Genomic DNA, 57,671 nt, shown 5'->3' on the forward strand with positions numbered 1-57,671 from the left:
CCTTGCCGTTAACATCTTTCACTTGTACCGTGATGGTCGAGATGCTGGTGCCATCAGCAACCAACGTGGTCGGGTTTGCGCTAATAACCGATTGTCCCGCATCTGGCGCCCCATTCTTCAAAATGATGGACGCATCATCGGTGATAACAATACTGTTCAGTGTGCCCGTAATAGTGGCGGTGCCAACGGTAGTTGCACTGGTATAAATAGCCGTATACGTGCCGTCATTGTTATCCGTAACAGCAGCTATGGTGCCTGACGAAGCCGTTAAATTCACGGTATCCCCGCCATTGTTGACATTATTACCATTACTGTCTTTCACTTGTACCGTGATGGTCGAGGTACTGCTGCCATCAGCAACCAACGTGGTTGGGTTCGCCGTGATCAGCGATTTAAGCGGATCCCCTGCGCCCGGAATAAAAGTAACCGATACTGTATCGGTAAGGGTACCATCAGACACAGTGGCACCTATTACACTTATGCCAGCCTTGACATTGGTAACGTTAACCAAACATTTACCAAAAAAGTTAGTTGTACAGCTGCCGATAATTGCCCCGTTAGTTGCACTAAAAGATACCTCCTTACGTTCAGAGCCATTACCATTAACGTCGAGAAGAGTAGCTTGTATCGTATTAATATCGACACCATCGGCGATGGCATCATCGGCAACAATCGTGAGTGTAGAATTATCTAGATCAACTTCAAAGTCGAAAGGGCAAGAAGCACCATCATTGAATACCAAATTTGGACCATTGGCTAAGACGGTCGTACGTCCCGTGGTTAAATTGATACTAAAGATTTTTCCTGGCTTATTCTGATAGCCTATATATGTACCTGCTGGTGTAAAGTATGATGCGCCAACAGCATCATTAACTTGTGAACTAATAGGAGCAGCATTACCTTTCCTAACAATCGTTGTAGGATTATTGATATCATCAAACTCAATTTGAACTAATTGATTACTTGAATTACGCTTGTTCGATGCATACAAACTTAGGCTGACTGGATCAATCGCTATATCAGCTATATTAAAATTATGTGCACTAAATTTTTTAAAGCTCATATCTGTTATATCAACGACATATACTGGTTTACGGACACCTGTTAGATAGTACAGATTATTTATAGGGCTAAATGCCCCTGCGACTAAACCACTTGAGCTTACATTGGCACCCGCTTCATCAATAATAGTACCGTTATTTTCAGGTATGCCTGCTAGCTCAACGACATTATTTCGATCGATGCGAAAAATAATCAGACGTTTGCCTTTGCCATCGTTTAAGTTCGCCCTGACCACTGTATACAGAAAATTATCGATTGGATTAAAAGCTAATGAATTAGTTAATGACACACTATTAGCACCTGGCAATAAAGCTTTTATTTGCACTTCTATGCTTTCATTATTCGGAGACAGTCTTGGCGTAAATACTAAACCAGATTCATCTAATTTGGCTTCAAATAATTTTGTATCACCGTTAGTCGGAAAGGTTTGATATATCTGGCCATCACAAGTAAAGTTCTCTGTCAAGCTACCAACTACAACCCCCGCATTCGCCTCCCCAAGGAATAACAAAAAAATAAAACTTAACAGTAATGTATGACGGGTTAGATCACGGAAAGAGTAAAAATTAATCACAGAGCACCTTTATCGCATAGTATATTTATATAAATCTAACTTTATATACGAAGAGGAGTTGCAAATAGTTGCAGACAGTTACAGGTAATTACAGATAGTTACAGATTAAAGAACCCATGATAATTTCAACTATTTTAGAAGGACAAACTTTTCGTTAAACTAGCAAGGAATAAAAACAAGCAAACATTATTAATATTTCAGTATTTAAAAGATTAGTATAGGCTAACGATCTGTAGTAACACTGCTAGTATGTACATAGGTATACACTTCAGTCATATTCCTAATGCATGATCAAGAACACTTTTTTGAGTAGCACAAGAATCAATTCGGTGTGATTGTTAAGAGCGACTTAAAATAAGTTATAGACATACTAGATCAGATTATTCTGGGCAGGATGCTAATGAATACCGAAGACCTGATGCTTATGCTTATGCTTATGCTTATGCTTATGCTTATGAATCTTCCGCGCCATGATGATTGAATAAAAGTTATTGGCAAACTTGCTTTGAAAATCAACTTATCCAACGTTCTAAAGAACCTGAGATCTGCTTATGCGACGACCATAGCCTTTAGCTCTAGATCAGATAGGTTAACGCTTGGCTTTTTTTCTTTCGGACGGTAGGCCACCAATTCCGCCATTAAATTAAACATAAAGCCATTCATACTTCGATGTCTTGAGTATTCAATAAACGAAATATCCTTTAATTGGTTGTTAATCGTTTCAATCATAAAGCGCTTTGAGAGCATTGCTCTATCCCATAATTAAATTGCTTTAGCTTTGATGTTTTTACGAGCCTTGGTGATAAGTTGTACGCCATTATCAAATAATTTAACCTCTAGCGCTTTGCTAACAGTAGTCTTTATCTCCGTATAATTTATCTGTCAACCATCGAACTAGTTCAGCAACAGTTCGGGTAACGTGGACCTTCCCAGTAGTCAACTTCGCAGTAACTAGTTCACTTTTATAATTGACGTTAATGTGAAGTTTAAATCCATAAAACCATCCCATAGTACCTTTACCTCTTTGCGCAATATAATCAAATTTTTTGTGTCTAGGAACACAGATGTTATGGCAAACCTTTAGCGTCGTTGAGACAATGAATCCTGTGTCTGTAAGCTTGCCTTTTAATAAGGTGAAATAAGCACACATCGGCAAAATAGCACTAGGCATGACTTCAATAATACGTGTGTTACTGAAGAGGCTGGGAAAGTCTTTTTTATAAAATAGAGAGGAATAACCAAGATATTAATTTTAAAAATCGCGGCAATGAGACATATGAAAACTAATCACTATGGTCATTATTTCACTCATCGACATCGCAATATAAATCAACTAATTTCTTATCCCGGACAAGGGATAAGTAGTAACATAATCAATGCATCATGGGTATAGATATGGCCAAGCCATTAAGTTTAATAACTTAGATATTACGTACGAATACGTAAAAATCAATAAAAGTATAAAAATGGATATTCTAATTCAGTGATTAAACGAAAGGTAGGTATTTTATTTTTCTGCTCAAAATAAAATACCTATATGCCGAAAACCAACTCTATTCTGAAGAGTGTGAGTATACAAGAATAAAATGTTTTTCTAACGGCTATTAAAAGTTCAAATAGAGGTTTTACAGATTATAGCTATACATTAAGAACAATTTCTTTATCCTCTGCGTTTTCAGGGTTTGAGCATTGCTAGGATCAAAATAGGCAAATCGTAATTTTAGTTCGTGCTTCCGGTTATATTGATAGATTAAGTCTGCATTAAACTCGCTGCCGACATCAATATTATTTTTTACGCTGTCATATTGATGCAGACGTAAATCAAGAGTAAAAGGACGCTTTTTCCAAAGTAATCTTACGGAAGCATCCATTAACCCTTCTTTTGGAGTCGTTAGGAATTGATCTGTCCATCCTTGAAATTTATGTAGCGTCGCCAAAGGCGTAATAAACGCTTCATCGTCCTTTTGACCAAGCTGTTCCTGACGAATGCTTAATTGCCATGATTGTACTTTAGCACCAAGCTCCCATTGCCAATAATTTATCCAGTCTCTAGTTGTTGACTTTTGTTTTTTTTGCCACGCAGATTCAATTGAACCAATCCATTTTATTGCACCTATTTTATGCCGAAAATTACTGCTAAAACCAAAAGTTCGATTAGAAAAAAGCACTGCATCATAGTTATCGACAACATAAGCATAAGCGCTCAAATCAGCATATTGCCATTCCTTAAACTCTAAATTAAGAAGGTGAGCATTAACATCATGTTTTCCCAATTGCCCAACAGGGCGTTTGCCCTTTAAAGGGATAAACCGTATATCACTTGTTGATAAGCTACTGTCCGCGTCTCGACCAAAAATACGATTAACCTGGGATATATAAGCGTAATCAAATGATACTCCCGATAACAGTAATTTGGTTATCCGAAGACCGTCATAAGTCTGATCATTTTGTCGAAATCCAACATCCCCGACAAAACGCTCATTACCATGTTTAATAGACTGTCGACCAAGAGTAAAGAAATAATCATCAAAAGAATAATTAACAAATGCCTGATTAACGTCGATTCCGGCTGGATCGGCAATCACTGGCTTATCAATAAAAACCACTCCATCACTATGTTGATCATTTAAATAAGCTTGGACATAATCGAGCTGAAGAAAAAGTGACAATGAATTGGTAAGTTTTTTTGAAGCATCTAGCCTGAGCTTAACGGTCAGTGCCTCTGCACTCAGAGCAGCTTGTTTAACTGACTCGTAACGCACACGGGTGGCAAAACTAAATTCTGTCTCTGTTACACTATTTTCCGCAAACGTTTCGCCGACATAAACGGTAAGAAAAAGTAACGCAGTAAAGATTTTAAATATTTTTTTCATTAATTCCAATCGTCCGCATTGCCATCGTGCAATGCTGTGAGTCCATTTATGGAGTCTAGATGGTCGTAAAATTCATCTGACATAGGGTTTTGTCTTGTATCGAGATATTTGAGAGAAGATAATTTTTTTATATCTATAATTTCCAATTGGTTGTTAAAAATATTAAGTTTCACCAGATTACCTGCATTATTGATACTCAGATTAATTAATTCATTATTGTTGGCTTTTATTGTACTTAGCAGCGGCACATTATCAATATCAAGGCTGATAAGTTTATTTTTAAAAGCATATAAGGTTGTTAAGTTATAAATATTTTTTAGCTGTAAATATGTAAGCTTATTTCCGGCGACATTCACATAGCGAAGACGTGGTAACAAGGATAAGTCAATCTCTTTAATGTTATTGTTATAAAGGGACAGTTTTTCAAGCTGACTAAATTGGTAAAGTCCGGATACAGATTGAATACTTTTATTATGGCAAGTGATTTCTTTAAATTCAGCTGATGTTAACCAGCCATATTTATCTGCAATTTCTTCGAGGCAAATTTGGAAGTTTTTATCCGCAACTGGAATTCTATTTTCATTATCAGCCAGATCTGTCGCCATAGCCAGACTAATAAAAACCTGAACAAATAAACAATATAAAAACAATTTAAATGACCGGCCTATATAAGATAAGCTATCGATAAAAGCGTTATAATACAAAAGTCACTCCTACGAAGGTTTCATTCGAACACAAATCCCTTGCGCAACAATCGAAGTGCTTGGTTCGTCAACTGGTGAACCGCCCTGTTCTTCAAATGTTAACATAAGCGACTCCGCATCAGTAATCAAACGCCAGTTTGCTTCACTTAGCAATAAGTATTCAGTCTTCTCATTATCAAAGACACCAATGGACCTAGTGATACCATCACGCCTTGATTTAGCCCATAGCTGATAATCTAAATTCGGCTTGATGTTTTGTTCTCCCCAGTTTAACCATAATATTTTAGAGGCACTATTCGCCATAGTGGTTAAGCTTATTTGATCTTGTTGTGTTGTCATGATTGCAACATAATCAATAGGAATACCAGCATCAAGGGGTGACCGCCAGGGTTTAAGAATAATGGCAACTATACCGAGACAAGTCAAAGCCCCATAAAGTGACCACTTGACTCTTTCTCTCCATGATATTTTGGTGACTTTTTTCTCAGGCTTTAGCTGACTTTGAATATTGTTCCAGACATTACTATTTGGTACTCGCGTTGCACTCGTGTCTTGCAGTGAACTTAAGTCTTCTTCCCATTGCTGAATAAGTGTTAATAACCCCTCTTCATTTTGTAATCGCTGCTCAAAAGCTTTACGTTCGCTACCTTCGAGTGTCCCTATTACATATTCAAAAGCGATAGCACTATCATCATGCTTTTGTGATACTGTCCTTCCCATAACTCCCTCAACCTATTCAATGAATTAATACTAATAAACCACATTCAGATATGCAAAAAACTAGCTATAGTTGACTTTACAACTGCTAATTTTTATTCGCTCATCAACATATTGATAATGCCTGATTATATAAACACTTTAATATGCTTAAATTTTTAAATTGTTGTAAATTCATACGGCAAGGCTAGTGTAGGTGAACCCATTTAAGCTGAATGATTTATCATGCACTTTTTCAACAACCTTGCACTTCGTAACAGCCATGACTTTACGGTATTAGTATTGGTATTAAACGCGCTAGCCAATTCATCACGGCTGTAACCATAAATGTAAGCAAGCTTAATACACCGTCTCTTATCCTCATTAAGCTTTTCCAAACAATTACTTAAATTACTATTAGGTTCAAAGTCTTCATGTGAGACATTATATGCAAATGAGGAAATATTTTCGAGATCCATACTAGGATCACGCTGAATGTAGTGCCGTCTTTCTAATGCCAATTTATCCAGCGCACGATAACGGATAATGCTTGTCATCCAGGTTAGTGCACGGCTCTTATCTGGTCGATATGTTGATGCATTTTTCCATATTTGCAAAAAACCATCTTGTAAAACGTCATCACTAAATTCCTGAGAACGTAATATATTATAGGCAACTTGATTTAAATAATGACTAGTCAACTGATACAATTCTTTCATCGATTTATCATCTTTTAATGAACAACGAGCAATTAATTCTATTAGCTTATTATTATTATCAATCACAGTCACTTTCCAATAGAGCTGTTATTTTGCTCATTAGATTTTTTGATCTTAATGCAATAATTCTTACTTTTAGTACTTTAGTAACGATTATAACCATAATTTAGTTTATATTCCGAAAATTAAAAGTGTTATTAAAAATTTGATAAACTTATTTTATCAAATTTAGGGGAAGATCATAATTTGTGAATTACAACTTCCTAAAAAACAAATCCATTTGTTCATACATGCTAGCTGGTTATTCGATAGGCTGATCCAAAAAGCTCTTTGATAAATCAGTGTCAATTATTTTGCTAAATAATATAATGATTTATTAACTCTATCCTCCTAGGTTTTATTTTTTGGCTTAATCCCACCCGATCATTTATAGTCGTAAAGTTAGATAAATTATTTTCCTTTTTATGAAAAACTTTTGTTGTCATCTCTAAAGCTCTCAGCAATGAATATATACTCTATATTACACATACGATTGTTATGACAAATTAGTTGCACTAATAAATATAAAAATATATTTCAAAAACAACAAGCAAGTAAAAGCACGTGTAATTTTGCTCTGTCCTGCCATGATCGTACCCGCGTTAATGCTATATCCCCCCCCTCAATCAAAATAGGCGTTGATGCATTAATTCCACTAAGTGTTATGAATTCAGATAACACTTAGCTATCTGACGCTAAATTAGTTGTGCAGAAAACTAAAAGGATCTGCCATGGTTCAGGTATTTCTATATTGAGACACAACTAAGTACTCGATACTTCATAGCTTTGACTAGTGTTACTTTTTTGTTGATCTATTTTTTTAAAGGTCGCAATAAATAGTGCATCACAGCATCTATGGAAAATATTAGGTTAACTTAGCACCTTTCACCTTTCACCTTTCACCTTTCAAACAAATTATTTTATAAAAAGAGTTCGTAATTGAACTCTTCACCTTCATCAAGTTGCTCTCCTAAAGGGCTAGCAAGTGTATAGACTGTATGTTTTTTAAACTGAATATTTATGTGGGTAACATCTGAACTTAACAGCGTTAAATTGAGCTGTAACGTACGATCGTTAATTATGTTTAACTCCATATTTTCTGATGGTAAAAACACACCATTCTCATTGTCTGAAACACAGTAACTACCAGTAGTTAAAAACATTTTAATGGCTGCTATTGATCCCTTAAAATTTTTTGCCTCGACTATCGGTTGAACATACGTTAAGTTCTCAAAGTTCATTGACTTATTAAACCAAAACACAATGACTAAACACCTATCTTGTCGCCACTTATAATCAACGATTGATTCTACTTCGTTTTCACCTTTAGATACGTTCATTAGATTACTTCCTTCTAGTGGACTCACTTGACTAATTTTTGGTGACACATTACTACTTTCTGCAACCAAAACCCTTTGACCTATTCAGAGTTTTTTGGTATTTCTCAGGTAGGCTGGTTTCCGGAGTGGCATTGGACTACCGGCTAAACTTACATATAAATAACTGTTCAATTGTTTAATGCATCTCCAGGTAATACTCTCTTAAATTCTGCATTTGAGGAATCAACGATAATTAAGTTAACTATGGTATTTCAATACTTGATAAATTTTGCCCTACCGCAGGACTTTCAACGCCATTACACGTTGAAAAAGAGGGGTGTTTTCTGTATACCATCGTCGGTAGCATCATCAATAACACGGTAATCTACTACAATGACGGTTTGAATTGGTGTGCTCTGGTCAGTAACTCTCATCTACCGCCCACGTTGCCCCTGATGCCAATATAATTAAACTTATTCTGTATTAAGTAAATTCCATTTAATTAACAGCTCATAAAGTTATACGTCATGAATACAGCAAGAGTTGCAGGTAGAGATAAAATATTCACGTCAAGTTCATTATAACTAAACAACCACAGTCTAAATACGGTGGGTTAAAAACCTGCGGACTGCATTTCCGCTAAAGCCGATTACTCCACCTCAAAGTTGTCATTCGGTTTGCGCTTAAAGTGATGTTCTAAATATTCTTTGACCTTCTCTTTATTTAATTCTCCTGCTGTTACACAGAAATAACCTCTAGCCCAAAAGTGTTGTCCACAATATCGTTTCTTCAATTGAAGAAGGCGACTTTTTTATTTCGTAAGGTTTCAAATTTTAAGAATGTAAAGTGGAGGATGACCCTGTAACAAAGTCTGTGTGAAGACCTATTATTAATACCCATATAGGGTTAAGTCTAGACAGACTATGAAGAAGAAAGAACTAGAAGCATTTGTAAAGCAAGTAGCTATCAGAGCAAGACTTAACAGGCTTTCGTAAAATATTAACCAAGATAACCGTAGAGGCAGCTTTAAACGCTGAGCTTGAAGAACACCTTAATCATGCGCTTCATGAATAATCCAATACCAAAAATAACCCTAACGGTTACTCATCAAAGACTATTCGGACCGAAGACGGCCAAGTTGGCCTTGAAACTCCACGCGTGTCACCCAATTTGCATTGTGCAATTAGTTCAATTAGTTCAATTAGTTCATCTTCCGAGTTATCGGAGAGTTATCGGAGAGTTGTTCAATGCTTGAAAGGTCTATAGGCATTTTTGCTTCTTTAAACTATTGTACATATTAACTACCATTACTTTAGCAATTGAATCTATTAACAATCAAGACGAGAGATAGTTTATGACAACCTCTCTCTCGTCTTGATAAATACAGGATTAATTATTAAAAATAGAAGTGGCTTTGGATAAAGACCATATCGCTATTTTGTTGTGGTTTTTGCGGTATATCTTGTTTCAGTCTTAAACCTAAACGTAATTGAACATTCGATAAAGGCGTATATTCAGTGATAAATGAATATCTTGTTTGCTCATCCTCATTAACGTCTTGGTCTGGATCAAAATATTCTGCCGTTAATTTAAAATTCCAACCTTGTTGCCACTGATAGTTAACTTCCGCTAAAGTTACCAATTGTTTAATATCTTGCTGAGTAAAGCTATTCCCTTCTTCTAATATCAAATAATCAATTTCGGCTAGAAACGTTAAATCTCGCCATTGTGTACCGCCATATAAATTCAACATTTGTACTTGCTGTTCGCCATCATTGAGAACAGCGCTCAATCCTAATCTGAAATTCGTAAACAAATGCTCAACTCTCATACCATAGAGTAAACTGTCGTCATTATTACTGGCCTGGCTTGTGCCATTAGCCACATAGAAATTTGCTGATACATCATTATGGTTAATACCATATTCCACACCATTATCGCTATTGTCAAAATTCATCCCTGTAGCTTGGCGGATAAAAGCAGAGTCGTCTTCTATGCGTAATCCGTAGGGGAGAAATAGCTTTCCTGCTTTAAGGTAACTCTCGTTAAAAAGATCATTTTGTTCAAATTTATACATAACCAATGCTTCACGGTTAATCGCACTGCCTGGTGCAACTTGCTGATCAATATACAAGGATAAGCCCGAATCAGGTATTTCTATATTGATATACAACTGAGTACTAGAGACTTCAAACCCTTGACTCGTGTTATCAGTTTTTTGTTCTGTCTTTTGATAGGTGCCATTAAATCTTGAATCAGCACCCACTGTTATATATTGAGTTAACCTCGCAAGCTTTGCACTGTCATAACTGCTCGCCTTTGCTGGTAGTAAGTTTTGCCCATATATTCGACCAAAATCATTACGCAACCCACCACCATTAGGGTTTACATGACAAGCAGCACATTTAAGATTATTTTTAATCGCTAAATACGGCTCAGCTTTACTACTAAAACTGATTAAAAGGGATATAAATAAAAGTCCGCTTAATAACCATGTTAGAAATTTTGTGCTAACAGGTTCAATTTCAGTATTCATACTGTTTGTTTTATAAAGAAAGTTCATAAGTAAATACTCCGCCTTCAGTTCCATTTTCATCGCCATCAAGTTGTTGTCCTAAACGCGTTGCGAGTGTTGAGATGGTAGGGTTATTTAATTCAATCGTTAACCGTGTAATATCTGAACTTAATTGTGTTAAATTTAATTGTAAAGAATGATCGTTAATTATTTTTAACTCCATGTTTTCTGATGGTAATAACCAGTCACTTTCTATATATGAAACCCCGCCATTACCTGTTTGTGATACATTCCGACTAATTGCCTTAACCAAAAGTTGTTCCACCGTTAAACCAGTAAAGTCCATTGATTTATTAAACCAAAAAACAACAACTAAACCACCTTCTTGTTGCCACAGAGTACCAATAAGGTGATCAACGCTTAATTCGTCATTATTCTCATATTGAAGTACGTTCATTGGATTACTTCCTCCTTGTTTACTGACATTACTAATTTTTGCCGAAACATTACTGCTTTGCGGTATTAAAGCGCCTTGATCTATCCATAACTTTATGGCATTAATCGCGTCTTCAGGTAAAGCGGATCCCCCTAGTGGCATTCGACTACCTGCTAGGCTATTCCCTGTGATTTTTAAATATAAATAACTATTTAATGCATCCCCTGGTAATACGCGCTTAAATTCTGCGTTAGATGAATCCACATTAATTAAGTTAGCAATTGTGTTTTCAATACTTGATAGATTTTGTCCTGCTGCTGGATTTGCGCCGCCATGACAAGTTGAACAAATTGGCGTAAATACATGCTCTTGAAGTGATATTAGTGTTGGTTGTATACCCTCATCAGCTGTATCATCTTCTTCATCAATAACCACAATAACTTCTTCAAGTGGCCGGCCTTGTTCGTTTAAATCTTCTCCACTACCCGACTCACACCCTGATAACAGTACAATTAAGCTTATAATGACAATTTTTTTCATGTTCATTCTCTTTTAAATTTTTATCTCTTTGAATAAAAATAAAACATGCTAAGAAACTACTCAGCATGTTTTCTTTAATTGGCTATCAATTAAGGACGGGCTAGTGGCCAGCCGCCGTAAAGACCACCGATTGCACCAATACCATTCGCGCTATCGCTAGCAAGGAAATACAGTGGTAACCCTTTATAAGCCCACTGGAAGGTAGTGGTATTATTTTCATCTCGTTCAATAATTGAGTAATCACCAAATGCTTGATCAGCGGATGTAGCATAAAGCGGTGGCCAAGTACTTGCGCAGCTATCAAAACAAGTACTTTCACCAGAGTTGGCCGTATCATTGTCGAAGGTATAAAGCGTTATGCCCTGTAGTTCTCCGCCAGTTTTACCTTGGCTATCTAATACATCACCATGAGCAACTAACCGTAAACCATGCGTTGCATCATCATCAACTTTAACCGGTGCTGGACGAGCGATGTGCCATATAGAACCTACATTTTCACCCTTAGTATCTTCTGCTGTTTCATCTGAAGCAAAAAAGTAAAGTGGTTGGCCATTAATTGCCCATTGCTTCATATCATTACTACGTGTGATTATTGAAAATGGAGCTGTTGCTTCATCTGCATCACTTGCTAACAATGCCGGCCATGCATCCAAACAACCTGCTTCACAGTTACTTGTGCCTGCGGTATCATTATCAAAGGTATATAAAGCAAAACCTGACATGTCAGCTAATTCTTTAACAAACTCGTCTGTAATAGGGTCACGAGCTGTAATATAAACAGAACCTGTTGTTGTAACTGTTGCCCCCAAAGTATTACTTTCTTCTTGTAAAGAAGTGATGATTTTTGGTTCAATTAAATGCCATACCCCGCCAGCACCATCGCCATTTATGTCACCACGTGCTTCATCATTTTTGAAAAAGTATAATGGCTGACCAGAATATGCCCATTGCTTAGTGCCATCCGTACGCTCAAAAATTGTGTAATCACCAATGGCAACTTCATCATCATTAGGCACAAATGCAGGCCAGCTAACTAAACAATTATCTTCACAGTTAGACGTTTCCGCGCCATCATTGTCGAAAACATACAAGCTAAATCCATCTTTATCCATTTCAGTTACGCTAAAGTCAGTTGTACTTTCGCCAACTGGCATTAGTACATTAACTTTACCCGTAGCAGAAAGTGAGCGACCATTGTCCGTTGTACGTTGAATGGCTGGTTTTTTTGTAGCCGTATGCCAAACATTACCTGCTTCATCACCTTTAACATCACCCGCTACAACATCATTCGCAAAGAAGTAAAGTGGTTTGCCTTTATACGCCCATTGAACGTTACCATTCGTAGCAGTGATAAGGCTAAGTGGTGCCATAGCCATCGAACCTTCATCCGCTAACAATGGAGGCCATGCATTTATACAAGCACCGGCACAAGCTGAATCATCTATAGGGTCGTTATCAAACGTGTAAAGCGTAAAACCTTCTTTGTTTAAACGCACCGCTTCAAGTACACCTGCACTGTCAGTAACTGAAGCAATTGTTTCGTTACCAACATAAGTAGCAACGCCATTAATAGCCGCGCTTGTTAAAGGCATTGGGCGTGATAAATGCCATACACCACCGACACCATCACCGTTGATATCACCTTGAGCGGTATCTTCAAACCATTGGTATAAAGGTTTACCTTTATAAGCCCATTGAGAATCCCCCGTATCACGGGTAATAATAGTCATAAGATCCGTTGCAACCGCGCCATCTCCTACGAGTAATGGTGGCCATTTACCTGCACAAGTATCTGTATCTTCTGGTGTACCTAAACAAGTTGAAGTGTCTACTGAGTCATTGTCAAAGGTATAAAGAGATAAACCTGATTCTGCAATGATCAACGAACCGTTATCATTAATAACACTAACAGTAGGGGTAGCCACTTGTATTGGAAATGCAGCTACGGGCGGTATAAAAACAGGTTCTGGTGTTTTGGAATCAGAACCTCCACATGCTGATAACACAGCCATACTCAGACTAGAGAGTAAAATTATACCGACATTCGATTTTTTCATTTTATTTTGCATGATGTATTCCATTAAGTTCATGAAGTATTTAAATACTAAGTTTCATGAAGTAATACGCCAAGAGTGAAAAAAAGTTGCGGGTAAAGATAAAATATTTCAATGCTTTGCCTAAGCTTTCGCATTTTTCATATAAAACAATATGATGTTCATTTACCAATAGATTACAGGTTGACCATTTTGGCCAAACCAACTCACAAGAAAGTTTTAGAACGTTTATGAATAAATATAACTTAATGCCTAATAAATTAGTCATTACGTTCGATAATGGATTGTACTTTAGCCAATAAATTTTCAAAATCGTCACTCGAATCTCGATTACTGCTCAATTTTCAGGTTCCGTTTTGGATTTTTGCTCTAATTTGCTCTCTCTTCCATGTGAGGCTTCTTATTGTGTCAGTAGATAGATCTGACTCAGGAAAATTTCTCGCTAAATTGGATCTAAATTGCATTCTTTGGTTTATAACTGTCTGGTCTATTTTATCGAACAAGTATATCCATCCAGTAGTTACATTTTCACGATTATTTAAAATGTCTTGAGCGCTAAAGTTGTGCTTTTTATTTCCATATGCTTCAACCGTATAATGAATTAAGGATCCTCGGCATCTTTTTTATTGCCTGAAATATTCCTTGGAAGCCATTATATTAAAGGGGTTGAGTGGGTTAATTTCTAATATATAACAGGAAAACACCCAAAAAGTACCTTCTATTATCATAATTTACGTTGTAGCTTGTGATTAATATTATTCACACTTAAATACTTAAGAGTGTTCTCTCCGAGATAAAGTTAGGCTAATGTCTTCTGTGGGAATGGGAAAGACCTTTCAAAATATATAGCGAAATTTTAAAACTATTAATTTTTTAAAATAAAAGTCTAAGGGCTGTAGCTGACACACAGCCTAATTTTTTAGGAATGGGTTATCTTAATAAGTAGTCTATTTTGCCACAACACAGCGGCCATAGAGGCCTTAAATTACATTTGTAGTCCTTGAGACAAATTAGAGTTTAATAAGAAATAATTTATGGGTAAAAGAAGATTAACTTCAAGTAATGGCAATTATTTTGTGATAACCGTCAGAAAAATATACTCGTATGGTATAGCAAAGGATACTTAATCCAATTGTAGTGGTTTACTGGTGTTATTGTCGTAGCTTACCAATCACCAGAAACAAAAAAACATCAATCATAATAATTGATGTTTTCGAGAATTTACTACAAATAAATTAAATTAAGATTGTTTCTTCAATCGACGTGATGCTAAACCAATCATTCCTAATGCAAAAATAGCAAGTGTTGATGGTTCTGGTACTTTAGCCCTAACAGCTTGAGCGCTAACAGCTTGTTCGCTAATGCTTTCATCCCAAAGCTTAACCTCAGAAATCAAACCGTCATAATAAAGCCCGTTTCGCTTACCGTTAAAAGAGCTAGCTTCCGACCCGTCACCAATAAAACCAAACCTTGTTCTAAAGGTTCCTAATGCACCATTATAACTAGTTGAGGAATCAGCAGCTCCATCAATATATATAGTTTTACCCGTTGCAGCACCATATGTAACAGCTACATGATGCCAATTCCCATCATTAAGGCCAGTCTTCAAACTAAACATATCATGAATTATGCCTGTACTAGTTGAAAATGCAATTCCCCCTCTACCAGTGACGACCATATTAAAAAAGTCTGAACGGTCAAAATCAAGTAACGACCAATTGTTACCTGTTGCCGTTGTTTTAAACCAAGCAGAGGCACTAAACTCGGACAAACTACCTACGCCGCTAAAAGATTGATTAAGCGCGACATAACTGCTGTTGTTAAAATTAGCGCTTTGAAGGTTGCTATTACTTGGGGAGTCTACTAAAAAATTGCTACCAAACCCAGCCCCTGCATGCCCATTCCCTGTGCTATCAGAATAGTCTCCATTAAGATTCCAAGAACTAATCAAGCTAGCATTTGCTGGTAACACAGCCATACTCAAACTAGAGAGTAAAATTATACCGATATTCGATTTTTTCATTTTATTTTGCACGATGCATTCCATTAAATTCATGATGTATTTAAATAACTAAGTTTCGTGAAGTAATACGCCCAGAGTGAAAAAAAGTTGCAGGTAAAGGTAAAAATAATTAAATTTTATAAAATTTAATTGATGGGTCTTGTCATTTAACAGTGAGCGTCTGGGTGAATGCATCTAACAAATAATACTGAGTTTAAGTAAGTTACTTCAAAACAATTTGGAGATACTTATGAGAATGATACGTAGCCAAGAGCAATGGCAAACCATTTTTATACATCAATCATCAATCCCAGCTTCTTGCATTCCATAGCTCATGTCACCGCCACCACAGAAGGAATCTTCAGCCTTCATAAAAAAACTCTTATTTAAATAAGCCTTTATTTCAAAAACCATCGCATTAAATACCACTTTATTATTAAACAATAATACCGAATATAAACCTATATACTATTACTTAAAAATATATATCTAAAGCTTTTTGCCCCCCCCCATAACTGACGTATTTTTTATTTCCTAATTGTGCCTGTTTAAGTACTTAGGCCAGCCAAATAGACAGTTATTGTGGAGTTCTTTAACCTAAACAAAAAGTTAGACTTATGTTGGAATAAAAAATCCATCTAGCTATGTGCCCCGAAGCGCGATAGAATTTAATACCTAAAATCATATTAATCTAATGTCCGCTTTGGTATTTTCTAATCAAATTAGAATTTTTGACTTTATAGATTCCTGATGAGATTTAGAACATTTCTATTATCTAACGCGGGGCTGACTTTCATCGGTTAAAATGTCGCTAGATAAGCCAAGGTTAAGGTCTTCTTTCGTATCAAAGTGAACATAAAACAGGGTTATTTTGACCAGTGAATTAGGTCAGGTTTGTGGCTACTGCCCTTAGAGTTATATTTTAGAAGTTAGCTATTTCAAAGTTTAATTAAATTTTTTGAAAGGTATTTGCGGCTCTTAAACGTAATAATTCAAGTTTCCGATTTTATTTAACGGTTTCCAACTTTATTTAGAACCCACATTTGACGCTTTGCATAACATGGTGATGACAACAGTAACAGTCAAAGCGAAGTTACACGCCCCCTGCTAAAACCTTAAAGAGCCTGAAATAATCTGAAATAACCATTAATGTTGTCAAAAAGGGTCTGTTTATATTATAAATGTAGTCAGCCCATGTACTCGTTTAAATAGTGGTACAAATACGAAACCTTTCAGCGCGCTTTAACCTTAGCCCTGTCTTGTTTCAGATAATTGTTTCGATTAAGTGCTTATTAAGTAAGTACAAAGTGTAAGGTTCACAACAATGAATACAAAGCTACAGTGTGTCGCTATTTCGGACACTCACGGTATGTACAGCAATCTAGAAATCCCGGATGGTGATGTTCTCATTCATGCTGGAGATATTACTAGGCACGGAAAGTTATCAGAACTTAAGAATTTCAATGAGTGGTTAGGTGAGCAACCTCATCAACACAAAATCATTATCGCGGGTAATCACGACTGGTGTTTTGAGCGTCAAAAAGAAGCCAGCTTAAACATCCTAACCAATGCGGTGTATCTAGAAGATCAATCGATAACAATAGCGGGGCACAAGTTTTACGGCTCGCCATGGCAACCAAGGTTTCAAAACTGGGCTTTTAACTTAACGCGCGGCAAAGAAATACAAAAAAAATGGGATCTGATCAGTAATGATGTTGATGTACTCATTACCCACGGACCTGCGTTTGGCCTGTTAGATAAAATTGATAGCGGTGAAAACACTGGTTGTGAGAATCTATTAACTAAGATTGAAGAAATAAAACCCAAAGTTCATATCTGCGGACATATTCATGAAGGATATGGAGAAGTCATCTGCAAAGGGATTAAGTTTATCAATGCCAGCGTCACTGACGAACGCTACAAACCGACGAATGCCCCCATTGTATTTACAGTCGATTAATTTATCTAAGCCGGCTTAGCGAGTTACAGAAGTCGTGGTGACGTACTTTATTTAATAGTAAAAATAAAAACACCACGTCAAGCGTGGTGTTTTATTAATCCGATTAATATTATGCTTAAGACTTACTTAAACACCTTATCTACCGCAATCACTTCGACATTTTTCGCCGGCAGCGTTAACTTGTAGCTTTCAATAACTTTATCGGTAGCTAAAAGCTCTGCAGGTTTTTCACTGTTATATTTCAACGGTGATACTTGTTCAGACAACAAACGTTGCTGCATATCTTTACCATCGTTCGAAATGAAAACATAGTGAATATCATCTGTTTGTAAGTTTTCTTTAATAACACGGTTCACATCGTCTAACGTTAGTTTTGCAAACTCGCCACGTACGTACTTAACAAACTCTTCTGTTTGATAAAACTCACTATCCAAGGCATAACCTAATTGCTGATCTTGGCTAGCAACTAATTGCGGAGCATAGTTAGTTAAGTAATTACGTGTTGCTTGAAAGTCTTTTTCACTCATGCCATTTTCAATCAAGTTGTCCAATTCAAATAAAGCGGCACGTGTAGCAAAATGCGCGTCATTATTTGAACGTAAAGGACGTAACCAAACTTGGAAAATTTGGCTTGAACGGCCTAAGTTTGAATCCGGCTTAGTTTGGTACATACCACGTGGGAAATATTCAATATAAGAATAATCACCATAGTTCATACCGCGCGCTTGACGAATTTGCTGATACAAGTAGCTGTTAGAACTACGATGCTCACCAAAGTACGAGCGAACTAACCAAAGCGCTGCCCAGTCTTTGTCACTGCGAATAGTATCGATTGGGAAACCAAAAGAAACGGCAGTTGATTGCGCATTCTTTTCAACAATTGTTGCATGATGACCTTTTAGCACAGGCGCCTTAGCAATAGTTAAACGCTTTTCATCCCCAACAGGCAATGCCGTTAAGTCAGTCATTAACTGTGCTTTTAAATCACTAGGCATAGCGCCAGTGATACCCAAGTGTAATTTAGCTTGTGTTAGTTGTGCGCTATAGAACGCTTTAACATCTTCAAGGGTGATTGCGGCTAAGTCAGATAAATCACCACTGTTAAAGTTTTCATAAACATGGCCCTGATAAAGTTCGCTATAAAGCACTTCTTTACCTAACTCTTCATCATTAGAAGATTTAAGGCCAGACTTAATACCATCGATTAACTCTTTTTTCAGACGCTTAAAGTCATCTTCACGCCAGCCCGGATTCAATAATTGATCACTGATCAATTGATACCACTGTGTCGCATTGTCTTTGTGAACACGACCAGTAAATGACATCATTTCTTTATCTAACTGAGACGAAAAGCTTCCGGCAATCGGATATAAACCTTTCTTAATGTCTTGATAGCTACGCGTTTGTGAACCACCTTGGGTTAACATGCGCGCGGTCAATGCTGCCACGCCCTTTTTACCTACAGGGTCTGCTGCTGCACCCGTATAAAACAGGAAGTTAACATCAATCAACGGCGAGTCATTGGTATTATCCAATACTGAAAACTGTGGAGTGCTAGGTTGAGAGTTTTTCAATTCAATCGCTGCTACCGCGCCATTTAAGTCAACTTCTTGGTCAAAGCCAGCCACTTTATCTAATGCTGATAACGTCACCGTGGTACGGTTTTCATCAATAAAATATTGATTGGCGATACGTTTGATGTCATCGGCCGAAATATTGTCAAAACTATTATAAAGATGGTTAATCGTTTCAGGATCGCGATCAAAGTGCATATAACTGGCAAGTGTTGCCGCAATAGACTCTGAAGAATCTAAGCTATTCACAAAGCTATATTTTAGATTAGATTTTAAGTTATCAAGCTTTTCTGTTGAAACGAGTTCAGTACGCACTTGCGCATAAGTGCGATTTACCGCATCACGTACAGTGGCTAAATCTTTTTCATCATTCACTTTAATAAATACGTGACGTAAACCCGCATCTTTTGTTTCTGGGTTGTAGTTAAACATTTGGCTTGCCAACTGCTTATCTACCACTAACTCTTGATATAAGGCTGAGTTATTTGAAAAGTACAATTCAGAAATCAAATCTAAAGCGGCACGATCCTTTTTCTTCGGTTGCCAATCAGCGCCTTTATAAGAAACTAATAACCAATGCCCCGGTAAGCCATCAAATTTTTCATGAACATATTTGGCTGCTTCTTGCTTTGGCTCTTGAGCGATATCATTAACAAAATCACCTTTTTTCCAATTGCCCCAATGCTTTTCTACCATCGCCATGGTGGCTTGTGGATCAACATCACCCACAATCACTAAAGAAACATATTCTGGTTTATAAAACTGATTAAAGAATTTTTCACCGTAAGCAATTTGATTAGGCATTGCTTCAACATCTTCAAAAAAGCCCATTGTGGTATGTTTATAGGTATGGGTATCGAATGCTTCTTTACGTACTGCCGCTAATAACTTACGCGTTGGACTCGCGTTGTTTTTTAAGTATTCTCCTTTTACCGTTAATGCTTCCGTTTTAAATTGAGCATCAGTGTAAGTAAGGTTTTTAAAGTGATCCGCTTGGATCTCTAATACTTTATCCAAGTGATCTTTAGAAAAGTCTAAATGATAGTTGGTGTAATCGTTGGTCGTGTACGCGCCGTTATCAACACCGGCATTTTTAAATAAATCAGAGTAAACATCTTGCGGAAATTTATCAGATCCCTTAAACATCATGTGTTCAAAGAAATGCGCAAAGCCGGTTTTACCTGCTTCGTCTTCATCACGAGAGCCTACCGATACCGGGATTTGCACTGAAACAAGATCTGGATAATCTGTTTTTACCACCAGTACACGTAAACCATTAGATAATTCTTTAAATAAGTACTTTTGGCTAAAGACTTTATTGGCACTATTTTCAGTTGCTTGTACTGACGCACTCTTACCAGTATCAGAGTCAGAACTGGTTGCCATACAGGCGGATAACGCTAAACTTGCGGCTATGACGACTGCCAAATATTTCTTTTTCATAGTAGATCCCTATATTATTTATCGCTATATCTTATGCAAATATGACAAGTTTTTCATTAGTTTTTCGATTATATCTAAAACAATCTTGTAACAAATTGATTACATAATAGTAACAGAGGGAGTTAAGCGAAATTTTTCAGAAGATCATTATTAAAAAGTTGCACTGTATAGAATTTAAATCGTGGTTATCCAGACGACCGTTGTCCAGTAAGTGTTGAGGTACATGCAATTGAATAACATTATGCTAGCTGAGCTGACTCAGTGATTTACAGCAAGCAGCCTAATAAGCCGAAGAGGATTATTAGACTGCAAGAAAATTTATATAAACGTTAACGCAACTGTTTTAGTTGATTTGCCAGACTTAGCAGGTCAATACCTTTACTAATTTCGAACTGCATAAAGGCTAAAATGCTGTGCATCACAATAAGAATACGTTGATAAGCTTGTGGCTTTTGTTTTAGTTCTTCTTTAGCCGCATCAAAACCGTGTGAATCATATGTCATCAAAAGTTCGATAGCATGTTCTTCAGGAGTACGCTCTCTGGTTTTAGGTTGGTAACCTAGTTCAGCCACTACTTTTTCGGCAAGCGTCCAGACAGACCAAGGGTTTTGACCCGTGATTAATTTTCCATCTTGTGTGACTTTCTCTAAATAGGTTGTACCCGATTGAAATTGAGCGCCTTGTTCAATCAATTTATCTTCAAGTAAAAAAGGAAAAATTTGTTTCGCGTCTGGAATTAAAAAAAGTTCTTCATTGTTGGTAAAGCCACTGACTTTCTTATTTGAAAGCAGCATTTCACCATTGTCTAATACAACGTTTACCAGAGCTGAAGGGCCATGACAGACAGCACTGACTACTTTGTTGTTTTGATACAGTGTTTTGGCAATATTTTGCACATAAGGGTTATCAGGAAAATCAAACATAGTGCCTTTTCCGCCAACAAAATATACCGCCTCATAATCGTTCGGGTTTACCTCTGCCAGTGCAATAGAGTTTGCCACTTTTTGTTGAATAGTATCGTCATTTAAAAAAGCATAATCATAGGCGCCCATGTCCTCTCCATCAATTACTACCGGCGGTTTACCTCCCTTTGGGCTAGCAATATCAACACTGAAACCATTAGCAGTAAACACCCAGTAAGCACGGGCTAGTTCAGTATGTTCATAGCCGGTATCTTGATCTTCCCCCATTTTATCAACGCTAGTAACCACGGCTAATATTTTACCTCTGTATGCTGGAATATCGTGGGTAACGTAGGGTAAGTCACTTACTTGTGTTTGTTTTATCGCAACAAAGTGGGCTTTTTCGGGTAATAAACTTTTAACCCAAGCTTTAGCACCAAATAATGAACCTGCTATCAGGACAATTAAGGTAACTGAGGTAATGGCTATTTTCTTAAGCATGTGTTTTGCTCCTTTAATTTCAATAGAGCTAGCTTAACGACAAGTAAGTGAAATAAATGTGAAATGATGTAGTTTACAGAAAAATCCAGCGGTCAACTTAGGACCTCATTACCTGCTAACTCACAATAACATTGAGTGTTTTAGTTATTGTAAGTTAGTAGTAATTTTTTTGCCTAAAAACGCCTTCAGCAAACTAAACCTATTATCCAATAAACCATTTGGCAATACTACTGATCAGCTTTGGCAAAGCGCCCAAGGGTTCAACAATCAGACTATCCATTGCTATTTTTTCTGGCTCATCTACTTGCTGTAGCTTTTCATTCAAAGTAGTTAAATCACTTGGCGTTAACAACAAAGAAGACTCATTGGGTTGGTATAACGTACCAACCTCATAATATTCACCCGCCTTATTAGTCATTTCAATATGCGATCCTAATATTGCGCTTACGCTATGATTATTAGTAAATTCAACTAAACGGGCGATACTATTTTTGTAGTCTTGCCACGTTTTAACATAGATATAACCCGGATAGAATGTATCTCCAGTTAGCAGCCACTTAGTTTGTGGGTCATACACTGAAATAGCTTCTTCTTGGTGACCAGGGGTTGGAATAATAGTTATACTGCGTCCACCAAGCTCAATATTAGTTTGCTGATCAGGCCATTTTTCAAAATCAAAAAACTCGTTTACTCCAGTGTTATTTGCTGCAACTACGGTAACATTGGCTTGACCGACAAATTGAGAATCAGCACTATAATGATCACTGTGACTATGTGAGTGAATAACTACTATCTCACGCTCTTTGGTTTTTCCGTTGTCGGAATGCTTTTGATTCAGAGATTGTACTGTTTGATACAGTGGAAATTCTTCAGCGCTTTCGGTTGCCCCAGTATCAACAACAAGTATCTTCTCCTTTCCAATTAAGACATAAATAAAAGGTGCTTCATAACTCAGACACTTATTTTGACGTAGTACATAACTTGATTCATCGTATTGAAAGACTTCTATTGCGGGGTCTTGGTTGTTTTTACAATCTTGTGAACCATGAATCCATTGCTTTTGCTGAAGTGCGGCAATCATGTTTGTTGTCGATTCATTAATGGAGCGCTTATCTTCTTCAGCTGTTGCCCCATTACTGAACATAATGATGAGTATGGTAATGACTAACGTGTGTTTCATATAAATTCCTTGCATAAAATGGCGAAATTGAACTTATGTTCAATAGAAATAATTTAAGTCGTTACTATTTCATTGGAAGTTCTATGCCAATCATATAAATTTATTTTTATACTTTATTATCAGTACGTTAATTAATTTCACCTTGACTAATAATTATTTTATGTTCGGTTTTATATTAAGAATGTTCGAATCTATTTAGTTCTGATAGATTCTGATTAGAATGACTATTTAGATTTACAAAGCAACATTATCACCGCCCTATTCCCTAATCATTTTCTATTTATCCTTTTCACTATGAAGCAACATCTAATGAAGTAATAGAGCAAAAGCTCACTTTTTGAACATTAATGTGCAATATTCGAGACTAATTGCTTAGTCATACGTGGCCTTTGCTGTTAGCTACGTATGCTGCGTTGAGATAAAATATGGTCAACTTAAATGATATAACGCTTTTTTAGTAAGTGAGCAAAAGGAATGATAATGGGCAATACGTCAAAAGCCTCACATGAGCAAAAAGGTGATTCTCAACAAAATGAGAATGGGCTAAATGGGGATGAATTTAGTTACCAGCAAAAACATAAGCCGACTTCAGAATTTAATAGCCGAGACGAGTATTTAGAACACGAATTGCAAATAATGGCGCCCAAACGCTGGCGACCAAATTTACCTTTTCGAGATTACCGCTTTGAGATAGAAGATACTATCCCAGCCATGGCAGCGACTATTGGTAAAGTGGTTATGGTGGGCGCAATAGCAGCAACCTTTGCCGGCTCCCTAGGGCTTGATCAAGGCTTTATATTAGAAAACGTCCGCTATGAATTACTTATTGTTTCAATCTTTATCATTCTTTTTTCAGGATTTTTATTACCCACAGCTAACCTAGCAGGTACTCATGGCCCGTTAATTCCACTTATTCCTATTGTGGTGGCCGCAGGCGGACATCCTATGGCGCTTGGACTACTCATTGGTGCCTTGGGTTTGATTTTAGCCATTAGTAAAGGCGGAAGTATGCTGGCAAACCTGACCAGCAAAGGCGTTTGCGGTGGCTTATTACTATACCTTGGCTTTGTCGGTACCATTTCACAAGTGAATAAACTGTTCGCTTGGGCGGATGGAATAGGCATGGCACACATTGCCTTTATCGTTATATTTTGTACGATAATATTGTATGCATTACTTGAACACTGGGGTAAACGTTGGTTAGCCGTCCCTTTGAGTTGCTTGCTAGGCGGAACACTTGCCTTTGCTATGGGCGCGCCGTTTGAATTTCAAACGGGTCCGGGCCTACCTAACATGAATCCAATGTATTGGTGGGGCGAAAATACTGGCTGGATGCTTGGTTTACCGACATTAGAAAGTTTTGTCGTGGTACTACCTTTCGCTATTTTAGCGGTAGCAATGTGGTCGCCTGATTTTTTAGGTCATCAAGTATTTCAAAAAATCAACTACCCTGAACGCACTGAAAAAGTACACATGAACATTGACGATACCATGACAAGTGCCTCTATTCGCCAAACCTTTGGCTCCCTGTTAGGAGGGGCAAACTTTACCTCGTCTTGGGGCACTTATATAGTACCAGCAGCTATCGCAAAGCGACCTATTCCTGCAGGCGCGCTACTCACTGCGTTGTTTTGTATCATAGCTGCCTTATGGGGCTATCCTATGGATTTGGCAATATGGCAACCCGTGCTTTGTGTGGCATTAATAGTGGGTGTATTTATCCCGTTGCTTGAAGCCGGAATGGAAATGACCCGTGAGGGTAAAACAACTCAGTCAGCGGCTATTGTGGTATTTTCTTCAGCATTGGTTAACCCAGCGTTTGGTTGGGCGTTAACTATGTTGCTCGATAACCTTGGTTTGGTTGGCTGTAAAGAACGTAGCTCAGGCTTAAGTAAGATGAGTCGTTGGGTTATCCCAAGTATTATGTTTGTTGTGTTAACAGCAGTAATGGCATCGGTAGGAATGTTACCTGGTATTCCTGCACTGATCCCAAGTTTGGGATAATAACTAAGATCAAGGGCGCTAGATGCGCCCTTCTTTACTGTTGTCTAAGTAGTAAGGAGATCACACACAATGATTTTAAACGCCGTGTTATTTGTCGATATAAAATTAATTTGAGCGCGAATTCAAGTAATGAAAGTTTGATTTAAATAAAATAAATTCAAGTGACATAACTAAAAAAGGCGAGCCATTTCTGGCTCGCCTTTAAAATTATTTTACGGTGAATTAACCAACTGATCTAAGTTCACATCTCACTTAAATCGTTAACTAACTTAATTGCAGATCCCAATTATTAATGAGGGTAAGCGACAATCCAATCAGAGCTATCATCACCTTGTCTATCAAATTTATATTTAACAGAAGTAAAACCACAGCTTTTTACTAGGCCATTAAAATCAAAAGGTTGTTTTATCCCTGCTTTTGATTCCATGAATGCAGCATCGCTTGGTATAGTAATTTTCTCATGTTCGGCTGAGATTACAAAAGCGGCTTCAGCCAATATTAGATCATTATTATGACGCTTGATAACCTCAGCATTGCCTAAACTGTTGCCATCTAAATCTTTAAACTCAAATTCTTGTGGATGATTAATTTCAATAACATCACCGTCATTAAGTTGATATGTAATTAACATGTTTACCATTGTTTATTTCTCCCAGTTTAATTTGTTTTGGTATCTTAGAAGGGGTTAGGGGTTCTACCAACCATAACCTAGTAAGCCAATCTGATGAATATATTACGTTAAAATAACAAACTATTATTGATATGAACACACCTAAAGTCAGATACTTATGTTAATAAAGAGTTAGTCATCATATTGATATTAGAATAATTATTAACAATGGCTGTGCTAGTTAATTGCTCTGGTGATTAATTCATAGGCTTGGAGTTAGCTTTATTGCTTGACGTCGCGGTGGCGACCACACCCAAGGGGCGACGTACCGCCGCAGCTGCTACCGGGAATATTGGTTATTCATCAACTGTACGCTTTGTTTGCGTACTCTCAGATGGGGACGTTTTTTCAGTCTTTTTCAACCACTGTGACATAATCTCGTTTACTCGCCCACTTTGTTCTAAATCAGCTAACGCTTTTCTAATTTTGTTAACAAGCTTAATATCCGTATGCTTTCCTATCGCTATGTATAAACCTTGACTCGTATTTGGAACCTCTACTACCCGCTCAATCATATCAGGGTCATAGCCCAAACCTTTTACTCTCCATGCGTTATTGAGTTCACCACCAAGTATGTAATCTACACGGCCTTTAAACAGCATATGAATAACCTGTTCACGGCTTCCTACAGGATAAATATTGGCTTGGTAGCCTAAACCTTCAACGTAACTTTTATAAGATTTACTTTTATGATCACCCTGCATCACTGAGATAAAAGCATTCTTTAAACCTCTTTTTTTATTCTCTGCAGATTTGCTTTTTAATTGCCATAAAAAATACCTTTGTCTATTGGTATGAACGGGCACTTTATATAACCAATGAAATATGTCTTCTCGAAAAGCGTTTCTATTAAGTCCTGTTAAGATGATATTTGGTCTACTTTCGCTATCATGTAAAGCTCTAGACCAGTTAATTTCTTGATAATGTATATCAACATCACTTTCTTTTAAGGCTTCATTTAAAATATCTATTGTTGAGCCTGTAATATTATTATTATTAATAAAGACATACGGCGGTATTCGCTCAACATAGGCTAACACTCTATCGCTAGCTTTCCCGTACAATGGCATTAACGCTACAGAATAAAATAAAAACAGAAAAAAAATAGACTTCATAGGACCTTTATTTGGCTATCACAACTTAACAACAATTCAATAATTCAATAATTCAATAATTCAATAATTCAATAATTCAATAATATCAAAATAAAAGTGTACTGACTAAAGCATTGAACTTTTTACTAGTGAATCTGCCTTCATCTACATAAATCTAATTACTTTTCTATGATCGAACTAATAACCAAGCTAATAAAACATGTTCAGACTATAAAGTACTGACAATAAAAAGCGAGCCGAAGCTCGCTTTTTATTGTTCTATATCAACTAGTTAATTAGTCAATGTAGCTTTCGATTGGAGGACATGAACAAATTAAGTTTCTGTCTCCGAATACATCATCAATACGGTTAACAGTTGGCCAGAATTTGTTAGCCGTTACTGCTACTACCGGGAATACTGCTTCTTGAATCGAGTAAGGACGATCCCATGGTTCTGTAATATCCGCTAGTGTATGTGGTGCATTGTGTAGTGGGTTGTTATCTGCTGCCCACTCACCTGATTCAACTTTACGTACTTCATCACGAATACAAACCATTGCTTCGATGAAACGGTCAAGCTCAACTTTAGATTCTGATTCCGTTGGCTCAATCATGAACGTGCCCGCTACTGGGAACGACATAGTTGGAGAATGGAAACCGTAATCCATTAAGCGTTTAGCCATATCAACTTCAGTAACACCTGAAGATGCTTTAAGTGGACGTAAATCAACAATACACTCGTGAGCAACACGGCCGTTTTTACCTGAATATAAAATCGGGTAATGTTCGCTTAATTTTTTAGATACGTAGTTAGCGTTAGTAATTGCGTATTTAGTCGCGTCAGTAACACCTTTCTTACCTAACAAAGCAATGTAAAGGTAAGTGATAGGTAAAATACTAGCACTACCGAAAGGAGCTGATGAAACCGCGCCATTACCTTTAGTTGCTTCATCTACGTTAATTAACGCATGATCAGGCAAGAATGGTGCTAAGTGAGACTTAACGCCGATAGGTCCCATACCTGGGCCGCCGCCGCCATGTGGAATAGCGAATGTTTTGTGCAAGTTAAGGTGAGAAACATCAGCACCGATGAAACCTGGTGAAGTTAAACCTACTTGTGCGTTCATGTTCGCGCCATCAAGGTAAACTTGACCGCCATTGTCATGAATGATGTTACAAATTTCTGCAATCGTTGTTTCATATACACCGTGAGTAGACGGGTAAGTGATCATGATACATGCAAGGTTGTCTGCTAACTCTTCAGCTTTCGCTTTTAAGTCGGCCATGTCAACGTTACCTTCTTTATCACAAGCAACGATAACAATTTTCATATCAACCATCATTGCTGATGCTGGGTTTGTACCGTGAGCAGATGCAGGAATTAAACAAATGTTACGATGCGAGTCACCACGGCTTTCGTGATACTTGCTGATAGCGATTAAGCCAGCGTATTCACCTTGAGCACCTGAGTTAGGTTGCATTGACATTTTGTCGTAGCCCGTTAACTCTACTAACCATTTGGCTAGCTCATCAATCATCGCTTTGTAACCTTGTGCTTGGTTAACTGGTGCAAATGGATGCATGTTAGCAAATTCAGGCCATGATACTGGGATCATTTGTGCAGTTGCGTTTAACTTCATCGTACAAGAACCTAAAGAAATCATTGAGTGGTTCAATGCTAAATCTTTGTTTTCAAGTCTTTTGATATAACGAAGCATTTCTGTTTCGCTGTGGTACGAGTTAAATACTGGGTGAGTTAAGATTGCTGACTCACGTACTAATGACGCTGGAATTGATGAGTGACCTGAAGCAACGATTTGGTCATCAAGGTCGCTCACGTTTAGACCGTGACCTTCACCTAATAAGATATCAAAAAGTTGTGCTACGTTTTCACGTGTTGTGGTTTCATCTAATGCGATTGAGATTTGACCGTCAACGTCTGTGCGGAAGTTAGCGTTAGCAGCTAATGCACGAGCAACGATTTCGTCTTTGTTATCAACGTTAAACGTTAATGTGTCGAAGTAGTTAGCATGAACAGCTGTTAAGCCTTTAGTTGCTGTACCTAAACATAAAATGTCAGCTAAACGGTGAATACGGTTAGCAATAGTTTTTAAACCTTGAGGACCGTGGTAAACCGCGTAGAACGCTGCCATGTTGGCTAGTAATACTTGCGCTGTACAAACGTTTGAGTTGGCTTTTTCACGACGTATATGTTGCTCACGTGTTTGCATAGCCATACGTAGTGCGTTTTTACCGCGTGTGTCTTTTGAAACACCGATAATACGACCAGGCAATGAACGTTTGTATTTATCTAATGTTGTGAAGAATGCAGCGTGTGGACCACCGTAACCCATTGGAACACCAAAGCGTTGGCTTGAACCAATTACAGCATCTGCGCCTAATTCACCAGGAGACTTCAATAATACTAAGCTCATGATGTCAGCAGCTACTGCAACAATACCTTTATTGTCATGAATTTTAGCAATCAATTCACTTACATCTGTTACTTGACCTGAGGCGCCAGGGTATTGGATAAGTGCGCCGAAAATGTCGTGTTCTGCAGCATCTGCAGCTGGAGCAACAACAATGTCAAAACCAAACATTTCTGCACGTTGCTTAACAACGTCAATCGTTTGTGGGTAAACATCATCTGAGATAAAGAATAAGTTTGATTTTTTGTTTTTAGAAACACGTTTGGCTAATGCCATTGCTTCTGCTGCTGCTGTACCTTCATCTAATAATGAAGCTGAAGCTAGCTCTAGACCAGTAAGGTCTATACACATTTGTTGGTAGTTTAATAATGACTCTAAACGACCTTGAGCAATTTCTGGCTGGTACGGCGTATACGCTGTATACCAACCTGGATTTTCTAGTACGTTACGTAAAATAACGTTCGGTGTTAAGGTACCGAAGTAACCTAAACCGATATAAGTGTCATTCACTTTATTTAAGCTAGCTACGGCTTTTAAATCTGCCAATGCTTGTACTTCAGTTTTACTTTCTTCAACATTTGGAAGATCGGCAAGACGAATATCGCTTGGTACGATTTCATCAATTAACGCATCAACAGATTCTACACCAAGGTCATTTAACATGGCTTGGGTTTCTGATTCACTAGGGCCAATGTGGCGACGGATAAAATCTTGAGTTTGCTCTAACTCAGCTAATGAGTTAACAATTGTTTTTGAAGTCATAAAAGTTTCACTTAAATAAATTGTACTAATCTAGAATAAAAGAAAGCCTCAAACCTAATGAGTAAGAGGCTTAATATTAAGAACTAATTTTTTTAGCTTAGCTAATCAATGTTTCGGCTGTGTCGCCTAAACTTGATAAGGGAAGCTAAAATTTTTCGTAAACAGTCGGCTTTTAGGCAAGGCGCTAAAATTATGAGTCTATTGAGCTTAGTACACTCTCCCCTAATAAAAGGGATTTAGACGATTAATAAAAGCAACGCAGCATAAACGCTGAATGTGACCGAAAATTAATCTTCGTCGATAGAGTTCTTATAACCTTCGGCATCAAGTAAGTTTTCTAACTCACTTACATCGTCAAGTTTAACTTGAAATAACCAACCTTCACCAAAAGCGTCAGAGTTAAGTAACTCAGGAGCGTCTTCAAGTGCTTCGTTGATTGCAACAACAGTACCTGAAACTGGTGCGTAAATGTCTGAAGCTGCTTTTACTGATTCTGCAACAGCAACATCATCACCAGCGCTGATTGAATCATCAACGTCAGGTAATTCAACAAATACCATATCACCTAAAAGGCCTTGGGCATGTTCACTGATACCAACTGTAGCGATACCGTCGCTGTCAACGCGAACCCATTCGTGTGAAGTTGCATATTTTAATTCTGAAGGAATGTTGCTCATTTTTATTTTTCCTGTTTAAAATTTTAATTTTTTTTGAAATAAAGTAACCACGTTTTCACGTTAAGTTACTCAGTAGAATAATTATTTAGATTAGCTACTCTATAATATAGAACATCTAACTTAATTTTCAATTAGAAAACTTTTTTGCCGTTACGAACGAAACTAGGTTTTGTAACCTGAACTTTAATCAGTTTTTTACGCATTTCAACTTCGATTGTATCGCCTACTTTCACGCTACGTGGAACACGTGCTAAAGCAACACTGTGGCCTAACGTTGGCGAGAAAGTTCCAGAGGTAATTTCACCGTTGCCAAATTCAGTCACAACAACTTGATGTGAACGAAGCACACCTTTTGCTTCTAGTACTAAACCAACAAGCTTAGGTTGATCACCCGCTGCTTTTTGAGCTGTTAATACGTCACGACCGATAAAGTCACGGTCTGTAGGTTCCCAGCTGATTGTCCACGCCATGTTAGCGGCTAATGGCGAAACAGTTTCATCCATATCTAAACCGTAAAGGTTCATGCCAGCTTCTAAACGTAGTGTATCACGAGCACCTAGACCACAAGGAACTACACCTTCGTCTAATAGTTTTTGCCAAAAATCTTCAGCTGAATTATTTGGTACTATAATTTCGTAACCGTCTTCACCAGTATAACCTGTAGTGGCAATAAATAAATCACCTACTTGCACACCAAAGAAAGGTTTCATGCCTTCAACAGCTTCGATTTGCTCTGCTGTTAATAGTTTAGCTACTTTTGCTTTCGCTTCTGGGCCCTGTACGGCAAGCATGCCAAATTCAGGACGTTCAGTGATAGTGATATCAAAACCTGTAGATTGCTTAGTCATCCAAGCAAGATCTTTTACACGTGTCGCTGAGTTAACAACTAAACGGTAATCAGTATCTGAGAAGAAGTAGATGATTAAATCATCAATCACGCCGCCTTCTTCATTTAACATACCTGTGTATAACGCTTTACCCGGTGTTGCTAACTTAGCAACATCGTTAATTACTAAACGACGTAAGAAAGCTTTTGCATCTGCGCCTTGCACATCAACAATCGTCATGTGTGAAACATCAAACATGCCGGCATCGGTTCTTACTGCGTGATGCTCTTCAATTTGAGAGCCGTAGTTGATAGGCATATCCCAGCCAAAGAAATCAACCATTTTTGCGCCTGAAGCTAAATGCTTTGCATGTAATACTGTTTTATTAGTCATGTGTTCCACCTAAGAATTTTCAAAGTTAACTGATTATAGCTGTCACTTGCTGTTGATTCAACAGAAAAATCCAAATTTATAAAATATAAACCCGAGTTTTATTCAAAATCAGAATTATATTTTCAAAACATCCACCTTACAAAATTAATCTCATTATTGGCTCGGTGATATAGGCATAGAACAAATAAAAGCCAATAAGATTTTATGGTCATTCTTCTTGAAGAGGCGTTTTTTAGGACAATTGAGCGACGAAAGCTCAAGTTCTCGTCTTTTAAAAGCTTATTTATTTAAAAAGGATGGCAACAATAATATGTCTTCTCAGGCATTTTCGAAGAGTTAGTTCAGCAAAGCTTTATATAAGCTTATTGATTTTGACCTAGCGGTTAGCTAGATGCCGCTTATTGAAAAGTGCAGACCGCCTAGGAAACTATAGGAAGGTATTGATAAGGTAATGCAGTAATATAGCCTGATTAACCGGCGTTATTAACCGGTATAATTAACTCTCGTTGAACTCGCCACTTTCAAGAAAGTTGGGTATAACTATTATTGCTATACCCTGACAAGTACCCTTCTTATAACTTTATCTATTAGCTCATCTATTACTCTTTCAAATAATAGCGTTACAGTGCGTCTTTTTGATAAGCAAGTGCTGGCAAGTCTGCTTTAATGCCTAACGCTTGTGCGATAAGACGGTTTTTAGCTGGGGCAAAGTTATTAAGAATATTCATGCCGACACCACGGATTAATTTAACAGGTGACTGCTGTGGAGCGAAGGCTTGTTTTATTCCAGCCATCGCGGTGATCATTTCAGTGGCTTCACTTTTACGCCAGCGAGAGAACGCTTTAAGATCTGATGTATTAACGAGCTCAGCGTGATTGTCATCATGTTCATTAAGTTTTGCTGTTAAGGTTTGCGCTAAAGCCGCGGCATCAAGTAAACCTAAATTCACGCCCTGCCCTGCAAGCGGATGTATGGTATGAGCAGCATCGCCAATAAGCACTACGCGGTCTTTAACAAAGTCTTGCGCTAACCGCATGGTTAATGGGTAAGTAAAACGCTCACTTTTAAGGGTAATATCCCCTAATTTACCATCACTGGCTGCCGTTAACTCTTTAGCAAATTCAGTGGCATCAAGTGCGATTAGACGTTTTGCATCATCTGGTGAGGTTGAATAGACAATAGAACATAAATTATTTACTGGGTCAGCAATGCCCGCTGTTGACGATGCTGATTGTGCAGATCTTAGCGGTAAAAAGGCTAATGGTCCTGTAGGTAAGAACACTTGCCAAGCGGTATTCTTATGGCCTTGTGGACATTCTACTGTCGCAACAATAGCGTGGTGGTCATAATCTTTAAAGATCATCGCCATGTTCATTTGCTGGCGTACCCATGAGTTTGCACCGTCAGCGCCAACAACAAGTTTAGCGATAATAGGTGCTATTGGTGTGCTGCTGCTATTACTTGCAGAGTTATGAGTAGCAGAGTCAGTGGCAAAGGTGGCAAAGACTTCACTGTCACCCTGACTAATACTGGCTAACTTATTATCAGTAAAAAAATGAATATCTTCATCAAGTTCAGCTTGTTGCCATAGTGCGTGGCGAATCACTTTGTTTTCAATGATCCAACCAAGGTTATCTTCTGAGGGAAAACTAGCACTGTCTTTGGCTGAAAAATCGAGCTTACCTAACCCTGCTTTATCCCAAACATGCATGTGTTGATAATCTTGTACTCGGCTGTTTTCAAGAGCAGACCAAACGCCTAAATTAGCAAAGATATTTTTGCTAGCTACATTAATAGCACTCACTCTAACATCTATATTCTCATCAAGTTCAGGCACCGCTAAGGTATCAACCATGGCAATTTTTAGCTGACTAGTTTTACGTAAAGCTAACGCAAGTGTTAAACCCACCATGCCTGCACCGACAATTAATACATCAAATTTTTGCATCTTGTTCTCTTCAAGGTAAACCATGTGTAAATTACACTGGTTTTGTAATACATGATTAAGTTATTTGCCTAGTATTCTGCGGCAATAGTTCGATAATTAATAACCCATGGTCTTCTTAACTAAAGCATTTTTTAACGGCGACATAATATTAAGTGCTTGTAAGCCAATATTTCGGCCAACGACTAATGGCGGTAAATCATTAGCGAATAATGTCACCAATGAATCTGTTAATTGAATGACTTGCTGCTGATCTTTCGCTCTATTCATTTGATAACTATGTAATAAGGCAAAATTACCAATATCTTGTCCTGCTGCTAAGGCGTTTTTAACTAGGTCAGTCATCACCTCAACATCACGTAAGCCTAGGTTAAAACCTTGCCCTGCAATGGGGTGAATTGTATGTGAGGCATTTCCCACCAACGCCATGCGGTGATAGGTTTGCTGTTGTGCTTGTAATAACACCAAGGGATAAGTATCACGTTTACCCACATGGGTGATTGCGCCGAGGTAGCTACCAAATGCGCGCTCTAACTCAACTTTAAAATCATCATCGCTTAAGTGTTTAATTTCTGCTGCTTGCTCTGGCGTCATAGTCCAAACAAGTGAACAACGTGATGCGCCAGCAGCTGAGGATTTTGTCTTTAATGATTTTAAGGGCAACATGGCAATGGGGCCAAACGGAGTAAACCGTTCAAAGGCTTTATGATGATGTGCTTTGCTGGTTGAAACATTGGCAATTAAGGCAACTTGCTGATAATCATCACAAGTGACGTCAATATTGGCAAGCTTTCTTACTGGGGAATGAGCACCATCACAACCAAGTAGTAGCTTTGCTGACAAGGTTTCACCTGAATTAAGCGTAACCTTTACCTGCGTTTTGTCAGCTGCACTCTTGTTGCGATCTTGCCAAGTAATGTCAACTATTGAGTCAGGGCTAAACCAGTGAATGTTCTTTTTTATCGCTGTGCTATTTGTGGCACTGCTATTTTTGACATTAGTCGTATGGTCACTTAGTGCTTTTAGTTGCGCTTTACCAATAAGTGCCATTTCGATGACATAACCAAGGGCATTAACGTCATATTCCTTTGCCGTTAACCTTGCTTTGGCAAAGTGACCACGATCAGAAATATCAATATCCGTAATGGCACTGGCATCATCTTTTAGATATTGCCATGCACCCAGCTTAGCTAGGTATTTAGCGCTACCGTGAGAGAGTGCTAAAACACGTTCATCAAAAAGGGAGGTCTCAGCTGCTGAACTGGTTTGATTAAAAGCTTGGGCTTCAATAATCGCGATGGATAGTAAACTACCATCGGCTTTAGAAAGTTGGCTTAAACTTAACGCCATTAGGCTACCAGATAAGCCGCCGCCTGAGATAATGACATCAAAATGTTGGTTACTGTTTTCCATAGCGTTCATCTTATTATTGATAGTAGTATTGGCATTAATGTTGGTTGTACTATTTTATCGTTAACATATCATTAGTTTACTTAACTTCTGCTCGCACTTTATTGATATAGCTACGTTAATGAATACAATACTAGGCTCTAATCACTAAACAATTAACTGAGCGAATAAAGCAGAACATAAAGCTGTTTATGCTTTCATCAAGGCTTCGATATCTTCAATCGTTTGTGGTGAATTAGCGGTAAGGTTTTCAAATCCCGTTGCAGTTACGGCAATATTGTCTTCAATACGTACACCAATACCACGCCACTTTTCGTCAACGCTATGATCACTTAGTGGGATATATATACCGGGTTCGATAGTCATAACCATGCCAACTTCAAAGGCGCGGAGCTGTTCTCTATCAGTATTAATATGATAATCACCAACATCATGAACATCTAACCCTAACCAGTGACCCAAGCCATGAATAAAGTACTCTTTTACTTTTTTATCGCTAATTAGTTCGGTTAAATCGCCTTCAATTATGCCCAAATCCACTAAACCTTGCGTTAAAAACGCATTGGTTAAGATATTTAATTTGGCAAAAGACATACCGGGCTTAATGGCGTTAATAGCAAGGTTTTTAGCATCTAGCACTAATTGATAAATGGCCTTTTGCTCTGTGGTGAATTGTCCATTAACTGGGAAGGTACGGGTAATATCTGCGGCATAACCCGATAACTCAGCGCCGGCATCAATAAGTAGTAACTCATTATTTTTCAATACATCGCTATTATCGGTGTAATGAAGAATATTGGCGTTATCACCGCCCGCAACAATACTGGCGTAAGCTGGATGCCTTGCACCATGGCGAGCAAATTCATGAAGAATTTCGGCTTCCATTTGGTATTCAAATTTGCCCACTTGGCATTTTTGCATAGCGCGTTGGTGTGCTAAGCCAGATATATGATTCGCTTGGCGCATCAAGGCCAATTCATTTTCGGTTTTAATTAAACGTAACTCTGCAACGATAGGGTCAGCATCCGCAAGGTGTTGTGGTGTTTTAGCTCCCTGACGTATGTTACTTTTCACTTGCTTTAACCAAGTAAAAACTTGGGCAGCAAAATCATGATCACTAAAACCAAATAGCACTTGGCTTTTACCGTCAAGATAATCAGACAGTAGGGTCTCAACATCTGCTACTTCAAAACTTTCATCAACACCATATTCTTGCACAGCTTTGATTTGACCAATGCGTCTGCCCTGCCAAATTTCATGTAGAGCATCTTTAGGTAATGAGAATAAGACAGACTTATTTTGGCCTTGTTCATTTTTAAGTAAAACTAACAAAGCATCAGGCTCATTAAACCCTGTTAAGTAGAAGAAGTTTTTGTTCTGACAAAACGGAAATTCGGTATCGTTACTGCGGGTAAGTTCACTTGCAGCAGCAAACAGTGCAATACTATTATTTGGCATGTTAGCCATGAATGCAGCGCGATGTTTTTCATAGTCACTCAATGGTAATTGGCTCATTGGTGATTTACTTAACGTTACTTTACTTAAAGATGCTTCATTTAAAGGGTTAGTAGTCATGTAATATTCGCGCCTATTCAATGTTGTGCTTATTTTGCTAGCAGTAAATTATTGACTGTATTTAGTTAACAGTTATTTGAAAGTACTTTGCAAACTATAAGATTAGTGAATTATCTTTTTATCTTCGTTATTGCTTTCATTATTTGGCGGTGTTGCTAGTTCACTAAAACATAATAAAGCAGAGATTCGAACATATTCCCCAATTTCAAAATACGCTTGCTCAGTATCTTCATCTTCTTCCATGTCATCAGATAAGTTAGCAATTTCGCCAAAATCAGTCAGTACTTCTTTAACTTCGTCAGAAACAACTGGGCTATCTTTTTGCTGTAAACCAAAGCCTAAGTTAAAACCTTGTACCCATACACTTAACGCATGACCACGTTCAGCTATAGAGTCATCATCATCGGGAAGTAAAAGGTTAAAGCTATAACTGTCATCTAAGATGCTGCTCCACAATTCACTATACATTTGCTTGAGTGCTTTTTTTACTGCCGTTGGAAAGCCATCACCCTCATTAAATAAATCATGCAGCATGGCTACATAACCTTGGTCTTCAAATTCAAAACCAGCACAAACTAACCCTGTTAATACACCATGAAGTTCACTGGCATGGGACTTCACATCTTCGCTGGTCAAAATGGCTTGCATCGTAGCAAAGTCGATTAAGTTTTTGTCGGTATCGTTATTTGAGGTTATTTCAGTCATGATTTACTTTCTATACTTGCAGGGAGTTATGGGAAGTAATGGTATCACTGCCGAAAATGACAGAAAAGGAAAATAACAGAAAATGACCATAAAGCGCGCTATTTACTTGCATAGGGAGCTCAGCATCGCTATCATTAAAAATAATAAGCTAAAATAGCTTTGATCTTACCTATATTATTAATAATACTTGGAATTTTTTGTAAATGTCGCAACGAACTGTGGAAATCAACATTGTTGATCGCAAGCTAAAAATAGCTTGCCCAATAGGGCAAGAAACTGCCTTATTATCTGCGGCGCAAGAATTAAGCGATCGTTTAATAAAAGCCGGCGCTAGCAAAGTAATCAGTACTCCAGAGCAAACCTTAGTGATGACAGCCTTAAATTTGGCTAATGATTTACTAAAAGCTCAACAACAATTAAAAATTGAGCAAGAAGATAATCAACAAAAGATTATGTTATTGCAATCAACTATAGAACAAGCCCTTTCTCATACAAAGAAAAAAATCGCTTAATCATTAGTCGCTTACTCTTTATACCTCCTTTCTGTATTTTATTATTCCCTTCGGTTAGTTAAAGCCTAAAAATAAAACAGAACGAATAAATACTCATCACTCAACGAAAAATTACAAAATAAAGCTTATTCGATGATATTTTTTTCGCTATACTAAGTTTGTCTTCTGGGGTGTTTGTGTGTGAACTATGTCCCTGAGCCGATAAGTTTTACCTAAGGAAGTTGACTATTAACTTTTGCGCAAGCCCGGCTCGTATCGGGAAGCCTACGGTTAGCATGATATTTCCGCCCTGAACACCCGGTGTTCAGGACAAATGTGAACTGCGGCACCTTGGAAGCGACTTTTTTCTTCAGAAACTTCATTTAGAACATCAAGAATATTTCCTTAACAAATCAATATCAGCGATATTTCCGCGCATCTCTAGAGAAGCACCCGGTGTACACTACAAATGTGAGCTGCGGCACCTTGGAAGCGACTTTTTTCTTCAGAAACTTCATTTAGAACATCAAGAATATTTCCGCCCATCCCTCACTCTAGATCCAATTGGATAATTAAAGTCCCTAACTAGCATTGTTCGACTACCACAACCCTTTCGCCTACTTTCATCCTCTATGGCATTGATAGGGATTAGATCGAAAAAGGGGAAAGCTTTCGCTTTCCCCTTTGTTTAATAACTTACACGACACTTACGACAATGCAGTGGTTAAACTGCCTTGTCTAAATGAGATTAACTAAACTACGAATTTATCAGAAACCTGATTAAGCTCTTGAGATAGATATTCAAGCTCTTCAAATTTCTCTCGAGAAACTGAAGAACCTTCACCTATCTCTTTTGCAAGACTAGCAATGCCAGTGATGCTTTCAGCTACTTGGCTAGCAACATCTGATTGCTCAGAAGCAGCGGTGGAAACGTGTATATTCATTTCTGTTAGCTCCTTTATTGACTCTGAAGTTGAATCAATAAGGCCTCGAATAGCTGACATTGCATCAGACACCGCGGCTCTTTTCTCTGCAGATTCGCTCATATCTTGAATAGTACGTTGAGAACTGCTTTTCAGGCTATCTAAAATATCTGAAATTTCAACAGTACTTTGTTGAGATCTTTGCGCTAGGGTGCGAACCTCATCGGCAACAACAGCAAATCCTCGTCCTTGCTCACCGGCACGTGCCGCTTCAATCGCAGCATTTAAAGCGAGTAAGTTTGTTTGTTCTGAAATGCCTTGTATTACCCCAAGAACAGAATTGATTGATTCAACATTGCCACCAAGCTCTTGTACTGAATGTTCAACATTTTCGAGTAATAAATTGAGTTCGTTCATGCGCTGATTTGAAGAATGCACTTGCGTCAGAACATTTTGCATTTCTATTTCAGCCTTTTCAGCAGAAGTACGCGTTACTTCGGCGCTATTAGCAATTTCTGCTGAGGTTGATGCCATTTCCTCAACAGCGCTAGCGACTTGTGTCGTTTCTTGCATTTGTTGGTCTGAAGAATCTTCAAGTCTACGTTGACGTTCTGTTGATTGAACCGCCATCTCAGCTAAATTAACACTGGTTTGCTTGATATTACGAATATCACCACCGAGTGCTTTTAGAAAGCGATTGAAGTTATTCGCAATATCACTTAAGACATCAATAGGACTATCTACTATAGTCTGCGTTAAATTTCCTTCACCTTTTGCTAAGGCTTCCACGGATGAAGATAAGTTTTTAAGGGCACTGTAAATGAGTTTAATAGCAAAGGTAACGATAAAACCGACAATTAGCGCAATAATCAATGTAGTTACCAGGCTTTTAGTAATATTGCTACTTTGAGAAGAAGAAATGGTTTCATCAATAGAAGCTATTACAGTATCCATAGAGTCAATATAAAATCCTGTTCCTATCATTAAATCCCATTTATCTATATAAATGGCGTAGCTATATTTAGGAGAAGCTTCAGTTTCATTTAGTTTAGGGAACCAATAAGTATAAAAGCTTCCACCTTGTCTACTTTTATTAACTAAGTCTCGAATAATATATTGACCTTGCTTGTCTTGAAGGTCCCAATAATTTTTACCAATACCTGCGGTTTTATTTCCCATCAATACTCTTTCGCCATCATTTTTGTAGGCAAATATATAACCAGAGCCTTGATCGAAAGTCAGGTGAGATAACATTTTTAATGCATCATCATAACCTTCGGTACCTGATTGATTAACATAAGGTTGAATAAGAGATTCTACAGAATCAATAATAGCTTTTAGACGGTCTTTTTCGATCGTTAATATCGTCTTTTCAGTTAACGTAGTGACGTCATCACCAAAACTTTTAAGTGAACTAAATTGAAGATACAACCCCAGCATAGCTACAAATAAAAACGGCAAAAATGCTAGTGCATATATTTGTACTCTAAGTGACTTGAACATAATCCTGCCTAAATTAAATTATTGAAATTCATGAGAATATTGAAATTATACACTAACAGCTTAGTATATAAATACTCTGTTAGTCTAAAATAAAGGATTATTATGTAGAATATTAGAGCGTTAAGGTTATTATTAATTCACCTTAAAACTCTATCATTCTCATTGCCGCTAAATCAGCTATTTACCATAGACCATAGAGGGTAACCACAAGGCAACTTCTGGATACATAATTAACGCCCCAAGACCTAATAATTGCAATATTATAAAGGGTATTACGCCTTTATAAATGTCGGTTAGTTTGATTTCTGGAGGACAAACACCTTTTAAATAGAACAAGGCAAAACCAACAGGTGGTGTTAAAAATGAAGTTTGCAGCGTAACGGCTATCAGCATGACAAACCAAACTAAAACAGGTTGATCTAATCCGTTAACAGCCCCGATGCCAAAGTCTAACGAACTCACTACCGGTGCCAATAAAGGTAATACTATTAAAGTGATTTCTATCCAGTCCAATAAAAAACCTAATAAAAATACGATAACAAGAATAACAAATAACACACCATAGGGACCAAAAGGTAAACCCGTTAACATGCTTGATATAAATTCATCACCACCTAATTCGCGTAACACCAAGGAAAAAATTGTTGCACCTATAAAAATGGCAAAGATATAAGCCGTCGTTTTATAAGATGCCATCAACACTTCGTGAAATACTTTAAAATTAAGTTTCTTATTCAATGCAGCTAAGATAGTTGCACCTAGTGCGCCAACACCACTCGCCTCGGTCGGTGTGGCAATACCTGCAAAAATAGAACCTAATACCGCAATAATTAATACCAGCGTTGGCAGTATAGCTTTAAAGACTTCTACCAAGACTTTAGCCGTCAATGGGCGGCGATTTTCAGGCGCTGGAGCGACTTCAGGTTTAAAAAATGACAAGCCTAAAATATAAGCGAGATAAACCACACCTAACATTAATCCAGGGAATACTGCGGCAGTGAATAAATCACCAACAGACAGTGCTAATTGATCAGCCATGATCACTAACATAATGCTTGGTGGTATTAAAATGCCTAAACAACCCGCACTACACACTATGCCTGTAGCGAAGGTTTTGGAATAATTTTGCTTCATCATGGCAGGAATAGATAACAAGCCAAGTAATACAACAGATGCACCGATAATGCCTGTAGAGGCAGCTAAAATAATACCTATCAAGGTTACAGTGATACCTAAACCACCACGAACACGACCAAAGAGCTCTTGCATTGCCATCATCATGCGTTCAGCTACGCCTGATTTATCAAGCATTAAGCCCATAAAAATAAACATGGGTAAGGCAACCAGCACCCAGTTTTCCATCAAAGAAAATATCCGGGAAACAGAGAGGCCTAGAACATTTAAATCAAGTCCGGTAAACGTATCCAAATGCAGATCTGACAAATAGCCTATACCACCAAATAGAATACCAACACCGGCTAGAACATAGGCGATTGGAATACCAGTAAATAGAAAGACAATGAAGGTTAAAAACATGCTGATAACTAGAATTTCATTAATAGCCATGATCACGTCTCCTTTTGAGTTATGGTAATAATATTTCGAAACATACGTGCGAGCACAGCCATAGCTAATAAGATAAAACTTGCAGGGATCGCAGCTTTAATTGCCCATCGAAATGGCATACCTAATGGTGAAGACGAACTTTCGCCCAGCATGTATGAATTGGCGACATAATCGAAACTATTAAATAAAATGACAAAAATGGTTGGAAAGATAAAAAAGACAGCACCGAATATTTCCCATTTCAGCACCGTTTTAGGTTTCAGCATTGAGGCAACAACGTCGACTCTTACTTGTGAGTTAGTTATTTCGGCGTACGATAAACCGAACATGATACCTATTGCGTATAGATGCCATTGAATCTCTTCAAATAAAATCAGTCCATTGTTGAAGCCGTACCGCATGGTTACATTTAGGATAATGACGGCAATTAATAACGCTGAAGACCAACAACAAACGGCAGATACTTTAAGAATGATGGCTTCAAAAATGTCGGCTGTTTTTAACATTGATCGTGCTACTGAGTTGGTAGGCTTAGAAAATGAATCAGTCATAAGATTCTCCTAATTCAATAAAAAACCTAGAACCCGAAGGTTCTAGGTTGTGCAAATAATGGGAGTTACTGCACGTAAGTAAGCGTTTAAAGGCTAGGTTTTGGGCGAGGTAAGAAAGCGTTTGATTCCCATAAATCGTAAGTTTTACGGAACTTAGCTAAGTCATCATGTATTTTCTTAAAGGCTGGATCTGCAGCCGATTGTTCAATAACTACTTCATCCCACTTAGTTTTAAACGTCGATAACATTTCAGGCGACCAATATTTGTTTATTACGCCATCTTCAATGTTTTGCTTCATGACTGGTGCTTGAATTGCTTCACCGAGCGCAATAGCTTCTAACGTTGCTGATTTACATAAGTGCTCAATAACTGACTGTTGACGTTCACTCATTTTTTTCCAGGTATCTTTATTGATAATGAGTTCCATCATCGTGGCTTGTTGATGCCAACCAGGGAAGTAGTTGTAGTTAAGCAGTTTCTTTACACCAATACGTTGATCAACTACCGGCATTGAAAATTCAGTGGCATCGATAACACCTTTTTCAATGGCAGGGAAGATTTCACCACCAGGTAAACCTACGGTACTAACACCCAATTTTTCCATGACCAGAGCGCCTAAACCGAAGAAACGCATTTTTAAACCAGCTAAGTCTTCAGGTTTGTTAATTTCGTTTTTAAACCAACCTGATGTTTCAGGGGCTAAAACACCACACACTTGCACTTTTACATTAAGGTTATTGTCATCATATAATTCTTGATGCAATTTATTGCCGTTGCCATGATAGAACCAAGCTAAATATTCAGGTGCTTCTGGACCAAAAGGAACCGCTGAAAACAAACGAGCCGCGGGGATTTTTCCGCCCCAGTTACCTGCTGTAGCATAACCGGCTTGTACCTTACCTGTAGATACTGCATCAAGTATTTCTTTCGGGTTAACGAGTTTATTAGGCTCGTAAATTTTCATTTTTAACGTGTTGCCACTTAATGTTTGAATATTGTCAGATACATACTTAATGGTTGAACCTAAGCTTGGTAGTACCGAGTTATAATAAATAGGCGTCTTAAGAAGCATTTTCTTTTCAGCCATAACCGCACCTGAGAAACTGCCTGCAATTAAAGTACTTAATAATAATAAAGGAAATTTTTTCATCGTCTTTCTCCTGTAGTGTTTAGTGAAAAATTAAAGGACGTATTTTGCTGAGAATTGTAAGTAATTTGAGTTTTTGTTGACTTCCGCCATTTCAAAATTGCCGACTTCAACACCAAAAGAAAGTTGCTTAGTGTAATTTTTGAATAGATTAACTGCCACGTGGTTATTTTTAACGTTACCTAGATCAGTATCAGTTGTGCCGTAGTAAACTGTTGAACGCATATCTTCAGTCCAATAATGACGATAAGCAGCCATTATTGATGTTGATTGTTCTGCTTCTTCACCGACTAAATCTCGTGCAGTAACTACGCTAACGTAACGGCCAGTTTTGCCACCATGTACTTGGAAACGGAAATCATCTTTGCCGAACGTTTTAATACGACCAGCAACACCAAAACCAGCAGCAGACACAGTATCGCCACCAACGGTATTTAATTGACGGGCTACACCTGAAACTGACACATTACCCCAGTCACCTTTAAAGGTGTATTTAGCAATAACATCTGGTATTGAATCTTGGGTGTTATCACCTTTGTCTGAATATGGGTTTTCTAAAGACAGCTGTAAGCCACCATTTGTATAACGAATCTGACCTTGTCTGATGAATGACTCGGCAACTAAAGGCCCACCGAAATCAGCAGATTCAGGTATAGCACTGGTATTCATAAAGGTGGTCCATGTTTGACCTACAGTGATATTTTTATATTTGATGAACGCGTGACGTAATCTAGGGTGTGAGGAGTTAGAAATAATTTGGTTGCCACCACCACCGTAAAAATCTATTTCAATAAAGCCTGTAACATCACCATGCACATATTTGGCATTAAAACGCGTTTCATTGGCTGTAAATTTGGTTGTTGAAATATCATCTGTAACTGAGGCAGCGCCAATCCAGTAATCATTGCCCGTTGCAGGAGCGCTTACATCACCACTAACAGTACGTATGTCTGCTTTGATGAAGCCACCGAAAGTAATAGAATCTTTATCGCCTAAATCAAACGTATAACCTGCATATGACGGTGCTGATACTATTGCTGCCAACATAAAACCGGATTTTATTATATTTTTCATTATTGTTACCCTTTTTATTGAGACTTGGATGATTTGAATCATCTCGCTTAGTGCTAGGTATACAATATTGAAATTACCGACTACGCGTAATCGGCGAATGTACGTATTTTTTCTACGTGTTTATACTTAGTTTTGCTAAAAACAGGGCAAATACCGTTTAAAAAATCAGCAAAAAAGTAAAATAACGAAATAACGAAATAATTTACTTAAATACTTACTTAAGTCTTAGGTAAATACTTAATCACTTGATGGATTTGATGAGAACACTATGGCTAGTTATATGACGGAATTGAGCTGAGTTTTAATTTGAGTTACTACGCAGTTAACAGAGCTGCTCGCTAACAAGTTAATAAATCAATAGCTTGTGCAGTTAATAAGGGGAGGAGTGAATAGGTATAGGTATAGGTATAGGTATAGGTATAGGTATATAGAATTAGTATGACTTAACAAGGTAGAAAAAATCCTCGCTATTTTAGCTTGCCATTAATAAATGGCACCTCAACTATTAGTAAAACGACATTAATTTATGAGCAAATCTCAGCTATTACATGCTTTTTGGAAATAAAAAATTAATAAATACACCATTATTAAAGAGTCACATTAAGTATAGACTCAATAATCTGATTAAAAATTGACTGGTATAAATCTACAATTATTACTAATACTTAAGTCAAAATTGACCGTCTATGGTTTTAAAGTAACTACCATACGTTTTAGCAAACGGATTAATTTCTTCATCAAGTTATCGTTTATTTAGTGCGTTTTTAAATTTACCGCATCATAAATACATGAAAGCGCATCTCATCAATAAAAGAACACGTACGAAAAATTGCAGAGCTAGCTATAGTAATAGCAGGAGCGATTAAATTGGCTTTTCACAGAATGCCAATATTGATTAGCAATCGTTAATCGATTACATGGATAAAGTAACACTATTAGAAGCTATTAATGAAAGTCACTCTTTAAAGTGATTGGGTATTATACCCAAACTACCTGAAGATGCAGGTTTCAGCTGGAATTAGAAATGCCTTTAAACAAGGCATTGATTGAAGAGAATAGTTATTCTATTGTCGAAATCAATAACGCAGCATAAAGCGTTTCTAAACCAGCCCTGCGGGGACGTATGAGCAAACCATGTTCTTCGTTGCCTCCTTTTTAAAGGGAATAACCCTTAATAAAAAGAGCCGCCTTGATCATGAATCGCTCAAGCGTCCTGAAACACACATCTTCAAGTGGTTTGGGTATAGTCATGCTAAACAACATGACTTGAAAGAAAGGGTTATTAAGTGAATATAAATTTAAAATTACAACTGGTTACTATTGTACCTTTGGTATTAGCACTGGTTGCCGTGCTCATCGTTACACAAGTACAGTATCAGTCCTTATCTGAACAAACCGTTTATGAGTATCGTCATAGCGTGATGAGTCATCGTAAAGACGAATTACGTAATTACGTTGCACTTGCTGAAGGTGCCACAGAACATATTTATAAAAATAAAAACCTAAGTAATGAACAAGCGCAGACGTTAGTTAAGCAAGTATTATCTAACATGCGTTTTGGTAAAGACGGTTACTTTTTTGCGTATCATTATGATGGAACAGCGTTGCTCATACCTGGACAAGAATGGCGCATAGGTAAAAACTGGCTTGATCTTGAAGATAGAAACGGCGTGAAACTAATTCAAGGCCTTATTGAAAATGCAAAAAGTGGTGGTGGTTATCTAAACTATGTTTTTAATCAACCATCAAAAGGCGGCGAAGTTGGTAAAAAAATTGGTTATTCAAGAGAGTTAGAAGATTGGCAATGGATGATAGGCACGGGTGTTTATATTGACGACATCGATCAAGAAATTGCGGTGTTAAACGCTTCCATAGGTAAACATATTCGAAATACTTCAGTCATGACCCTTATTATTGGTTTAGTAGCCGTTATCGCCATATTTTTTACCGGTCAATTTATTCGATTCAGTGAAAGAAAATTGGCTAATCGAAAATTACGTGAACTTAATGAACGTATTTTTCAAACGCAAGAAGAAGAATGTAAACGAGTATCACGAGAGCTACATGACGGCATTAGTCAAACTATCGCAGCTGCTCGATTCTCCTTAGAAACAGCTCAGTTAAAACATCAAAACAATGATGATGCCAGTAATGAAATGGAGCGTTCCATGGAGCTTATTTGCAAAATAATGGGTGATATCCGCGCTATTTCACATCAACTGCACCCTGGCTTGCTCGAAGATTATGGTTTAGGCGCTGCGCTAGAGGAACTGGGGCGAGACTTTTCTCAGCGCACTGAGATTCAAGTTGACGTAGAGCGTTTATCACTTCGAAACATCTTATCTACTGAAGTTAAAACCGCCTTATACCGAATTGCTCAAGAATCTTTAACCAATATTGAACGTCATGCCAATGCGTCAAAAGTGAGTATATCCTTGAAGCTAGTGCCAAATTGGTTAGTACTTGAAATTATTGATAATGGCCAAGGTTTTGATTATCAACGTTACGATAAGAGCCGAGACAAGAAAACTAAAGTTCATCAAGGTATTGGTCTGCGCAATATGAAGGAGAGATTAAGCTTTTACCAAGGAGATTTAACGGTTAAATCAGAACATGGTGGTACCAAAGTTTCAGCCCGCATACCGCAATCACAACTGCGTTTTAACGCAAGTAATGCCAGTGAAAACTAAAATGAAGAGAATATTATGATTAAAGTGCTATTAGTTGACGATCATCCGCTTTTTAGAGAGGGACTGAAACATCGCTTGAGTCTTGATGACTGCATAGAGGTTGTAGGTGAAGCTGAAAATGGCAAACAAGCATTGGAGCTTATTAAGAGCCTTGATTTTGATATTGTTTTAATGGATATCAATATGCCTGAGATGGATGGCATGTATGTACTTGAATTGATTAAAGAGCAAGATTTAGATTGCAAAGTGCTTATGTTAAGTATGCATGACAATAAAGAGTACATTTTAGGTGCTATGCGTCATGGCGCCGATGGATATATCTTAAAAGACGTGCCTGGTGCTGAATTAATAGAAGCCATTAAAAAAGTCATTTCAGGTAAACATTATTTCAGCTCAGAAGTTACCGAGATCCTTTCAAAAGAGCTCGCTGGTGAACAACGTGGCATTGTTACTAGAAGAGAGCAATTGGTATTAAGACTGATTTCACAGGGCTTGAACAACAAGCGTATAGCGCAAGAATTAAATGTTAGCGTACGCACGGTTGAAACCCATAAGCGTAATATAAAACAAAAGCTTGGTATAGATTCAACCGTTGGTCTTATGCGTTACGCCATTGATTATGGTTTAGACCGCTAGGGTTACTGATTAATTATTTTCTCATGGAGCTTTAGTAATAGTGCCTGCTGAAGTCTCATGAGCATTGGTCGAATTAACATACAAACACACTATAGTGAACTTCGCAGCAAGACATAGAATCAATGTGTCACTTTTGTCCTCTGCGCTAATGACACTCTTAATCAAATAACAATCCCCTTGTTCTTGAAAGTTTATCCTCATTAAAATTGAACCATTAATAAATCTGATTGGTATAAATACTGTATTTTGTACGACATAACTAATCTTTTTTTTTTAATAAATGAGAGGGTTTTAGTATGATAGTATTGTTAGATATCCAGTCTCGGTATAGGGAGCATACATTTGTATAATCAGAAGAATGAAGAGTTAATAGAGAGCTGGAATAAAACACTTGCTGTCGTTGCTAAACTCGCCTCAGTGCCTGTTGCTTTAGTGATGAAAATAGAAAAAAATAATATCACCGTTTTTTGCAAAAATTCTGGTACCAGTGATAATCCCTACTCTATTGGAAATTCTGAGTGTTTAAGCGGCTCAGGGCTTTATTGTGAACAAGTCATAAAGTCACAACAGATACTAAATATTCCCAATGCCCTACTTGATGAAAACTGGAATAACAATCCCGATTTAAAACTTAATATGATAGCCTATCTAGGACTGCCCATTGTCGATGATAGCGGTAGTCTATTTGGTACCCTTTGCATTTTAGACAACAAAGAGCATGTTTTTTCAGAAACAACTATTGGACTATTAGAAGCCATTAAACAAAGCTTTGAGGTACAGCTAAAACACCTGCATCAACAGCATATTATCGAAGAGAAGCAAAAGCTTGAAGAGTTATCAATTTTAATCAGTGGGCTTTCTCATGAAATAAATACCCCCTTAGGTATCGGAATAACGGCCACTAGCATAATTGAGTCAAACATTGAAAATATCCAGCAAAAATTAGCCTCAAAATCTCTCAGTCAAAACACACTAGCATTAGGTCTTAGTACAATTAAAGAAAGCGTAACTTTACTCAGCAATAGCCTTAATCATACCGCAGAACAAGTCAGTAAATTACAAGACCTTTTAATGTCTAATGATGTAAAAAATTATCAATTACTTGAGTTATCCTCTTTAGTAAAAAACACCTTTAAAAAACATAAAGACATCCTTAATATTCATAACGTTAAGTACAAAATAAAACATCAGGATAACGATAATACTCAGGCTTTTATTGCACCTGATTTACTGCAACAAGTTTTACTCATTCTCTGTAAAAACTCTCTAGAACATGGCTTAGTTGATATAGAAAATCCGTCAATAAGCATTGAATTTGAAAATTATCTCGATCTAATCAAGTTGCACTTTAGAGATAATGGCCAAGGAATTGCTAACAGCGAATATATAAAAATCTTCAATCCTTTTTATACCACAAAGCGTGCGACGGGTAGCAGTGGCATAGGGTTAAGTCTTGCCAAAAGAATAGTAACCCAACAGCTGCACGGTGAGATATCAATAATGGACTCTTCTTCTGGTGTTCACTTTGTAATAACCCTACCTAAGCTGGCTGACTCATCCTCTAGCAAATAAGTAGCGTAATCTTTGTGTTATACCAATCGGACTAATTTATTGATCACTTAGCGAGAATTAAAAGGCTTAGAGGCAAGGCATTGATTGAAGAGAATGGTTATTCCCTTGTCAAAATCAATAACGCCGCATGTAAGCCTTTTAAACTCGCCCTTCGGGAGCCCATTAGCAAACTGATAACATCACAAAATGAATGAAATATAGACTAACTATGTTTAACTCATTTTGCTTGTTTTAAGCTCGCTAATGTAACTCTAAGCTGACCAATAAATTAATCCGTTTGGTATTATTTACCACTATCTAATGTTCAAGTTTTACAAAGTCAGGTCGAGGTAAATTATCCAATATACTGTAAAGATAAATGACAATCAGTGTTAACGCTGCAGCAATAAAGAATAACCAAGACCCGCCAAGTTGGTCGAGAATAATACCGCCGCCTAATGGCGCTATCGCATAGCCAAATTCATAAAATGAAGCTGCACCAAAATAAGCACCACGTAGATGCTCTGGTGCCAAACGATCAATATGCACATTCATAGTAGGGAATAAAATAGTTTCCGCTAAGCTCATCACTACAATCGCACCAATCCACCCCCAAAAAAGCGTTAATGGATTTACCGCTAGCCAAATTTGTGAGCACATCAACAAGACTAGACCGACTTGTATTCGGCTAATTAAAGATAAACTTGCCATTAACTTCAGTAATAGAAATTGCGTTGAAATGATCACTAACGCATTGGTAAAAATCATCGCTGAAATAAGCTGTAATAAATCAGGGACTTTAGCTCGCGTTAAATATTGTATAAGCGAGCTATCCATTTGTGCATAAATAAACATGCATAAGATATTGGCAAAAATAAGACATTGTAATAACTTATCAGCCATTAATACCTTTAGTATTTGATTACTTGCACTATTTTTCGTTGTGATTTTAGTCTGCGTTTTATTTTGATTGTGAGTCTCAGTAGAGATGCTATTTTTTTTATTATCCAGCGAATCGGCAGCCCTTTGATTAGCTTGCACTGATTTTTCGTTCTCTAACTTACTGTGTTGATGAAAGCCCCACCATAAAAGCACCAATAAAAAGGAAAATGCTGCTGCCGTAATATAAAAACTTGATTGCTCTCCTGTTAAACCTAACCACAGCCCTAACATTGGGCCGACAGCACAACCGACATTAACGACAAAATACAATGACTGCATGGCTAGTTCGCGAGTGCCTTTATCTTTGATGATATCGCCGATTAATGCTGAGGTGAGTGGCCGCCAGAGCGCAGTAGCAATTGAACACAAGGTGATCACCAGCGAATAACCGGCAATGGAATCCACCTCAGCTAATATCGAAAAAGAAATGATATATAAAATACCACTGGCATACATTAACTGATGACGGCCAATTCGATCAGATAACGCGCTACCAACGAAACTCACTAGCACTGAAATAACGGCAGCGCTTGAAAGAATGAGCCCTACATGTGTGGCAGATAATGCAAACTTTTCGTAAAGGATTACCGCTAAAAATGGCCATACCATGTAGTAACTACCACGGGTGATAAATGAACCAAATAACAAGATCCACATTAATCGTGGGAATGCTTTAAAGCGCTTTACTGAAACAACATTAGACATGAACTTCCTTATACCAAACGGCTCAATAATTGAGCTTTCAAGATAAAATTTAAAATCAGCTATTTCAAACCGTGCTTTATCTTGAATACAACCAGTTATATAAACAAAAAACCTTACTTAATTAATTGTATTGCTTTTGGGCCGAGAAAAGCAATACAATTTGTTCGGATAATCTATTTAATATTGCTGAGCAAAAACTATTACTACTCAAGAGATAAAGCACAAAGTACCTACTAACTCAGCCCCTATTGGCGTGTTTGACTCCGGCGTAGGCGGACTTTCTATTGCTAAATGCATAACCGAGCAACTTCCCCATGAAAATATTATCTATATTGCCGACAGTCTTCATGCTCCTTATGGCGAAAAATCTGTAGAATTTATTATCAAGCGTGTTAATTACATTACCAAGCAACTTATTGATAAGGGTGTAAAAGCCATAGTTATTGCCTGTAATACTGCAACTGTGAATGCCATTGAACAACTTAGATCGCAAGTGAGTATTCCTATCATTGGGGTTGAACCGGCAATTAAGCCTGCTGCAAAGCAGAGTATCAGTAAAAAAGTGGCTATATTAGCGACACAAGCAACCAGCGAAAATCAGCGTTTTAAAGACTTGATTGACTTACACCATAATGGTGCTGAAGTTCACATTCAACCCTGCCCTGGCCTAGTTGAATTTATTGAACAAGGTAATCAAAATAGTGACGATTGTAATGCCTTGTTAAAACAATATATCAATCCCCTCATTAAAGAAGGTATAGACACGCTAGTACTTGGTTGTACTCATTACCCTTTTGTTCAAAAACAAATAAGCCTCATTGCCGGTCAACAAGTAACAATTATTGAGACAGCCGCACCGGTTACAGTGCAATTAAGCAAGAAATTAGTAGAAAGAGAAATAAGTGCATGTAAAACACAGCAAGGACAATATCAATTTTTTAGCTCGCTTGAAACAAAACAGCAAGAACAAATATTTAGTCAATTGTGGCAGGAACCACTTACTTTACATGCGTTAGAGCCTTAATAAATTTCCCCTTCGATGACTTCGTTTAGCTGAAACCTACCCAGAATATTACGCTAGTTCAATAAAATCACAATTAATTAGAGACGTTTAGCCGTCTAGGCGTAAAAAAGCTAGAAAGTTGTTTTCAACAGGTGTAGAATCGCCCCATTATTTTGTATAACTCAAATTTTTCTGAGGATTTATGTCTAGACATTTTTTTACTTCCGAGTCTGTTTCTGAAGGCCATCCGGATAAAATTGCCGATCAAATTTCTGATGCGGTATTAGATGCCATTATTGCCAAAGATAAACATGCTCGTGTGGCCTGTGAAACGATGGTAAAAACCGGTGTTGCTATTATTTCTGGTGAAGTATCAACTAATGCTTGGGTTGATTTAGAGAAACTTACCCGTAATGTGATTAGTGACATAGGCTATACCTCATCAGATGTTGGTTTTGATGGCGCAACTTGTGGCATCATGAATTTGATTGGTCAACAATCACCTGAAATTGCTCAAGGCGTAGATCGTAGCAACCCAGAAGAACAAGGTGCTGGCGATCAAGGTTTAATGTTTGGTTATGCAACCAATGAAACCCCTACCTTAATGCCTGCACCATTATACTACTCACACCGTTTAGTTGAACGTCAAGCTGAAGCGCGTAAATCAGGTGTTTTACCTTGGTTACGCCCAGACGCTAAATCACAAGTAACATTTATCTATGAAGATAATAAGCCAGTTGCTATTGATACCGTGGTACTTTCTACGCAGCATAACCCTGATATTAAACAGGAAGATTTAGTTAGTGCTGTAATGGAAAATATTATTAACCATGTATTACCTGCAGAATTATTAACTGAAGATACTAAATACCATATCAACCCAACAGGCCGTTTTGTTATTGGTGGCCCAGTAGGTGATTGTGGTTTAACGGGTCGTAAGATTATTGTTGATACTTATGGTGGTATGGCTCGTCATGGCGGTGGAGCTTTCTCAGGTAAAGATCCATCAAAAGTTGACCGTAGTGCTGCTTATGCTGGACGTTATGTTGCTAAAAATATTGTGGCAGCCGGTCTTGCAGATCGTTGTGAAATTCAAATATCTTATGCCATTGGTGTTGCTGAGCCTACGTCAATTTCAATTGATACCTTCGGCACAGGCAGTATTTCTGAAGAAAGATTAGTTGAAATAGTACGTGAACATTTTGACTTACGTCCTTATGGCATCACTAAAATGTTAGACTTATTACACCCTATGTATCAGCAAACTGCTGCCTATGGTCATTTTGGTCGTGAACCATTTGAAATGACCGTCGGTGATGATACTTTCACAGCCTTTAGCTGGGAAAAAACTGATAAAGCAGACGATTTACGTAAAGCTGCAGGTTTATAGTTAATACCGAATCAAGCTAAGGAGAAACTGAGTTATGCACTAAAGCATTACCTAGCCTCTCCTAACTAATTAAGGGATAGATTTTTCATTAACTCTATCCCTAAAAAAACCAGTTTATCTAGTAGATAAACTGGTTTTTTATTTTAATCAGATCTATTTAATCCTATTAAACACTCGCGCTAGTTAGCCGCATCAAGTTTTTTACGTAATGATTTACCCCAAGCTTTAAAGAGATTTTTTGCATCTTTAGCACGCTCCATCGCTGTATTAGGTTGATAGTCATCACCAATGGCTTGTGTACCTTCAAAGATATGAATTAAGCTTCTTGTCTTACCATCACGTAAGTGAACTGATAAATGAAATTCACCAGAGCCTTTCGTTGTTGTTTCAGTATCTTCTTGTGAGGCATATGGCATAAAACTGATAATTTCTACATCAACAATAAGTACGCCCTTACCTTCTTTGTCTACAATGTCGTAGCGACCTTTATTCTCAGTTAAGCCTTTTTCAACACCTTCTTTAAAACGTGCTTTTAAATGAGCTCGATTGCTATCTGTGACTTTCCACTCGAAACTTTCTTTATCAATCCAAGGGGGTGAAATAATTTTAGTGTGGGACAGGTCTAAGTCTTGTATATAAACTTTATCATAACCACTTAATGAAATAATTGGGCTAGCAAAGTTCTTATCCACTGAGATCATTTCACCAGCAATGGCTGATTGACCTGCAAGTGCTAAAGAAAATACACTGGCCGCAAGCGTGGTAAGTATAATTTTTTTCATTGTTAATCCTTTTTATTTATATTACTTAAGAAATTACGTGTAATTTCGTAGCTAGTCAAATGAAACCAATAAAAGAGTACAACTTTATACATTTATTCATTGTTTTTTGCCCTTGTCGCCCTTATTTTAGTTTAATAATCATGATTTTCCATTAAGCCCTATTATGCGTAACCCAAGAATTTTTCAACAAAGTCAATTTGCTCTTAACGAAACAGTGCCATTATCTGATGACGCCTTTGGTCATGTAGTGCGCGTTTTACGTCTAAAAGAAGGTGACACTATTACATTATTCAATGGTGAAGAAGCTTTTCAATATACCGCAACACTCTGTAATGTAAGTAAAAAATCAGCTGATGTAAAAGTTACTTCCCAAGAGGAAAACAACAGTGAATCACCGCTTAATATCCATTTAGGGCAAGGTATTTCTCGTGGCGATAGAATGGACTTTACGTTACAAAAATCGGTAGAGCTTGGCGTAAATACCATTACCCCTTTATTCACCGAGCGCTGCGGAGTAAAACTTAATGCCGAACGTCTTGAGAAAAAACGTCAACAGTGGCAAAAAATTGTCATTAGCGCTTGTGAGCAAAGTGGTCGTGCAAGCGTGCCCGTTGTTGCAGAGCCGATGTTATTAGCTGATTGGTTAAAACAAGAAACCAGTGCTTTGAAAATTAATTTACACCCAAAAGCACAGCATTCCATCATGAGTTTGCCTATGGAAAATACCCGTGTTCGATTACTCATTGGTCCTGAAGGCGGGTTAAGTGATGAAGAAATCACGCAAGCCTATGACAGTGATTTTCACGATGTACTGCTTGGCCCTAGAGTATTACGCACTGAAACGGCGGCATTAACGGCAATTACTGCATTACAATGTCGCTTTGGTGATTTACACTAAATTTATTATTGTTTTTCTCAACTACAAATTAATAATACCAGTTTCATTAATTAGGCGATCTATTTTATACGCAGAAAAAATGACCAAATATAAGACGTTTATTTTAATAACTAGTTGTTCTAATTATTAAATAAACAACGAAATAGTTGGTTATTTTAACCAGTAGAAATGATCACAAAGTTAGTGAGATTGGTATAACAGCTTATGACAAGAACATACCTTAAATGAAGTTTATTGCGAATTGCAACGACAGCATTAAAAATCAACATTGAACAGGATAAAAAATGACTACAAATAAAGTAATAAAACTCGGCATAGTGATGGATCCTATTTCACAAGTTAAAGTAGCAAAAGATTCATCAATGGCGATGATGCTTGAAGCACAGCAACGTGGCTATGAACTTTACTACATGGAAATGAAAGATTTATATCTTGATCAAGGCCAATGTCGTGCCACAACACATCGAGTTAAAGTGTTTGATGATAGTGAGCATTGGTATGAGTTATCAGACCCTCAAGATATAGCCGTGAGTGAGTTAGATGCAGTATTGATGCGTAAAGATCCTCCTTTTGATACTGAATTTATTTACGCAACTTATCTTCTAGAGCGTGCTGAAGTTGAAGGCACACTCATTGTAAATAAACCGCAAAGTTTACGTGATTGTAATGAAAAACTATTTACGGCTTGGTTTAGCGAATTTACTCCTAAAACATTGGTAACACGTAGTAGTGATAAAATTCGAGAATTTCACAATAAACTACAAGACGTTATTATTAAACCTCTTGATGGCATGGGCGGCGCGTCAATATTTCGAATTAAAGCAGACGATGTTAACGTAGGCGTAATTATCGAAACCTTAACCAACCATGGCGAGCAATATGCGATGGTGCAAGAGTTTATGCCAGAGATTGCTGATGGTGATAAACGTATCCTGATTGTTAATGGTGAACCTATGCCTTACTGCCTAGCGCGTATACCTGCTCAGGGTGAAACTCGTGGTAATTTGGCTGCCGGCGGACGTGGTGTTGCTCGCCCTCTTAGTGTTAGTGATAAAGCGATTGCTGATGCAATTGCTCCTGAATTGAAAAAACGTGGTCTATACTTTGTTGGTCTTGATGTTATTGGTGATAAAGTAACTGAGATCAATGTGACGAGTCCTACGTGTATCCGTGAAATTGAAGCTGCTTATCCAATAAATATCAGTGGTAAGTTAATGGATGCGATTGAAGATAATATCAATAAATAAGGGTTGAATTGCATGGAAAAACAACAAAAATTAGAACAAAGAGCAACGATTAAGAGTGATTTTGATTTAGAACCGTCTCAATCAATGAGTAGCTTAGAGAACCAATTATTGATTGCCATGCCATCTCTGGGTGATCCTTATTTTAATAAAACTGTGACTTATATTTGTGAGCATAATGAAGATGGTGCTATGGGCTTGATCATCAACTTGCCCGTTAATATCACCTTAGCTGATTTGCTCAAGCAAATAGAGCCAGATGAAGGTGACAAAACAGGTAACGTAAATAGTAACAGTGAGTTAACCAAAAGTGATGATGTGAATGATATTACGCTTGTCACTGATATTACTAATAGCTTAGAACAATTAGTGCTCGCAGGTGGCCCTATTGCTCAACAGAGAGGGTTCGTTCTGCATAGTTCACAACCAGGTTGGAGTAGCTCTTTAGTCTTGAGTAAAGAGCTGATGATCACCACCTCAAAAGATATCCTAATGGCACTGGGCACTCAACAGGCCCCTGAACAATTCATTGTTACCTTAGGTTATGCTGGTTGGGGACCCGGTCAACTAGAACAAGAGCTACAGGCTAATTCATGGCTCACCACGCCTGCCGACATTGAGATACTTTTTAAAACACCCATTGAGCAACGTTGGAAAAAGGCTACTGAAAAACTGGGTATTGATCTCGCCCATTTATCTACCGATATTGGGCATGCTTAATCGCAGCCCTTTCAGCGCTAGCGTATAAATTACGACACCAAATGCTTCATGAAATTACACCATAATATTACTAAAAGTAATGACCATATCTCAAGGAAAAAAATGTCGACTAAAACTAAATCACCCATTGGCCAACGCACCGTTATTGGATTCGATTTTGGTAAAAAATATATCGGCGTTGCCGTAGGCCAAGAAATGACAGGTAGTGCCACGCCACTAGGTTCGGTTAAGGCCACCGATGGAATTCCTCATTGGGATAACTTAGC

At 37.6% G+C, this 57,671-nt stretch carries 42 protein-coding genes, 1 other RNA gene and 2 pseudogenes (1 of these 45 running past the window's edge); 13 read left to right on the forward strand and 32 right to left on the reverse strand.

The genetic code is table 11. The annotated features are described in order from the left end of the window. The 13 genes and pseudogenes from CXF79_RS00005 to CXF79_RS23310 form a co-directional block, all read right to left on the reverse strand. On the reverse strand, positions 1–1,636 hold a 1,636-nt coding region (locus CXF79_RS00005), incomplete at its 3' end, for an invasin domain 3-containing protein (protein ID WP_198560009.1). 549 nt (positions 1,637–2,185) lie between these two features. Beyond that, positions 2,186–2,954, reverse strand: a pseudogene (locus CXF79_RS23900) (IS982 family transposase); the annotation flags it as partial. Positions 2,955–3,261: 307 nt separating this feature from the next. Then, a complete protein-coding gene (locus CXF79_RS00015) occupies positions 3,262–4,509 on the reverse strand; it encodes an alginate export family protein (protein ID WP_101153455.1) in 1,248 nt (415 codons plus the stop codon). After that, entirely contained in the window at positions 4,509–5,213 is a 705-nt protein-coding gene (locus tag CXF79_RS00020) for a leucine-rich repeat domain-containing protein (RefSeq protein WP_101153456.1), read from the reverse strand. Before CXF79_RS00020 ends, CXF79_RS00015 begins: the two co-directional genes overlap by 1 nt. Before the next feature lie 9 nt (positions 5,214–5,222). Next, positions 5,223–5,933 carry an anti-sigma factor gene (locus CXF79_RS00025; protein ID WP_101153457.1) on the reverse strand — a complete coding sequence of 237 codons (711 nt, stop codon included), beginning with the start codon at positions 5,931–5,933 and terminating at the stop codon, positions 5,223–5,225. A 203-nt stretch (positions 5,934–6,136) separates the two neighbouring features. Beyond that, positions 6,137–6,694 carry an RNA polymerase sigma factor gene (locus CXF79_RS00030; RefSeq protein ID WP_101153458.1) on the reverse strand — a complete coding sequence of 186 codons (558 nt, stop codon included), beginning with the start codon at positions 6,692–6,694 and terminating at the stop codon, positions 6,137–6,139. An 893-nt stretch (positions 6,695–7,587) separates the two neighbouring features. Then, positions 7,588–8,007, reverse strand: coding sequence for a hypothetical protein (locus tag CXF79_RS00035; protein ID WP_101153459.1), 420 nt, complete (start codon positions 8,005–8,007; stop codon positions 7,588–7,590). A 628-nt stretch (positions 8,008–8,635) separates the two neighbouring features. After that, a pseudogene (locus CXF79_RS00040) lies at positions 8,636–8,779 on the reverse strand (transposase); the annotation flags it as partial. Positions 8,780–9,382: 603 nt separating this feature from the next. Next, on the reverse strand, positions 9,383–10,522 hold the full coding sequence (locus tag CXF79_RS00045; RefSeq protein WP_157825817.1) for a hypothetical protein: 1,140 nt from the start codon (positions 10,520–10,522) through the stop codon (positions 9,383–9,385). A 10-nt stretch (positions 10,523–10,532) separates the two neighbouring features. Next, positions 10,533–11,477: a hypothetical protein gene (locus CXF79_RS00050; protein WP_101153461.1), complete on the reverse strand. Its 945-nt coding sequence runs from the start codon at positions 11,475–11,477 to the stop codon at positions 10,533–10,535. Positions 11,478–11,566: 89 nt separating this feature from the next. After that, positions 11,567–13,546 (reverse strand): hypothetical protein, encoded by a 1,980-nt coding sequence (locus CXF79_RS00055; RefSeq protein WP_198560011.1) that lies wholly within the window; start codon positions 13,544–13,546, stop codon positions 11,567–11,569. A 1,225-nt stretch (positions 13,547–14,771) separates the two neighbouring features. After that, complete coding sequence (locus tag CXF79_RS23550) at positions 14,772–15,566, reverse strand: LamG-like jellyroll fold domain-containing protein (protein WP_157825818.1); 795 nt, start codon at positions 15,564–15,566, stop codon at positions 14,772–14,774. Positions 15,567–15,830: 264 nt separating this feature from the next. After that, positions 15,831–15,977 carry a hypothetical protein gene (locus tag CXF79_RS23310; protein ID WP_157825819.1) on the reverse strand — a complete coding sequence of 49 codons (147 nt, stop codon included), beginning with the start codon at positions 15,975–15,977 and terminating at the stop codon, positions 15,831–15,833. 880 nt (positions 15,978–16,857) lie between these two features. Here CXF79_RS23310 and CXF79_RS00065 point away from each other — a divergent pair. After that, positions 16,858–17,493 (forward strand): metallophosphatase domain-containing protein, encoded by a 636-nt coding sequence (locus tag CXF79_RS00065; RefSeq protein ID WP_101153463.1) that lies wholly within the window; start codon positions 16,858–16,860, stop codon positions 17,491–17,493. Positions 17,494–17,615: 122 nt separating this feature from the next. Here the strand turns inward: CXF79_RS00065 and CXF79_RS00070 are convergent, their stop codons facing one another. The 3 genes from CXF79_RS00070 to CXF79_RS00080 form a co-directional block, all read right to left on the reverse strand. After that, positions 17,616–20,510 carry a M16 family metallopeptidase gene (locus CXF79_RS00070; protein WP_101153464.1) on the reverse strand — a complete coding sequence of 965 codons (2,895 nt, stop codon included), beginning with the start codon at positions 20,508–20,510 and terminating at the stop codon, positions 17,616–17,618. Positions 20,511–20,839: 329 nt separating this feature from the next. Beyond that, positions 20,840–21,913 carry a type 1 glutamine amidotransferase domain-containing protein gene (locus tag CXF79_RS00075; RefSeq protein WP_101153465.1) on the reverse strand — a complete coding sequence of 358 codons (1,074 nt, stop codon included), beginning with the start codon at positions 21,911–21,913 and terminating at the stop codon, positions 20,840–20,842. A 202-nt stretch (positions 21,914–22,115) separates the two neighbouring features. Then, on the reverse strand, positions 22,116–23,093 hold the full coding sequence (locus tag CXF79_RS00080) for an MBL fold metallo-hydrolase (RefSeq protein ID WP_101153466.1): 978 nt from the start codon (positions 23,091–23,093) through the stop codon (positions 22,116–22,118). A 480-nt stretch (positions 23,094–23,573) separates the two neighbouring features. Here CXF79_RS00080 and CXF79_RS00085 point away from each other — a divergent pair, with 480 nt between their 5' ends. Further along, positions 23,574–25,097 (forward strand): DUF3360 family protein, encoded by a 1,524-nt coding sequence (locus CXF79_RS00085; protein WP_011042120.1) that lies wholly within the window; start codon positions 23,574–23,576, stop codon positions 25,095–25,097. Between the two features lie 289 nt (positions 25,098–25,386). Here the strand turns inward: CXF79_RS00085 and CXF79_RS00090 are convergent, their stop codons facing one another. The 9 genes from CXF79_RS00090 to CXF79_RS00130 all read right to left on the reverse strand — a co-directional run bounded on the left by CXF79_RS00090 (position 25,387) and on the right by CXF79_RS00130 (position 37,588). Next, positions 25,387–25,737, reverse strand: coding sequence for a hypothetical protein (locus tag CXF79_RS00090; protein WP_101153467.1), 351 nt, complete (start codon positions 25,735–25,737; stop codon positions 25,387–25,389). 326 nt (positions 25,738–26,063) lie between these two features. Next, entirely contained in the window at positions 26,064–26,882 is an 819-nt protein-coding gene (locus tag CXF79_RS00095; protein ID WP_101153468.1) for a substrate-binding periplasmic protein, read from the reverse strand. 275 nt (positions 26,883–27,157) lie between these two features. Continuing rightward, positions 27,158–30,055 carry an aminomethyl-transferring glycine dehydrogenase gene (gene gcvP, locus CXF79_RS00100; RefSeq protein WP_101153469.1) on the reverse strand — a complete coding sequence of 966 codons (2,898 nt, stop codon included), beginning with the start codon at positions 30,053–30,055 and terminating at the stop codon, positions 27,158–27,160. A gap of 287 nt (positions 30,056–30,342) precedes the next feature. Continuing rightward, positions 30,343–30,732, reverse strand: coding sequence for a glycine cleavage system protein GcvH (gene gcvH, locus CXF79_RS00105; RefSeq protein ID WP_011042112.1), 390 nt, complete (start codon positions 30,730–30,732; stop codon positions 30,343–30,345). Positions 30,733–30,863: 131 nt separating this feature from the next. Further along, on the reverse strand, positions 30,864–31,952 hold the full coding sequence (gene gcvT, locus CXF79_RS00110; RefSeq protein ID WP_011042111.1) for a glycine cleavage system aminomethyltransferase GcvT: 1,089 nt from the start codon (positions 31,950–31,952) through the stop codon (positions 30,864–30,866). 620 nt (positions 31,953–32,572) lie between these two features. Further along, positions 32,573–33,901, reverse strand: coding sequence for a UbiH/UbiF/VisC/COQ6 family ubiquinone biosynthesis hydroxylase (locus CXF79_RS00115; protein WP_101153470.1), 1,329 nt, complete (start codon positions 33,899–33,901; stop codon positions 32,573–32,575). Positions 33,902–33,997: 96 nt separating this feature from the next. Further along, positions 33,998–35,311: a 2-octaprenyl-6-methoxyphenyl hydroxylase gene (gene ubiH / locus CXF79_RS00120; protein ID WP_101153471.1), complete on the reverse strand. Its 1,314-nt coding sequence runs from the start codon at positions 35,309–35,311 to the stop codon at positions 33,998–34,000. A gap of 186 nt (positions 35,312–35,497) precedes the next feature. Then, a complete protein-coding gene (gene pepP / locus CXF79_RS00125) occupies positions 35,498–36,823 on the reverse strand; it encodes a Xaa-Pro aminopeptidase (protein WP_041737369.1) in 1,326 nt (441 codons plus the stop codon). Between the two features lie 162 nt (positions 36,824–36,985). Then, positions 36,986–37,588 (reverse strand): UPF0149 family protein, encoded by a 603-nt coding sequence (locus CXF79_RS00130; RefSeq protein ID WP_011042107.1) that lies wholly within the window; start codon positions 37,586–37,588, stop codon positions 36,986–36,988. Between the two features lie 203 nt (positions 37,589–37,791). Between CXF79_RS00130 and CXF79_RS00135 the strand changes: the two genes are divergently transcribed. Further along, entirely contained in the window at positions 37,792–38,100 is a 309-nt protein-coding gene (locus CXF79_RS00135; RefSeq protein ID WP_101153472.1) for a cell division protein ZapA, read from the forward strand. Positions 38,101–38,259: 159 nt separating this feature from the next. Continuing rightward, positions 38,260–38,441, forward strand: a non-coding RNA gene (gene ssrS / locus CXF79_RS00140) — 6S RNA. Between the two features lie 390 nt (positions 38,442–38,831). Here ssrS and CXF79_RS00145 read toward each other — a convergent pair. From CXF79_RS00145 to CXF79_RS00165, 5 genes are all read right to left on the reverse strand, one after another. Further along, the gene (locus tag CXF79_RS00145) at positions 38,832–40,505 is read right to left on the reverse strand and encodes a methyl-accepting chemotaxis protein (RefSeq protein WP_101153473.1); all 1,674 of its coding nucleotides are present in this window, start codon (positions 40,503–40,505) and stop codon (positions 38,832–38,834) included. Positions 40,506–40,682: 177 nt separating this feature from the next. Continuing rightward, entirely contained in the window at positions 40,683–42,071 is a 1,389-nt protein-coding gene (locus CXF79_RS00150) for a TRAP transporter large permease (RefSeq protein WP_011042103.1), read from the reverse strand. A gap of 2 nt (positions 42,072–42,073) precedes the next feature. Next, the gene (locus CXF79_RS00155; RefSeq protein ID WP_011042102.1) at positions 42,074–42,622 is read right to left on the reverse strand and encodes a TRAP transporter small permease subunit; all 549 of its coding nucleotides are present in this window, start codon (positions 42,620–42,622) and stop codon (positions 42,074–42,076) included. A gap of 86 nt (positions 42,623–42,708) precedes the next feature. Then, positions 42,709–43,773 (reverse strand): TRAP transporter substrate-binding protein, encoded by a 1,065-nt coding sequence (locus tag CXF79_RS00160; protein WP_011042101.1) that lies wholly within the window; start codon positions 43,771–43,773, stop codon positions 42,709–42,711. A 30-nt stretch (positions 43,774–43,803) separates the two neighbouring features. After that, a complete protein-coding gene (locus tag CXF79_RS00165) occupies positions 43,804–44,844 on the reverse strand; it encodes a DcaP family trimeric outer membrane transporter (RefSeq protein WP_101153474.1) in 1,041 nt (346 codons plus the stop codon). 1,286 nt (positions 44,845–46,130) lie between these two features. On the opposite strand from CXF79_RS00165, the gene CXF79_RS00170 reads away from it, so the two are divergent. The 3 genes from CXF79_RS00170 (at position 46,131) to CXF79_RS00180 (ending at position 49,742) form a co-directional block, all read left to right on the forward strand. Then, positions 46,131–47,534 (forward strand): cache domain-containing protein, encoded by a 1,404-nt coding sequence (locus tag CXF79_RS00170; RefSeq protein ID WP_101153475.1) that lies wholly within the window; start codon positions 46,131–46,133, stop codon positions 47,532–47,534. 15 nt (positions 47,535–47,549) lie between these two features. Continuing rightward, positions 47,550–48,170 (forward strand): response regulator, encoded by a 621-nt coding sequence (locus CXF79_RS00175; protein WP_011042097.1) that lies wholly within the window; start codon positions 47,550–47,552, stop codon positions 48,168–48,170. Between the two features lie 342 nt (positions 48,171–48,512). After that, positions 48,513–49,742 (forward strand): GAF domain-containing sensor histidine kinase, encoded by a 1,230-nt coding sequence (locus tag CXF79_RS00180; RefSeq protein ID WP_101153476.1) that lies wholly within the window; start codon positions 48,513–48,515, stop codon positions 49,740–49,742. 297 nt (positions 49,743–50,039) lie between these two features. On the opposite strand, the gene CXF79_RS00185 is transcribed toward CXF79_RS00180, so the two are convergent. Further along, entirely contained in the window at positions 50,040–51,368 is a 1,329-nt protein-coding gene (locus CXF79_RS00185) for an MDR family MFS transporter (protein ID WP_101153477.1), read from the reverse strand. Between the two features lie 253 nt (positions 51,369–51,621). Between CXF79_RS00185 and murI the strand changes: the two genes are divergently transcribed. Both murI and metK read left to right on the forward strand, forming a co-directional pair. Beyond that, positions 51,622–52,392: a glutamate racemase gene (gene murI, locus CXF79_RS00190; RefSeq protein ID WP_101153478.1), complete on the forward strand. Its 771-nt coding sequence runs from the start codon at positions 51,622–51,624 to the stop codon at positions 52,390–52,392. A 181-nt stretch (positions 52,393–52,573) separates the two neighbouring features. Continuing rightward, a complete protein-coding gene (metK, locus tag CXF79_RS00195; RefSeq protein ID WP_011042093.1) occupies positions 52,574–53,761 on the forward strand; it encodes a methionine adenosyltransferase in 1,188 nt (395 codons plus the stop codon). Positions 53,762–53,940: 179 nt separating this feature from the next. On the opposite strand, the gene CXF79_RS00200 is transcribed toward metK, so the two are convergent. Further along, entirely contained in the window at positions 53,941–54,543 is a 603-nt protein-coding gene (locus CXF79_RS00200; protein ID WP_011042092.1) for a DUF3313 family protein, read from the reverse strand. A gap of 163 nt (positions 54,544–54,706) precedes the next feature. On the opposite strand from CXF79_RS00200, the gene rsmE reads away from it, so the two are divergent. From rsmE to ruvX, 4 genes are all read left to right on the forward strand, one after another. Continuing rightward, entirely contained in the window at positions 54,707–55,441 is a 735-nt protein-coding gene (rsmE, locus tag CXF79_RS00205; protein WP_101153479.1) for a 16S rRNA (uracil(1498)-N(3))-methyltransferase, read from the forward strand. Between the two features lie 284 nt (positions 55,442–55,725). After that, entirely contained in the window at positions 55,726–56,688 is a 963-nt protein-coding gene (gene gshB, locus CXF79_RS00210; RefSeq protein WP_011042090.1) for a glutathione synthase, read from the forward strand. Positions 56,689–56,772: 84 nt separating this feature from the next. Then, positions 56,773–57,405: a YqgE/AlgH family protein gene (locus tag CXF79_RS00215; RefSeq protein ID WP_041737367.1), complete on the forward strand. Its 633-nt coding sequence runs from the start codon at positions 56,773–56,775 to the stop codon at positions 57,403–57,405. A gap of 102 nt (positions 57,406–57,507) precedes the next feature. Next, positions 57,508–57,671, forward strand: the 5' portion of a protein-coding gene (ruvX, locus tag CXF79_RS00220) for a Holliday junction resolvase RuvX (RefSeq protein WP_011042088.1). Its footprint extends 283 nt past the window's final position; only the first 164 of its 447 coding nucleotides appear in the window; its start codon is at positions 57,508–57,510; the stop codon falls past the right edge of the window.

Source organism: Colwellia sp. Bg11-28 (assembly GCF_002836245.1).
Lineage (GTDB): Bacteria > Pseudomonadota > Gammaproteobacteria > Enterobacterales > Alteromonadaceae > Colwellia > Colwellia psychrerythraea_A.

Excerpts from the sequence above, each read along its gene's own strand:
- CXF79_RS00015 (WP_101153455.1), bottom strand. The coding sequence starts at position 4,509 with ATGAAAAAAATATTTAAAATCTTTACTGCGTTACTTTTTCTTACCGTT.
- CXF79_RS00025 (WP_101153457.1), bottom strand. The coding sequence starts at position 5,933 with ATGGGAAGGACAGTATCACAAAAGCATGATGATAGTGCTATCGCTTTT.
- CXF79_RS00035 (WP_101153459.1), bottom strand. The coding sequence starts at position 8,007 with ATGAACGTATCTAAAGGTGAAAACGAAGTAGAATCAATCGTTGATTAT.
- CXF79_RS00045 (WP_157825817.1), bottom strand. The coding sequence starts at position 10,522 with ATGAATACTGAAATTGAACCTGTTAGCACAAAATTTCTAACATGGTTA.
- CXF79_RS00050 (WP_101153461.1), bottom strand. The coding sequence starts at position 11,477 with ATGAAAAAAATTGTCATTATAAGCTTAATTGTACTGTTATCAGGGTGT.
- CXF79_RS00055 (WP_198560011.1), bottom strand. The coding sequence starts at position 13,546 with ATGCAAAATAAAATGAAAAAATCGAATGTCGGTATAATTTTACTCTCT.
- CXF79_RS00065 (WP_101153463.1), top strand. The coding sequence starts at position 16,858 with ATGAATACAAAGCTACAGTGTGTCGCTATTTCGGACACTCACGGTATG.
- CXF79_RS00070 (WP_101153464.1), bottom strand. The coding sequence starts at position 20,510 with ATGAAAAAGAAATATTTGGCAGTCGTCATAGCCGCAAGTTTAGCGTTA.
- CXF79_RS00075 (WP_101153465.1), bottom strand. The coding sequence starts at position 21,913 with ATGCTTAAGAAAATAGCCATTACCTCAGTTACCTTAATTGTCCTGATA.
- CXF79_RS00080 (WP_101153466.1), bottom strand. The coding sequence starts at position 23,093 with ATGAAACACACGTTAGTCATTACCATACTCATCATTATGTTCAGTAAT.
- CXF79_RS00085 (WP_011042120.1), top strand. The coding sequence starts at position 23,574 with ATGGGCAATACGTCAAAAGCCTCACATGAGCAAAAAGGTGATTCTCAA.
- CXF79_RS00090 (WP_101153467.1), bottom strand. The coding sequence starts at position 25,737 with ATGGTAAACATGTTAATTACATATCAACTTAATGACGGTGATGTTATT.
- CXF79_RS00095 (WP_101153468.1), bottom strand. The coding sequence starts at position 26,882 with ATGAAGTCTATTTTTTTTCTGTTTTTATTTTATTCTGTAGCGTTAATG.
- gcvP (WP_101153469.1), bottom strand. The coding sequence starts at position 30,055 with ATGACTTCAAAAACAATTGTTAACTCATTAGCTGAGTTAGAGCAAACT.
- gcvH (WP_011042112.1), bottom strand. The coding sequence starts at position 30,732 with ATGAGCAACATTCCTTCAGAATTAAAATATGCAACTTCACACGAATGG.
- gcvT (WP_011042111.1), bottom strand. The coding sequence starts at position 31,952 with ATGACTAATAAAACAGTATTACATGCAAAGCATTTAGCTTCAGGCGCA.
- CXF79_RS00115 (WP_101153470.1), bottom strand. The coding sequence starts at position 33,901 with ATGCAAAAATTTGATGTATTAATTGTCGGTGCAGGCATGGTGGGTTTA.
- ubiH (WP_101153471.1), bottom strand. The coding sequence starts at position 35,311 with ATGGAAAACAGTAACCAACATTTTGATGTCATTATCTCAGGCGGCGGC.
- pepP (WP_041737369.1), bottom strand. The coding sequence starts at position 36,823 with ATGAGCCAATTACCATTGAGTGACTATGAAAAACATCGCGCTGCATTC.
- CXF79_RS00130 (WP_011042107.1), bottom strand. The coding sequence starts at position 37,588 with ATGACTGAAATAACCTCAAATAACGATACCGACAAAAACTTAATCGAC.
- CXF79_RS00135 (WP_101153472.1), top strand. The coding sequence starts at position 37,792 with ATGTCGCAACGAACTGTGGAAATCAACATTGTTGATCGCAAGCTAAAA.
- CXF79_RS00145 (WP_101153473.1), bottom strand. The coding sequence starts at position 40,505 with ATGTTCAAGTCACTTAGAGTACAAATATATGCACTAGCATTTTTGCCG.
- CXF79_RS00150 (WP_011042103.1), bottom strand. The coding sequence starts at position 42,071 with ATGGCTATTAATGAAATTCTAGTTATCAGCATGTTTTTAACCTTCATT.
- CXF79_RS00155 (WP_011042102.1), bottom strand. The coding sequence starts at position 42,622 with ATGACTGATTCATTTTCTAAGCCTACCAACTCAGTAGCACGATCAATG.
- CXF79_RS00160 (WP_011042101.1), bottom strand. The coding sequence starts at position 43,773 with ATGAAAAAATTTCCTTTATTATTATTAAGTACTTTAATTGCAGGCAGT.
- CXF79_RS00165 (WP_101153474.1), bottom strand. The coding sequence starts at position 44,844 with ATGAAAAATATAATAAAATCCGGTTTTATGTTGGCAGCAATAGTATCA.
- CXF79_RS00175 (WP_011042097.1), top strand. The coding sequence starts at position 47,550 with ATGATTAAAGTGCTATTAGTTGACGATCATCCGCTTTTTAGAGAGGGA.
- CXF79_RS00185 (WP_101153477.1), bottom strand. The coding sequence starts at position 51,368 with ATGTCTAATGTTGTTTCAGTAAAGCGCTTTAAAGCATTCCCACGATTA.
- metK (WP_011042093.1), top strand. The coding sequence starts at position 52,574 with ATGTCTAGACATTTTTTTACTTCCGAGTCTGTTTCTGAAGGCCATCCG.
- CXF79_RS00200 (WP_011042092.1), bottom strand. The coding sequence starts at position 54,543 with ATGAAAAAAATTATACTTACCACGCTTGCGGCCAGTGTATTTTCTTTA.
- rsmE (WP_101153479.1), top strand. The coding sequence starts at position 54,707 with ATGCGTAACCCAAGAATTTTTCAACAAAGTCAATTTGCTCTTAACGAA.
- gshB (WP_011042090.1), top strand. The coding sequence starts at position 55,726 with ATGACTACAAATAAAGTAATAAAACTCGGCATAGTGATGGATCCTATT.
- CXF79_RS00215 (WP_041737367.1), top strand. The coding sequence starts at position 56,773 with ATGAGTAGCTTAGAGAACCAATTATTGATTGCCATGCCATCTCTGGGT.